The organism is Vibrio sp. EJY3 (assembly GCF_000241385.1).
Classification (GTDB): Bacteria; Pseudomonadota; Gammaproteobacteria; order Enterobacterales; family Vibrionaceae; genus Vibrio; species Vibrio natriegens.
Map to the genome: position 1 here is coordinate 171,150 of NC_016614.1, position 57,389 is coordinate 228,538.

Sequence of the window (57,389 nt, forward strand, 5' to 3'; positions counted from 1 at the left end):
GCTCTGAAAACCTCACCAATGAAAACCTTTTTTATGGTGACGCTACCTGCGGCGAAATACGGTTTGATCAGTACCCTGATTGTTGTATTTACTTTAGTTATTACCGATTTTGGTGTGCCGAAAGTGATAGGGGGAAGTTACAACGTTCTGGCGACGGATATCTTCAAACAAGTGGTGGGCCAGCAGAATTTCGCCATGGGGGCAGTAACCAGCATTATGCTGTTGTTCCCTGCGGTATTGGCATTTGGCGCGGATCGCTGGGTGCAGAAAAAGCAAAAAAGCTTGTTTGATACGCGTTCTGTGCCCTATCAACCGGAGCCAAACAAAACGCGCGATGGTCTGTGTTTTTTATATTGCTCTCTGATTTCTGTTGCTGTACTCGCCGTGCTTGGTATGGCGGTTTACGGTTCCTTAGTAACGTTTTGGCCGTGGAACAAAGCGCTAACGCTGAATAACTACAACTTTGCCGAGATGAGCACTTATGGCTGGAGCCCGTTCTTTAACTCTCTCACTTTGGCGGGTTGGACAGCGGTGATTGGTACAGCAGTCATTTTTGTCGGTGCTTACAGCATTGAGAAAGGACGTGCTTTTGGTACCGTCCGTCAGGCGATGCAGATGCTGAGCGTCGTGCCGATGGCGGTGCCGGGAATGGTTCTGGGTTTGGGTTACATCTTTTACTTTAACGATGTGAACAACCCGTTGAATGTGCTTTATGGCACGATGGCATTCCTGGTTATTAATACCGTGGTGCATTATTACACGGTCGGCCACATGACAGCCTTAACCGCTCTCAAGCAACTGCCTTCAGAAATAGAAGCGACGGCTGCATCGGTAAAACTGCCTCAGTACAAGTTGTTTTTCAAAGTGACGTTGCCGGTTTGTATGCCTGCCGTGCTGGACATTGCTACGTACTTGTTTGTTAATGCATTGACCACCACTTCTGCGGTAGTATTCCTATACTCAACGGATACGATCCCTGCTTCGGTATCGATTCTGAATATGGATGACGCGGGCCAAACAGGCGCCGCCGCCGCGATGGCGGTGATGATCATGATGTCAGCCGCAATCGCGAAGATCGTGCAGATGACGTTGGGTAAGTTGTTAGAAAATCGCACACAGGCTTGGCGTAAAAGATAAGGACACCTCGTGCAGTACGTAAAAATTAAAGATTCGATTGTTGAACAGATTGAAGCGGGCATGCTTTCGCCACGTCAAAAACTGCCTGCGGAACGCAAGCTGGCGGAGTCGTTCGACACAACACGAGTTACGTTACGAGAAGCGTTGTCGTTATTGGAAGCCGAAGGGCGAATTTATCGTGAAGATCGCAGAGGCTGGTTTATTTCACCTGAGCCACTACGCTACGATCCAACCCAAACACTTAATTTCCCAAACATGGCGAAAGCGCAGAATCGCGTCCCAAAAACCGAGCTGATTGCGGCAAAAGGTACTCTGGCCAATAAGCAATCTGCACGTTTGTTACAGTTGCAGCCGTTTTCTGATGTCTATCGAGTCGACCGCGTTCGATATTTGGAAGACAGGCCAGTGGTGTATGTGACTAACTATATTCGCCCAGAGATCTTTCCCAATTTATTGAGTTTCGACCTTACCAACTCGCTGACTGACATTTATCGTGAGCACTTTGGTGTGGTGTATCAAAAAACGCGTTATCGAATTTCTACCAGCACACTTCTTGGTGAAGTCGCGCAAGCGTTAAGAGCGACATCAGGCACTCCAGCTATGGTTGTTGAGCGTACTAACTATAACCAGCATGGCGAGTTGATCGACTGCGATATTGAGTATTGGCGCCATGACGCCATCAGTATTGAGTCTATTGCAGAGCTCAATCACTAACGTCCGCTTATATCATTTTCAAAGGCTCTATCTCGGAGCCTTTGTTTTATCTCAACAGGAAACTTAAATGGATTTCTTGGCAATCGTGCTCGTTGTGTTTTCAGCAGTTTTGCATGCGGGCTGGAATATTCTGGGCAAAAGTAGTTCTGGGTCAGGCTTGGCATTTACGTTGGCCGCAAGCCTGTCTGCGTGTGGCGTTCTTACTCCTTATTTGATTTGGTATTTGACGACGATCGGTTGGACTTCTCTGCCTGCAGAATTCTGGGGAATGTTGACCTTTAGCGGGCTGGCGCAAATTGTTTACTTGGTCGGTTTGATCATTGCTTACAAACATGCCGATGTTGGTGTGATTTATCCGATTGCCCGCGCTTTGCCAGTCATGATGGTTGGTGCATTCAGTGTTGCACTCGGCCATGCGCTTTCGTCTCAACAATGGCTTGGGTTTGTGTTGATCACCTGTGGCTGCATCTTGGTACCGTTGACGCATATTCGCCAGGTCACTTTGGCTTCCTATCTTAATGTTGGTGTGTTCTGGGCGCTGATCGCTGCAATTGGCACGACGGGTTACTCTTTGATGGATAAGGAAGCTTTGAACCTACTCACTCAGCAAGTTTCGGCTGTTATTCATGATCAATATAGTGCGATTTTCTATCTTGGCGCGCAGTTCTGGGCTATGGGCTTACCTGTTGTGCTTTGGTGTCTGATCACTGGCAATCTGTCAGAGTTACACAAGGCCTGGCAAATTCGAAAAAGTGCGAGCATGGCTGGCATTATGATGGCATCGACTTACGGACTAGTGCTGTTTGCGATGACGATGACTGACAACGTGAGCTTAGTTGTGGCTCTGCGCCAGATCAGTATCGTCTTTGGTTTGCTGATGGGCGTTTGGCTGCTTGCTGAGCGGTGGTATCTCTCCCGAGGGGTTGGTGTGGTACTGATACTTTGTGGTCTGGTTTTGACGTTCTATTGAGATGATGGCTTATATGCCTTGGTCTTAAATGACGCGTTCACTATTTTTACTTGCCACACAGCACAACTTTTTCTATCGCTGAGCGATAGATTTTCTAGCTCGTTGAAAATACGCATCGTTTGTAAAGTGAAGTCATCTCTAAACATGACTGATGACTTTCACTTATCAACTTTGAATTTTAAATGAGGATACGTATGACTCACCCTTCTTACTGGTTTAAGCAAGCGCTCGAAATCGAAAACCCTCAACCTGCTGTTGCACTAGCTGACGATCTTGAAACTGATGTACTCATCGTTGGTGGAGGCTTCACTGGGATGTGGACAGCGATAATGCTTAAGGAGCAAGCTCCGGAAAAACGCATTACTATTATCGATAAAGGTCTCTGCGGGAGTGGGGCTTCTGGAGCGAATGGCGGTTGCATGCTGACCTGGTCAACCAAATACCCAACCCTAAAGCGTCTTTTTGGTGAACAACACGCCACCTGGTTGGTACAAGAGTCAGAACGGGTCGTGCTTGAAATTGACGAGTTTTGCCGACGTTATGCGATTGATGCTCAGTTGTCGTTAAAAGGCGTGTATTACACCGCGACTAACTCAGCACAAGCTGGTGGAATGAAGCCAGTAGTGGATGAATTAACGCGTCTTGGAGTAAATAGCTGGCGAAAATGCAATGAGGATGAACTGCAAGCGAACACTGGCTCCTCGGCTCATCTCGAAGGGTATCACTCACCGATTGCTGCGAGCGTACAGCCTGCATTGCTTGCCAGAGGGCTGCGTCGGGTGGCGATAGACATGGGGATAGAAATTTACGAAAACACACCGATGGTTCAACTGGAATATGGTCAGCCAGCGACCATTCGCACGCCACAAGCAACCATCAAAGCTAAGCGGGTAGTGTTAGCGCTTAATGCTTGGATGGTTGAACAGTTTAAACAGTTCAGGAACAGCATCGTTGTGGTCTCCTCTGATATGGTCATCACGAAACCGTTGGGTGATGATCTATCTAAGAGCGGATGGAGAGCTGGTTCCAGCGTTTTGGATTCTCGTATTTTTGTTCATTATTATCGAGATACACCGGATGGCCGTCTGATGCTTGGAAAAGGGGGCAACCAGTTCTCCTTTAACAACCGAGTCGACACCATGTTTGGTAAGCCAACTCAGTATCAAAACCTGCTTAGAAAGTCGTTTGATAAGCTCTTTCCTGATTTGAAAGCGAGCGATTTTGACTATTCCTGGACGGGAGGCTCAGACCGTTCCACAACGGGTTTTCCATTTTTTGGCCAACTGGATAACCAGACTAATATTTTTTATGGGTTTGGTTACTCTGGCAATGGTGTGGCGCAAACCCGGATGGGAGGCAAAATTCTCTCGTCTTTGGTGCTTGGGTTAGATGACGACTGGGCTCGCAGTGGTTTGGCTAAAGGTCCGTTGGGCCACTTCCCTCCAGAGCCACTTCGCTGGATTGGAGCCATGACTGTTCGAAATGCCGTTCGCCGAAAAGAAGCAGCAGAAGATAACGAAGCGAAAGTTAGAGTATGGGATAAATGGCTGGCAAAACTCGCAGGACCAGCAGGCAAAGCCGATAAGCTCAACTAAACTGATGACTTCAGCCACAAACAATAAACTTTAAAGTGAAAATAATAGGGGACACTTTAGCCCTGTGTTAGCCTCTGTCTTTCAAGCTCAGATTCAAAAGGTGAGTAATAGAATGAAAATATTCAGCAACTTCGATAGCGGTAGCATTCACGTAGTGAAAGCGGATGATAAAAACGACATCCAACTTAAAATCCCCAACGATAACATGTCGGAATTCTACCAATGGTTCCACTTCCGTTTAGAGACTGAAGCTGAACAGTCACATACCATTAAGTTGTTAGACTTGGCGAAATCTGCTTACCCAGAAGGATGGCAAGGCTACGATGTCGTGGCATCTTATGATCGTGAAGAGTGGTTCCGTGTACCTGCGGACTTTGATGGCGACACGCTAACATTTACGGTTATTCCAGAACGTGGCTCAATCTACTTTGCTTATTTCGCGCCTTACACTTACGACCGTCATCTTGATTTATTACACATGGCACAAAGCGCACATCATTGTCAGCTGGAGACTCTAGGTCACACGGTGGATGGCAATGACATGAGCCTGCTGACTTTTGGCGAGCCAGACGAGAGCAAAAAGAAAATTTGGATGATCGCACGTCAGCATCCAGGCGAAACGATGGCAGAGTGGTTCATGGAAGGCATGATTCAGCGTTTGCTGGATGACAACGATACAGTCGCGCGAGCTCTTCTTGAGAAAGCGGTACTTTACGTTGTACCAAACATGAACCCTGATGGCGGTATTCGTGGCCATCTGCGTACGAATGCGGTCGGTGTAAACCTAAACCGTGAGTGGCAAACTCCTTCAATGGAAAAGAGCCCAGAAGTCTTTTTAGTCCGCCAGCGAATGCTGGAAACTGGTGTCGATATGTTCCTGGATATTCATGGAGACGAAGCACTGCCATACAACTTTGTCGCGGGTTCTGAAGGCATTCCATCTTATGATGAAAGTTTGGCGGCTCTGGAGCATTCGTTTAAGCAAGCGCTGCTCACCATTACGCCAGAGTTTCAAGATGAAGTGGGTTACGATAAAGACGAACCTGGTAAAGCAAACTTAACTGTTGGATCAAATTGGGTTGCAGAGCAATTTAAATGTTTGTCTTACACCATAGAGATGCCATTTAAAGACAACAATAACCACCCTGATCCGCTGTATGGTTGGTCACCTGAACGTAGTGTGCTATTTGGCCAAGATGTGTTGGCAGCAACGTTAGCGGTTGTTGACAATATTTAATTGGTTTAGTTCCCTAAAATCAATCGAACACATAAGCAGTTCATCCTAGATGAGCTGCTTTTTTGTTTGAATCTACTTGTCAATTGGTAAATATTTCCATTTGATCAATGCCTTATAAATAGAATCTTAATAATAAGAAATTTACAAATTAATGTGAATTTTGTCACACATTTAAGGAAAAGATATGATATTCTGCGCACTGAGTTGATTATGGCTATATCAATGCAGATGCATTATTTTTTCTCATGCAAGTGGTTAGAACACATGCGTGAATATGAATGATGACATGTTTTTTGGCATTGGTGATGAACACCACATTTACTTTATTCCGGTGTTATTTAGCTAGGTTGTCTCAAATAATAAAGAGAAAGTTGCTGCCTCATATTGATAACGCACTCCTTCGCGTTTGATGTGTGGCTCGGTATACAACAAATAGGAAAAAAGAATGAAAAAAATTGCTTTTGCAGTGGCTACTGTACTTGCTGGTGGTGTTATCTCTAACGTTGCGCTTGCAGACACTTACATCGGCGGTAAGCTAGGTTACAACGCTCTTAACGACGCGTGTTACCTGGATACCTCATGTGATGATGATAGCTTTGCAGCGTCAATGCATCTTGGCTACAGCTTCAATGACTACATTGATGCAGAGTATGGTGTTGATTACTTAGGTGATTTCAAAGCAAACTTCAACAAAGCAGGCAAAAACACCGTTGATGGCGAGCTTTGGGCATTGACTCTAGCGCCTAAATTCAACCTTCCGCTGACGGATTCTTGGAACCTGTTTGCGAAAGTAGGTGCTGCATACATGATGGCTGGTGACGAAAAAGACTTCGTTCCTACAGGCTCTCTAGGTGCTGAATACCAAATCAACTACAACTGGAGCCTACGTGCTGAATACCAACGTTACCAAGATATGTCTGACGACATCATTGATGACATGGATGCAGACTACTACGGTATTGGTTTTAACTACAAATTCGGTTCTGAGCCAGTGGTTCAGGAAGAAGTGGTAGAAACTCGTCCGGCAACAAACATTGTTGAGCATGTATACCCAGCACAAACTACAACAGTACAATTTGGTCTTGAAAGTGCAGAAGTGAAAGATACTTCAGCATTATCTGAGACAATTAATGTAATGAACACTTACCCACAAGCTCAAGTAGAGATTACGGGTTACAGTGATACAACAGGTACTGCTGAGTACAACCAACAGCTTACAGAAAAACGTGCTCAAGCGGTTGCTAACGAGTTCCAAGCTCAGGGCATTACTGCAGAACGCATGACTGTGAAAGGCATGGGTGAAGCAAACCCAGTTGCTAGCAACGATACACGTCCTGGTCGTGAAATGAACCGTCGTGTAGAAGTCGTTGTACCAGAATTCAAATACGAAACGACTGAACAAGCAGAATAATTTGCTGTTTTAGTCAACGTATCTTCAAAGCCAGCGCATTTCGCTGGCTTTTTTGATTCTGGAAGTAGCAACTGGATAAAATAGCAACCCTTTCATCAAATTGTCATCGTTGTTTCATAGCATCTTTCACTCAGCGTAATTGGAGAATGCTATGCAAAACCTGCCGCCGCTCAATTCCCTTAAAGCATTCGAAGCAACGGCGAGGCAACTGAGTTTTACTAAAGCTGCACAAGAGCTGAGCGTTACCCGAGCCGCGGTCAGCCAACAGGTAAAATCTCTGGAGCTTCTACTTAATGCGACGTTATTCGAGCGCAAAGGCTCTCAATTGGTACTTACACAAGCCGCAAAAGAGTATCTCCCTGTGGTAAGTCATGTTTTTCAAACGCTTTCTGTGACGACTCAGCATTTGTTTTCTCGTCAGAACACCGCACAGCTTAACTTACATGTCGCTCATAGCTTTTGTTCACAATGGTTAATTCCAAGGTTGGCTGACTTTCATCGTCAGCACCCCGAAGTGTCTCTAAAAATATCGACAACAGCTAATATTGTGCCTAACGCCAGTGCTGTTTCTGATGTTGAGATCATTAATGGTTATGGGGATTGGTTGTCACAGGACTCGATTCAACTGACAGAAGAACATTGGATTGTTGTTGCGAGCCCGGGTTTCTTGCACCTGAACCCAATTGTCGAGTTAGCTGATCTTGCGAAGGCACCTAAAATTTCCACCAGTGGTTATCACGAGTCGTGGCAAGTTTGGATGAAATATCAAGGTCACCAAGCAAAGTTCACTAAGCCCGTTGCAGAGTTTGAGCACTCACTGCTTGCGATTCAGGCGGCGATTAATCACTTCGGTGTGCTTTTGGTCAGAGACTTTCTGGTCGAGGATGAACTTGCTCAAGGCACATTAATACAGATAGGCTCCTGGAGCATGCCTAGCCAAGGTGCTCATCGGATGATTGTCAGAGGGGCAGACAAACCACATGTACAAGCCTTTACCCAGTGGTTACGTCAGAGTATCTAACCAGTATTCGGGAAACGGTAACGAATTAATTGTCCTATCCCAGGTTTTTACTAGACATCTAAATAGGAAAATACCGCGATTAACGCGGTATTTTTTGTTTCTGTTTAAGCTGCGACGCTGCGCTTATTCACATGGTGGTGCCATATGGATTACCGCTAAACCACCCAAAGAAGTCTCGCGATATTTTTTGTTCATGTCCTTGCCCGTTTGGTACATGGTTTCGATAACTTTATCCAGAGAAATTAGGCACTTGCTTGTTCTCTTTAATGCCATTCGGGATGCGTTAATCGCTTTCATTGCACCCATTGCATTTCGTTCAATACAAGGTACCTGAACCAGCCCACCAATAGGGTCGCAAGTCATGCCGAGAGAGTGTTCCATTGCAATCTCTGCAGCAATACAAATTTGTTCGTTGCTACCGCCTCGCAGAGCCGTTAAGCCTGCAGCTGCCATAGACGAAGAGACACCTACTTCCCCCTGACAACCTACTTCGGCACCGGAAATAGAAGCATTGGTTTTGTACAAAATGCCAATTGCACCTGCGACGGCGAGGAAGTCCTTGAGCTGTTTGATGTCTAGCTCTTTGATAAAGCGGTGGTAATACATTAACACGGCAGGAATAACGCCCGCTGCGCCGTTGGTAGGAGAAGTGACGACTTGTCCACCTGCGGCATTTTCTTCACTCACAGCGAAAGCAAACAAGTTAATCCAGTCCATGATCTCCATTGGATCATTTTCAACCGCTGCGTTTGCTTCCAGTTTCTTCAGTAGGTTCGGAGCTCGACGTGTGACATTGAGTCCGCCTTCCAGAATACCTTCAGTATCAAAACCACGCTGCATACACAGAGACATCACTTTCCAGATCTGTTCCGCTCTCTGGTTGACCTCTTCTTCGTCACGAAACGCCAATTCATTCTGAAGAATCATTCCACCTAAACTAAAGCCGTTTGCTTCCGCTTTCTCGAGCATCTCATCGGCTGATTTAAATGGGAATGGGACTTCAACCTCAGCTTGCTGCGCACCATTTTCCAGCTCGTCTGCGGTTGCAATAAATCCACCACCAATGGAGTAATAAATCTCGAACGCAAGTTGTTCGCCAGATTCATCTAATGCAGTGATTGTCATGCCGTTTTCATGCAAAGGGAGGTTTTCGCTATGAAATACGATGTCATGATCGTAGCTAAAGGTAATTTCGCGAGTTCCGGCTAGTAATAAAGTATTGGTTTCGATGGTATGTTGAAGTGCGCTTTTCGCACTGGTCATCTTGATGTTATCGGGTTTATTACCCATTAAGCCCAGTACAGTGGCTCTGTCAGTATGGTGACCTCTGCCGGTTAGTGATAACGAACCATACAAGTCTACTTGAACCCTATGCACTTTCGCCATAGAGTCTTGAAGTAACTGAGTAAAGTTGAACCCGGCGAGCATTGGACCGTTAGTGTGGGAACTTGAAGGTCCGACACCAACTTTAAAAATATCGAAAATCGACAGCATTATTGACTTCCTTTAGCAGTGGACCTTTCATAGGTCTCTAGAGTATGACTGTTAATCGGATGTTAATCCCTAGGAGGCAGTTGGCAAAGAAGATTTTTATATTATTGCCAACTCAGGCGCTAAGCAGCCGAGAAATTAATAGAGATCGTAGTATGAAATTAGACAATGTGGTTATTGTTCTCGGTAAGCGTCTCGTCAAGAACAAACTAAGCCCGGAAGGGATTTCAAGAGTGCAAGCGCTCGTCAGTTCCCTTGGCTCATTGTCTGTAGAAAATACGGCAATCTTATTTTGTGGCGGCAAAACTCAAGGGCAAGATATCGCAGAGGCGGATGCGATGTTCAGCTATTTCCAGACACTCAATCATTCACTCTCACAGCCATTCCCGAAAAGTCAGATTCTAATTGAAAATCGTTCTTTAAATACCTTTCAGAACATGAGGTATGCGGCGGAAGAGTTGTGTCATAGCGGCTTATTTCAGGCTGCTGAGTATCATCAATTCCCGATTAAAGTGACTCTTGTTTCTAACGACTATCATCTGGAACGAATTATAGAAATTCAAACCTTAATGGATGAACAGGGGCTATTGAGGGTGCTTAAAACACAGAGTGCTTCAATGGGGATGGAGCTTAGTATTGCTTTAGATATTGATCAGCACATTAGCGTGCCATACCCGCATCATGGAGCATCAGCTCAAGCGTTTTTACTGCTTGATGAGCTGACAACCTACCGAGTTTATTTAGAAGGCGCGATTCGCGGAGTGTTTAGCCGAGGCTTAGCTGCTGTAAGAGCGAAGCCGTTGCATATTGCTCAAACCGCGATAGAAAAACTAGAGATGCTCCCTCTAGACCATGAATCCTTGCAGAATATTCAGGAAATAAAAAAGGCCGTCGCAATGACAGCCTTTGATGATAATTTAAACGTGGTTCAGCAAGCTTTAGATATCATACACCCGCTCTTAACCGCAATGAACCGAACTATCGATCCTGAGTCTGCGCTTTAATTTCACCACGGGTGCGGAATGCGCTCAGGGCAATCAAGCTGTAGCACAGTAGCTCAATCCCTTCTTCAGAGATATTTTTCACGTCGCGGACGTAGCTTTCATCCATCACATGGCGCCAAAAGCTGCCCATTCCGTAAAGACGTGAAAAAACAAGCAATAGCACAACTGAGCCGATTAATAGCTTCATGTGTGGGTTTTTTAGGATTCTCGCCATCTCATTCACGCTGCCTTTGCCGCCTTGATAGGCTTTCGCACAGGCTAAAGCAGTAACAGTTAGCGCAGGAAATACCCAAGAACCGTGATGAATCATATCCATCCAGTAATCCATTTCACGAATCATGAGTACAGCAAAAAAGCCAGAAATCAGGATTGCAGCGTGTTTCAACTCAGGAGTATGTTTCGATAAGCTGAAAAATGACCATGATGCAATTGCCAGCATGACTAACTGAAGTGATTCCGTAATCGATAATTCACCCAGACTTGAATCTAATACAACGTAATCGAGGCGAATACTTAGATTAACAACAATGCTGATTGCAACAATCATCAATGCACTCAAGCATGCGCGATAAATGGTGCGCTTTGATTCATCAGTGATGACGTTGGTTTGTGCTGCTTCGGTCTCTTTAACTATTTGTGCTTTCATTTTGACCACCCACTCCAGAAATGTGGAAAAACCGTGAATTTATGTGATATTTGTCTCGAATTTTATTGTCCGGTTGGAAAGTTATGTCATGAGATTGTCAGGAATGTCAGAGGGTCCGTACAAAATGGACAAACTAGTTTCAGTAGCACAAATAAAAAGGAGCCATGTGGCTCCTTATTACTGAATTTCGTTTACGATAAACTCGTTGAAGGTTAGTAGTCCTCACCCTCCTGATGGTTTTCCCGATAATATTCCCATTGTTCAGCGCGTTCATCATCTGAAAAGACACAATAGGTTACACGTTCACCGTTCTCTGTAACGGTGTCCAGTTCTCCTCCTTGTTGAACACAATATACAGATGCCGGATTTGCTACGGATGTGTATTCAGTCGAGCGTGTTGCGTTATCGTAAGTGGAACAACCAGCGAGCCCAGCAGCTACTGCCATAGTTATTAGTAAACTTGTCTTATTCATTATTGATCTCCGCATGGGATGGACGAGTATTGTATTGATTATAGGCAACTTTCGTCGGTTCATGTCCTAACGATGATAAAAGTATGAAGGCGAGGCAGGTTGAGAGATTCAAATAAGATCTCGATCTACTTCCCCAGGTTATGATGAACTTTAAATTAGAGTCAGATAGACGCTCGGAATTGTAACTTGGGAAAGTAAGACAATTTAGGTAGTATGCGCGCAAAAGCATTCACTACGGAATCCTCAATGAGACACTTAAAATCAACGGTTCATCCAGATATTGATCATCTCGACGATAAAATCATTTTTAAGCGTAATGCTGCACGGGCCATCGTGCTTGATGGTGAGAATGTATTACTGCTCTACACGGAGCGCTACCATGATTACACGTTACCTGGTGGTGGAATTGATGATGGTGAAGATATCATTGCCGGATTGGTTCGAGAGTTAGAGGAAGAAACTGGGGCAAATAACATACACAGCATTAAGCCATTTGGTCTTTTTGAAGAGTTTCGACCTTGGTACAAAGATGACGCCGATGTGATGCATATGATCTCTTACTGCTATACCTGCAAAATTGATCGTGAGTTAGGCGAGACGGCTTATGAGGATTACGAGGTTAAGAACGGTATGCGTCCTGTGTGGATGAACATCCATGAGGCGATTGCACATAATGAGCAAACAATGGCTGAGAGCCCGAAAAAGGGCATGAGTATTGAGAGGGAAACCTTTTTACTGCAACTGATCGCCAAAGAGCTGCTTTAACTATCCATAAGCTTGCGCAGCGCAATGTCGGTGCGACTTTATAACGTTAGCCCAATAAAAAAGTCCGAGCTCCCCCCCGGAACTCGGACCTATTCCAGACGCGCAAGCGAAGCGTCATCTCGATGTTCGAATCTGTTATCGCGTTAGAACTTGTTACCGCGGTAATAGAACAATAGCCGTTTTATATTTGATGTGTAAATGGTTATTTAGTCTAACGGCTTTTTTTAATCACTGATGAGAAGTATATCCATCCAATTACAGTTGTAATTTGGGTAACTATCAGTAAACCACTGCTCTTTCTTATCTTTGAGATACAATACCTTAACTTTGGTAAACACGCTTGCATCAAGATCACGAGTTATTAATTTAGACTGTCTAGGTTTTATAATTTTAACTTTTACCTGACATTTCTCAGGGCGTAATTTTTAGTTCCGGTTAGTCCATGAAGCAAGTCGGCTTAAGTCGTTTAATCGCTGAGAACGTTGATATGTCTCTTGGAAAAATACAAAAAGAGATTCCGGACGGCTTGTTTTTAGCACGTCGGGAATCTCGGATTTGAATCAAGTTTTGGAAGGTTCCGAGACGGAACGGTGAAATTTCTGGAACAACCACCCAAGCGCAATTAAAGATGCGCCCAAGCCCAGGAAGCTAATAGCACGCCAGAAGCCATCCAGAGAACGTACATCCCACAGGAACACTTTTAACGCCACGCACGCCAGGATGATGAGACCAATACGTTGCATATTCATTGATTTTCGAATCACACCAGCCCATGTTAGTAATCCTCCAACAAGCAACCCTGCGACCGAATAACTGAATAGCTCGGCCATGCTGGTCGATTGATATAAAGTCATAGAATTTGTTTGCCAGAACTGTCGGATAGACATACCCAACCAGATAGCTGCAAGTGTAAACCCGATTCCTGAGATAACATGACGGTGAATTCGTAATGTGTTCCACTTCCTAAATACCGCAGCAGTTAGAATACATGCCGGTAGCAGCCAGCCTAAACTCAACATATTGAAAAGAGGGATGGCTTGAGCGGATACGTTATCAACGTTTAATGGCGATTCAATCGTATTGAGTAACAAAGTCATTAAAGCAAATATGCTCCAAAGCAAGTAACTGTATGCTTGGTAGACGTAAGTGAGTTGCTGTGCGAACTGGCTGCGGTAACTGTATACGAAGCCCATGACTAAAGCCTGGTTCGCGAAGACAATGGCACTGGTAAAGTCGATGTGTCCAAGGTAGCCATATTGTCCCGTTAACCAGTAGTTTGTTTGTGTGAACAATGCGATTAAAAAGACGTGCAGAAATGCACCTTCAAACCAATTGGCGAGATCAACGTCTGCTCTGGTTAGCACGGATCGAGCATACGCAAGAATAACGAGTGCAGGTAGATAACTGAGTAGTACCCACGCCCAGTGCCCTGTTTCAACTGGCTGCCACTGAGGAATAAATGGCAGAAGCGTCAGGCGAACAACCAAAGCACCCATCATTATTTTGACTGCCCAACTGGCAGGGCGAAAATAACCTGCCTGTATTTGTAATGCCATCACAGCCACTTGTGCCGAAATCGCAGTAGTTAGCCACGTATCGCTAAGCCAAACAAAGGAACAGCCTGCAACGATAGCATGAACGACTGCGGAACATTCGTAGGCGAGTCGCGTTAAACGCATGCCCAAATAAACGTAGCAGACTGCAACTAAAGCCGTAAAGAACGTCCAATACCAGGCATAGCTGTACATAAACTCGTGTGCGTAAAACAGAACGATTAGCGTCATTGAAGGTGCAAGGGCGAGCAACAAGACACTGGTTATGGAAGAGCGATCATTGAGCCCTTGTATATAGTTCCTTAGCGCAATAAACATGATACTCAATGCTAATGCGAGCAGAATACTGCTCTCACTCTGTGACATGTAGAGCGTGTCAAATGCGACCGAAACAACCAATATAGCGGTTGCTGATACCAGAACCGAAGGCAGGAAAACTCGCGTTGACCAACCCTTACGTAATGCGGGTAGCCAGATAGCTGCAACAAGTAAAATATAGCAATACGCCATTTGAAAAACGTTAAGTTCGGGCATTCTTGTTATTGCAGAAAAGGTCAGCAATACGATAGCAAGAGACGTGATGACTGGAGGGTTTGTCCATTTATTCTGGCAATGGCGATAACGAGGGTTGAGTGTCCACCCTAATCTTGGCAAGGCATAAACCAGATACAACGTGAGCGACAAGTAAATATAAGACCAGGAGAATAAACTCTCTGTCGGAATACTTTCTATCAGAATGAGCATCCAAAGCGCATGCGGTATGGTACTACTCGGTGAGATCCAAGCCCTGCGTACCTTCTGCATAAGCAAAGTGGCCGCAATGGAAATGGCGCTGATGTAACCCGCCAACAGGAAATAATCAGGTTCAGCGCCGCTTATCCATAAGGGCGCAGTGTAGCCGCCGATTAATCCCAACACGGCCATTAATGGCCCCTGCCTTAATGACAAAGCAAGGCTGGAAAATGCGGCGACAGCTAAGATCAGCAATGAGATGCTTGGTGTCAGCATCTGGTAGACAACAAACGCAAAAATAACCGTACAGTAAACGCCGGTCAGGCCAGTTCCAGTAATGGCGGCTGGCACATAAGTGAACCCTTGGGCTCGTTGTGCTCGTTCTGGATCGCGCTGTTCTTTTCGGTGAAACCACTCGCCTGCCGCGATCATGGCAAAAGATAAGGTGAATGCAAAAGCGATACGTACGAAGGGTGAAAACTCAATATGGCTGCCAATCACTTGCACCAAGTAGCCGCCACCAATAAGCATCGCCAACGCTCCCACCCAGACGAGCCAGTTTTCTTGGAGGCTGGAGAGTAACTTTTCGGTTTTGTTTTCCCAATGACTGTTGTCGTTCTCGGCGAAGCTCGCAATCTGAATATCTTCCTGAGCAGTCTGCTGCGCGAAGAGCGGCACGGTTGGTGACTCTAGAGCATCATCAGGCTCTGCTTTAGGTTGCGAAGGTACTGCGTCGTGAACATTCGTTTGGCTTGAAGTCGCAGTAGTGGGTTCAGAAGCAGGAGCGGAAGACGATTCACTTGTTTCTGGTTGGCTTTGTTGATCTAACCATCGTGAGCGGAAATCCGACAGCTCTTTGCGGAGCTGCGTTATCTCGTCTTCCAGATTTGAAATTCGTTTTACTGCTTTCAATGTAATTAGCAAGGCGAAAAACGCCATAATCACCGCGAATAAAGTCAACAAGTGCTTTTCTCCCTATCCTGGTCTTTTCAACGGCCTCATGAGGATTCTTAACTTTGAGCACCCAAGTTAAAGCTTAGTTCACGGTCTATACCTGTGAGCGTTGGGATGCTAGGTTCCGCCTAAAATTTTTAGAAACGCTGAAAGAACATTCTACATGTCGAATGTGAGTAGGTAAGTCTCCTTAACGGGAAATGCAGTAAATTCTTAGACTTGCGCGATGATTTGGGGCTTATGTTTCTCTTTTTGGTAATTTTTCGTGCGTTGAACGGTGGAGTAAACGTGAACTCAACTATATTAGTAATTTCAAGCAATAAGATTGTCTCTTGCGTGTTTACGCTAAAACAACGATAAGAATAGGTGACATAGATGCAAGTTGGTAATGAAGCGCTGGTGCTATCAGCGGTTGGGGTGATTGGTTTAGGGTGTCAGTGGTTAGCTTGGCGACTTCGTTTACCAGCGATACTGTTTTTGCTGTTGGCTGGCCTTGTTGTCGGGCCATTAATGCAGTGGCTGAAACCGGATGAAATATTAGGAAACTTACTCTTTCCGTTGGTCTCGCTGGCAGTGGCCGTTATTCTGTTTGAAGGAAGCCTAACGCTAAATTTTAAAGAGATTCGCGGAGTGAGTGGCTCAGTGTGGAGTATCGTCTCTTTTGGCGCGATTATCTCTTGGGCCGTGACGAGTGTGGCGACACATTATTTCTTGGGTTTTTCATGGGAGCTGGCAATGTTGTTTGGCAGCTTGACCGTCGTAACGGGGCCTACCGTGATTGTCCCACTGCTAAGAACTGTGAGACCAAACAGCACTCTGGCTAATATTCTGCGTTGGGAAGGGATTCTGATTGATCCGCTTGGTGCGCTATTTGTGGTCATGGTTTACGAGTTTATCGTGTCACACAGCGCGGTCAATAGCGTCGAAGTCTTTGCCAAGATCATCGCCGTTGGTGTCATTCTTGGCGTTGCATCTGGCGCGGCGGTGTCCGCAGCGTTGCGTCGGGCATGGTTACCAGAATATTTACAGCCGTTTGCCGTGTTGATGGTGGTACTTGGCGTCTTCTCGGTTTCCAATCATTTAGAATCTGAAGCAGGGCTGCTTACTGTCACCGTTATGGGGATGTGGCTCGCCAATGCAAAAGAGATCAACATTCAGCAGATATTGCACTTCAAAGAGCACTTGACCATTTTGCTTATTACCGGCTTATTTATCTTTTTAGCCGCTCGCATAAGCTTGGATGACTTTACTGCTCTGGGATCTGGCGCCTTGATGCTATTTGTCTTCATGCAGTTGGTCTCGCGTCCGTTATCAATATTTCTCGCTACGATACGCAGTAATTTAGGTCTCAAGGAAAAACTGTTTCTATCATGGGTTGCACCGCGCGGTATTGTTGCGGCCTCTATTTCGTCTCTTTTTGCTATTAAGCTAATCGAATACGGCGTCAGTGGTGCTAGCTTGCTTGTACCAATGACCTTCATGGTAATTATTGGAACCGTTGTGCTACAAAGTGCGACGGCTCGCCCTGTTGCGGTTGCCTTAGGGGTCGCAGAGCCTGCGCCGAGAGGTTTCTTATTGATTGGTGCGAACCGAGTTGCCAGAGAAATAGGTCAGGCATTAGCGCGTTATGACAGGCGTGTTCTCATGACGGACTCAAACTGGGAATACATCAGTCAAGTTCGCATGCTCGGTTTGGATTATTACTATGGGAACCCGATATCCAGCCACGCAGACGATAACCTCAACTTAATTGGTATTGGCCAGGTTGTCGCCCTGACGCCGGATCAACATTTCAACATTATGGCTTGCATGCAGTTTGTCGATGAGTTCGGCGAAGATAAAGTGCATTGTCTGCAAAAAACCAAAACAAACGGTAATGGTAGTGAAAAGCACACCGTCGCACAGGAATATCATGGCAGGCTGCTGATGGGCGGGAATGTCAGTTACAGCCAACTGGCGAGTTTATTGAGCCGTGGAGCGGAAATAAAACATACTAAGCTCAGTGACAGTTTCACCTATCAGGATTATTTGGCGCATCACAATAGCAATTTGCTCATTCCACTGTTTCATGTGGAAGAAAAGGGCAGAATTCACTTCTGTGATGATCCCGAACAGTTTGCTCCAAATACGACCAGTACGGTGGTGTCTTTGATTATGCCTGAAAGTAATCAACAGCCGTTATAGAATCTATTGAGTTGGCATCTTGCCGGTTTTTTATCCAAGCTTATAAAAGCTGCTGGCCTCACATGCGTTAAACTTGTGAGGTAAAAAGCAAAGTAAATCAATGACCTTGTTAGGTTTAAAGGAAGTGCGGCGGATATTTCAGAAATTTCGCATTGACGTTACTGATAAGGATCGCAATACTGCGCGACTGTTTTACTTTAGGGTGACATTATGGCTCCGCAAACTAATCGAAAAGATTTACACCTAGACGCTGTTTTACATCATGACATGAGCATGAAGCATAAAACGGCGGGCTTCGAGTCTGTCGAATTTGAGCACTGTGCGCTGCCAGAATGTGACTTTAACGCCATCGACTTGTCTACCGAGTTCTTAGGTCGAAGGCTGGCTCTGCCATTTTTAATCAGTTCGATGACAGGTGGAGCCAAAGACGCGGAAGCAATCAATTGCCGTTTGGCTGAAGCGGCAAGTGAATTAGGCATTGCGATGGGGGTAGGCTCTCAACGCGTTAGTCTGGAACAGAGTCTGAACTCAGGTTTAGGCCGAACGATTCGGGACCTGGCTAAAGGTGTGCCGTTGTATTCCAACTTAGGTGCGGCTCAACTGCGTGATAAAGAAAATTTGGACAATGCTCAACGAGCCGTAGACGCTATTCAAGCCGATGCTCTCATCGTACATGTGAACCCGATGCAAGAAGCTTTTCAGGCAAATGGCGACCACAACTGGATTGGTGTGATTCATGCGATTGAAAAACTGGAATCACGAGTGGACGTTCCGATCATCGTCAAGGAAGTCGGGTTTGGTATTAGCGGCTCTATAGCTGAAAAACTGGTCGACGCAGGTGTTAAAGCCATTGACGTGGCGGGAGCTGGCGGCACTAGCTGGAGTGCGGTCGAAGGCTTTTGCCAGGAGAATGCCCGTATGAAGCGTGCAGCGGAGCTGTTTCGTGACTGGGGAATACCAACGGCTACCTGTCTTGAACAAATTCGCGCTCAGTACCCTGCGTTACCTTTAATCGCATCTGGCGGTGTTCACAACGGGTTAGAAGCTGCCAAAGCGATCCACTTGGGCGCTAATTTGGTTGGCCAGGCGGGTGCTGTACTGAAAGCCGCGACAATAAGTACTCAAAACGTAGTCGAACATTTCGAACAAATGGCACTGGAATTACGTTTGGCGTGTTTCGGTACTGGATCGGCGAATCTATTTTCTTTGCCTACAGCGAAGCGTTTATAGTCGCAGGACGATGTGTGCGCTAGTCCAATGATTTTAGATAAATTGTCGATGTCTTAACACGTAGACTGATAATTTAGTTATAGTTTATACAAAAGTCGCTTCAAGATGTTGTGTTCGACAGTCATGTTTGATTGCCTCATCTGGGCGTTACTTGTCTAGAACATTCTTTGACACTGGAACCTAAATCTTATGAAAAAATTGGTAATGTTACTGTTGGCGTCTGCGGCTTTAACTGCTTGTAGCGACGAAGTTGGCACCGAGAGTTGGTGTAACGACATGCGAGACAAACCAAAAACTGAGTGGACAACAGAAAGTGCCATGGATTTTGCTAAGCATTGCGTCCTTCAAGATGGCGTGGGCAGTGAACAGTGGTGTAAGGACCTGAAAGAGAAGCCAAAAGGCGACTGGACTGCGAATGAAGCGTCTAGCTACACTAAACACTGTATTTTCTAATTGAGCTGAAACGCTCAATGTTTATCTCCCAAAGCCAAGCTCACTGCTTGGCTTTCTTATATCAGCAAGCTTTTATTACCTTTTCATTTCATTTTTGAAAACCTGCATTTCCCTTCTTTTATTTGTCTTATACCAATGGCATGTTTATCTCTAAATCAAGCTTATGTACTCACGACTAAGAAAGGGACGTTCATGAAACTACTTAAAGGCTCATGCTTGTGTGGCAAAGTAAAATTAGAAGTGGCGGATGAATTCAAATACATGGGAAATTGCCATTGCTCTGAATGCCGTAAGTTTACGGGCTCTGACTATTCTTCGGCTGGTGGCGTTGCGCTGGATAAGCTGCTGATAACGGAAGGTCAAGACTACATTCAAGCCTATAAAAAGAGTCAAAATACCGAGCTGTGCTTTTGCCGTCATTGCGGTTCGAGTTTGTATTCGAAAAAGAATAACGGGATCGTAAACATTCGTCTGGGCGTTTTGGATGATGCGCCTTCACACAAGCCAAGCTTTCACATTTTTGTTGGCTCAAAAGCGCCGTGGTTAGAGATAACCGACAATCTGACTCAGTTTGAGGCGGGACCAAAGTTTTAGGTCAAATCCTTCACTATCGTGAGGCGAATACCAACGCCTCGCGCATTAAACCTAAGTGTGCACGAGCACGCTTTCTACGCTCCCAAGGCTTCTATTTCGCTTGTCATGTTCATTCTCAAAATGAGAAAAATAGAATTATCAACATAACCAGTTGTTAAGTAGTTGATTTTATTTAGGCACCATAATTGCTCTTTCTTGCATATGACCAACGTCCGGTTTAAGAAGGGGAACATTATGAGAACAGGGAAACTACTTGCGCTTTCTGGCTGCTGCTTATCACTTTCAGCGAATGCGCTCACGACCAGTGATTTTACTTTTGAATCTGGTAGTGACAGTTCAAATTATTCAGCAAAAGGTAAACCCGTTAATACCTATTCGGTTGCAGAATCTTTACCACAAGATGTGCTTAGCAACGTTTACTCTATGCTGCCAGAAGGCACGCTCGTCAACAGTGCCTTTATTGCGCCAGAACGTTATTCCAGCATTGATATTGATGACGAACTGAATGGTGCGGAGTTCGCAACAGCAAAAGTCACCTTTTTGAATGAGGGAGCAGGGTATCGAAATACGCTCGGTTATTTCGTTTTTGATACGAACAATCCACCCGTCAATAAAGATGAAATCGAAGCGCACGTGATCATTTTTCCTAACACATCTAAAGCACCAGATGGGGAGATGCAAGAAGGCGACACGATCGACTTAAATGTGCAGCTCACCGCAGGTCAAACTCTCGCATTCTTTATTATTCCGAATGGCTGGGGGTGGTCTGGTTTGTATAACAACATCGCCAGCCTTGGCAGTTGGGGCACGCCGTTTTATAGCTTCTCGAGTCTGAACCCAGAGTCGACTTCAGAAAATCGTCGTCACAATGTGGCATTTATCGACACGCAAAATGAGTTTCTCGTGCTGGGTTTTGAAGATATTTTTCGTCCAGATGGCGACAACGACTTCAACGATTTGCTGTTTACTGTCGAAGTCAGCCCATTCACTGCCATTGATGGCGTCAACACCGATGGCTCCACAGATTCGAAGTACGAGCCACTAGTGCAGGAAAACAACCCAGAAGTCACGGTGACCTCGGTGTATCCAAGCTCAGACACGTACGCGACGATGGCGTTTGAAGATCGCTGGCCACTGATGGGCGATTACGACTTCAACGATGTGGTGTGGCGTTATCGTGTCACCGAGTTACTAAATGGTCAGCGTGAAATCAAAAACATCACTTTTGATTTCACGCTGCAGGCGATGGGGGCTGGGTTCTCTAACGGTTTTGCTATTCATCTGCCAAATGTAGACTCAACCAATCTTGCGTCGACAGAACTGACACGAAATGGCGAACTCGTTAATCATCAAGTGGTGCAATCCGGTGGTGAGGCGGTGCTTGTGGTCTCGGAAAACTTGCGGAAAGACTTAGAACTATTGGGTGAGTTAGACAGCAGCTGCACTTTCTATCGCACTCAAAACGCGTGTATTGACCAACAAACATCTGATGTTCTTAATTATCAACTCACGGTTGAGCTATCGAACCCCGTGTCACGTGAGCAGGTAGGGTATCCGCCGTATGATTCTTTCATCTTTGCTTCTAAAGATTTGTACCATGGCGATTTTACTGCAACCCCTCCAGGTATGAGTTGGCAAACACACTTCAAATCCTTCGCGGGAACGAGTGAGATGAATAATACCTTCTTCAATCAGCACGACGATAATTCCGGTGGCTCTGAATCATTTTTGACGGACAACAACATGCCATGGGCAATCAACATTCGTGATGAGTGGGATCATCCGGTCGAAAACGTCGACATCAGTAAAGCGTATAAAGCTTTTCCAACTTGGGTAACCAGCAGTGGCGAATCAGACACTAAGTGGTATCAAGCCTCAACTGCTAACAAAGTAATTCCTGCGACTCAGCAGTAAGGAGCCTGACATGAAACATTCAACAAAATTACTTATCACTTCATTGATTTCGGCACTAACCGTGGCTTGTGGAGGCGGCGGTGGAGGTGGTGGTTCAAGCACTCCTCCTACGCCAGCTGTAGCAGAGATTAGCGACAACACGGCGGATATCGTGGCGGAACGCGATTTCTCATTTGATATCGGTGAAAAAATTACTCTCTCTGTTAACTATACTGGCTCGACTGAGGGAGCTTTGCACTTGTACTCAAAAGCGGCGTATACCACAGAGAATGGCACAGTGATTGCCGACCCAACATCTCGTGTGACGACTGTTTATCCAACGGTGACGGAAGACGTAGAGCTAGAAGTGAACGGAAACTGGACGCACCTTTACGCTCAATGGGTACCGATGAGTGCCAAGGAGTCTGAGCAAAATTGGTCTATTGCGCTAAACAACACCAATAACAACTATCACCTTGATTTTTAGTGTGTGATTTTACGAAGAGTAGGGGGCGCTCGCTTAAAAGGACTTAAGCGTTTTTTATCAAACTAGGGGAACCAACAGAGCGCGTTGTGATAAATCGGCAACGCGCTCTGCTTTTTTATCGACAAGAGCAAATCAAGGCGCTATTTAGCGCTTTGTAACTCTTCAAACCCACCTGCGTTATGCAGATTCGTGAAACCTTGGGATTGGAGATACTGATAGGCTTGCGCTGAACGGTTGCCGCTGCGGCAGTACAGAACGATCAATTGATCTTTATTGACGTCTTTAAAATGCTTATCCAGTTCAGACAAAGGGAAGTTCACCGCATTGTCTAAATGCCCTTGAGAGAATTCTTGCGGAGTACGCACATCGACGATCATTGCGCCTTGCTCTATCAGCTGCCAACCTTGCTCTGCGCGCTCAGAAGCCGCGACGTTCGGAGCAAGCAAACCTAAGCTCAGCGTTGCAAGAACCAGAGAAACTACCTTTTTCATACTTTCGTTATCCTTATCAAACTAAGTGTGCCACTGCGTACTATGCCCACCATCATAGATCCAATAAGAGTGATGGTGAATGAGAATTTCCAATAAAGGGCGTTGTTCAAACCAATAAAAAATTTTTATGAATTTGCCCCTTGAACTGCAATTTTTCGACCTTATTATTTTCAGCGTAAGCGAGCATACGACTCGCAACTTCATCTTTATGTTCAATTTTTGTCTTTTATTTTTTGTATTGAGTAGGAGGCACTCCAAATGAAAATTCGTCCTTTAAATGACAAGCTGCTTGTTGAAAGACAAGAAGTGGAAAATACATCAGAAGGGGGAATCGTTCTAACTTCTCAATCGGTTAAAAAGTCCAACCGAGGTAAGGTCATTGCTGTTGGTTTAGGTAAGCGTCTGGAAAATGGCGATCGCGCAGCGATGGAAGTCAAAGTGGGCGACCAGATCATTTTCAATGACGGTTACGGTGTGAAAACCGAAAAAATTGACGGCGCAGAATATTTGATTCTGTCCGAGTCTGATGTGTTAGCAATCGTTGAGTAATTGTTTTTGTAGTAGTTTTTAAGGAGATAACCATGGCTGCAAAAGATGTGTTATTTGCTAATGACGCGCGTCAAAAAATGCTGAAAGGTGTGAACTTACTTGCCGATGCAGTAAAAGTGACACTCGGTCCAAAAGGTCGCAATGTTGTTTTAGATAAATCTTACGGTGCGCCAACCATCACGAAAGATGGGGTGTCTGTTGCGAAAGAAATCGAGCTGAAAGACAAATTCGAAAATATGGGCGCACAAATGGTGAAGCAAGTTGCGTCCAAAGCGAACGATGAAGCGGGTGATGGTACAACAACCGCAACGGTGTTGGCACAATCTTTCATCAACGAAGGTCTTAAAGCGGTGGCTTCGGGCATGAACCCAATGGACCTAAAACGCGGTATCGACAAAGCCACCGAAGCGGCAGTTGAGAAACTACGTGAAATGTCCAAACCATGCAGTGACAAAGAATCCATTACTCAAGTTGGTAGCATTTCTGCAAACAGCGATCGTGCGATCGGTGAAATCATTGCAGAAGCGATGGAAAAAGTAGGTCGCAATGGTGTGATTACCGTTGAAGAAGGTCAAGGCCTGGACAACGAATTGTCTGTGGTTGAAGGTATGCAATTCGACCGCGGTTACTTGTCGCCATACTTCATTACTAACCAAGAAAATGGCAGCGTAGAGCTAGAGAATCCATACATTCTTTTGGTGGACAAAAAAGTCAGCAGTATCCGTGAGCTATTGCCAGTGCTGGAAGCGGTGGCAAAATCTTCTCGATCACTATTGATCATTGCTGAAGACATCGAAGGCGAAGCGCTGGCGACACTGGTCGTGAACAACATGCGTGGTATCGTACGCGCAGCGGCGGTAAAAGCACCTGGGTTTGGTGACAACCGCAAAGCGATGATGGAAGACATTGCGGTACTAACCGCGGGTACCGTTATTTCTGAAGAAATCGGTCTAGAGCTAGAAAAAGCAACGATAGAGCAACTGGGTAGTGCGAAGAAAGTTACTATCAACAAAGATACAACCACGATCGTAGGTGGTATTGCCAAAGCCGAAGCGATTGCTGATCGCGTGGCGTCGATTGAAAAACAAATGGAAACCACGACATCTCAATATGACAAAGACAAGCTACAGCAACGTATTGCGAAGCTTTCTGGTGGCGTAGCCGTGATCAAGATCGGTGCGGCAACCGAAGTTGAGATGAAAGAGAAGAAAGATCGCGTGGACGATGCGCTACATGCAACTCGTGCCGCGGTTGAAGAAGGTATTGTCGCTGGTGGTGGTGTGGCCCTAACTAAGATCGCGAAAGAATTGGCGGATCTAAAAGGTGAAAACGATGATCAAAACGTTGGTATCCGTGTTGCACTCCGTGCAATGGAAGAACCTCTTCGCCAAATCGCAGCCAACGCAGGTGATGAAGCATCCGTAGTTGCGAACGCCGTAAAAGCGGGTGATGCAGATTACGGTTACAACGCAGCTACGGGTGAATACGGCAACATGATCGAAATGGGCATCCTTGACCCAGCGAAAGTAACACGTTCTGCGCTTCAATTCGCGGCGTCTGTTGCTGGTTTGATGATCACCACAGAAGCGATGATCACTAACCACGTAGATGACAAAGAGCTTGATATCTAACGAAGTGAATCGTTAGTAATTAAGTCATTGTTATACAGCCATAACATTGCAAAGTTAAAGCGGGCTCAAATGAGTCCGCTTTTTTCTAATTATTTCAATCCAAGCATAGCGCCGAACAGGATCAAGCCCGCTCCACATGCTTGATTGAGTCGATGCTTCACCTTGAGCAGTAGCGTTTGTAGATATGGCGAGGTAAACAGTACCGCTACCATCGAGAACCAAATACCGTGCAACGCAATCATATACGCCCCATAGATCAGAGCGCTGTTTTGGTTGTCCGCTTCAGGGTTGATTACTTGACTAAAGATACTTAAGAAAAACAACATCGTTTTTGGGTTGAGGACATTACACAGAAAGCCCTGAAAAAAAAACTGCCAATCAGGTGCACACGCGTGTGCGGCTTGCCCTTCGGCTTGCAGCGATGGTGAAGCAAAAAGGCCTTTTAATCCGAGGTACACCAAATAGGCCGCACCTAAGTAACGAATCATACTAAACAGCCATTCATTTTGTGAAATTAAGTAACTGATCCCGAATAAAGAGTAGGAGATATGTATTGAGATAGCGAGGCTAATTCCGACTGCGCTCCAAATGCCCGCGCGTCTGCCTTGGTTAATGCTATTTTTTAATACCAACACAAAATCGGCTCCAGGGCTAATAACGATAAGTATGCCTAGTAACGCAAGGCTGAACAACTCCATGATGACTCCTGCTTATTTGTTGTTATGGACACTCGAATTGTAGGCTGACAACTCGAAGACTATAATCGAAACAAATTCCAAAACCTGTGAGAATAATTCACACATGAGGCACCTAAAATCCTTTCAAGTTTTTCACGTTGCGGCGTCTTCATCCAGTTTTACAGAAGCGGCAGATAAGCTGAGCATTACTCATGGTGCAGTGAGTAAGCAGATAAAAGTGCTAGAGAGCTATCTCGAACAGCCTCTGTTTTACAAGCAAGGTCGAAATGTCTTTCTCACGAAAGAAGGGGAAATATTGAAAGGTTATACGCAGCAAGCTTTTCAGGCTTTGGAAAACGGCGTGAGCAAATTACAGCAACAAAAGCATCAATGCTTAGAGGTGTCGTGTGAACCAACCTTGACCATGCGCTGGTTGATGCCGCGGCTGTCTGATTTTAATGAGGGATGCGGAGCTGACGTTCGTTTGTCCACGGCTGGGGGGCCAGTAGCACTAGGTTCAACTGGGCTCTCTATGGCGATTCGTCGAGACGATTTTGAGCCACTGCACGAATACCCAAAAACGCTATTAGTTGAAGAGTGGGTGGGTCCTGTTTTCTCTCCAAATTATTGGCAGCAAGTTAAACAAGACGTGTGCAAAGTTAAGTTATTACACAGCAAAACCAGACCGGACGCTTGGAGAGAATGGATGGCAAGCGCTGAGCATCCAGAAATGCGTGAGAATGCGCAGCAGACTTTTAACCATTTCTACTTTTGTATTCAAGCCGCGATAGATGGTTTAGGCGCTGCGTTAGGATCTTACCCTTTGGTGATGGATGATCTTGAGCGTGGTAATCTCATTGCACCTTTTGGCTTCACGTTATCAGGCTATGATTATGTTTTACTTCATCAAGATAAGGCTCTAACTCAATTAGAACGGAAGTTTGTGGATTGGTTGCAGGAACAAATAGCAGAATGCGTACCATCGTAATAAGAAATTAAGGAGCTAGCTGGTGAGATGCTCTCGCGTTGCTTAAAGTTGATTGATAAGTCAGTGTTACTGAATTTGGATCTAGGAAATGGAAAACCTGAATATTGTAGAAATAAAGTCGTTTGTACCAGCCAAGGATTATGAGCTTTCAAAGCAGTTTTATCAGGAAGCTGGTTTTGAGATGGCGTCCGATTTTGGTGACGTGGCGTACTTCTTCCGAGGGAAGCATGTTTTCCTTTTACAAAACTTTTATGAGCCGGAACATTGCCATAATTTCATGATGCATTTGCTGGTGGAGGACGTCCAAAGCTGGCACCAGCATCTGTCACAATTGAATCATGATAAGTTTGGTTCCCGTCTTACTGATTTGGTCGATCAGCCCTGGGGGATGCGTGAATGCTGTCTGTTTGACCCAAGTGGCGCGTTGTGGCGTATTGCTCAGAATATCTAAGCCTTACAAGCGTGTATAGTTCGAAAGCACTTGAGAGGAAGTGATTACTTACTTCTGAAAAATCTCATTTCATCAGAGGCATTGCCTTGTTTCCGAGGGCATTTCACCAAACAGTTGTTTGTAACTTTGGCCGAACTGTCCGAGATGGAAAAAGCCAAAGTCAAAGGCTATCTCTGCGATGTTACGAGTTTCTTGAGGATTTTGCAGTATACGGCGTATCTGATTCAGTCGCATTCGATGAATAAATTGTTTCGGAGAAGTATCGCAGCACGCTTCAAATGTATATTGCAACGTTCGACGGCTCACATGTACAGCCTCACACAGTTCACTTACGGTAATTGGGGTTCTGTAATCCTGATTTTCCAAATATTGTCGAATGCGGTTCATCACAACTTGTCGCTGAGAGGATGCTTTTGGCGAGGCTTCTTGCTGCGAACTTAACGAAAATAGTTCCATCAGGACATCTTTAACGACCGTTTGATGCGTTTCGCACGACCATCTAGCCTGGTTGGGATCAAGTAATATGCCCAAGTAATATTTGAGTTGTTGAATGTGACGCTCGCTTAGGCCAGACAAGTAGAGCTCTTGCCCTTTCACATCGTCAAGCTCGAGTTGCTCTTTAAGCTGCTGAACAAAACCTTGCTTTAGCACCATGCCATAAATTGAAAAGGCTTCTGGCGTAATTAACTCAAAGTCTACTCCCCCTTGGCGAAGTAAAAGCTTGTCAGCATCAAGTTGTGAATGATTGATATGCAACGCTTTATCTTCAACGCTTATCCCCAGCCAAACCCCACCTTCCTCTACACGGCATTGCTGTCTGAGTGCACGGTTACTGTCTTCACGAAATACGTGCACACTGTTGAATCGTCGCTCTCTGATTTGCCCTAGGAAGCGGCCATTACTGATTTGGTCATATTCCTGTTGCCAATTGACAAGGCTTGCTGCTTGTTGGTTTGCATCTTTTGTGGGATTTGTGCACAAAGTTGGTGCGGCAGAGATCTGTTCATCATTCATCATATTTACTTCCGATGCCTGTGTAGTGAATCAAAGTAGGGCAAAACATAGTTAACGTACTGTTTAAAAACCCTTTTTTAACATTGCCGATTTTTGATAATCATCGGGAATGCATTTCGCTTTAATCCCTATAGAAACTTATAGAACTATCAGCAGAAAAATTGCAAAAACTGAACCATGTAGTTGAAGGGGAAGAATCATGACCGCAACTTATCGTCGGCAACAAGGAAGTAAGGTGTATACCTTTGAGTCATTGGCAGACTTGATGGCAAAAGCTACCCCGGAGCGATCTGGCGATGCGCTGGCCGGAGTATGTGCCGAGTCAGCCGCAGAGCGCGTCGTGGCGCAAATGACGTTATCCGAGCTGCCTCTAAAAACCTTCCTAAACGAAGTCGTGATCCCGTATGAAAGCGATGAAATCACGCGCTTAATTATTGATACTCATGACCGTGAAGCCTTTCAACCGATCGAACACCTGACGGTAGGTGACTTTCGCAACTGGTTGTTGAGCGAACAAGCGGACAGTGTCACGTTAGCCAAAATTCGTCCCGGTCTAACGCCTGAAATGGTGGCGGCGGTCAGCAAGATCATGCGCAATCAAGACCTGATTCTGGTCGCGAAAAAGTGCCAGGTAGTGACGGCTTTCCGTAATACGATTGGTTTACCAAGCCGCTTATCTACCCGTTTGCAGCCTAATCATCCGACCGACTCTCTTAACGGCATAGCCGCGACGATCTTTGATGGCCTGATGTACGGCAACGGTGATGCGGTAATTGGCATCAACCCGGCAACTGACAACGTACCTCAGGCAGTGAAATTGATGAAGTTGATGGACGAAGTTATTCAGCACTATCAAATTCCTACCCAATCTTGTGTTCTGACCCATGTGACCAACACCATCGAGGCTATCGAGATGGGTGCACCTGTCGATCTGGTTTTCCAGTCAATCGGTGGCACACAAGGCACCAACGACACGTTTGGCATCAACCTAGCTGTATTAAAAGAAGCGCACGAAGCAGCGCTTTCACTTAACCGAGGAACGGTTGGTAACAACGTGATGTATTTCGAGACCGGACAGGGCACGGCTTTGTCTGCAAATGCTTTTCACGGTGTCGATCAGCAAACCTGTGAAACTCGTGCGTATGCCGTAGCAAGGCAGTTTGATCCTTTGTTGGTAAACACTGTGGTTGGTTTTATCGGGCCTGAATACTTGTTTGACGGCAAACAGATCATTCGTGCCGGTCTGGAAGATCACTTCTGTGGCAAGCTTCTTGGGCTGCCGATGGGCTGCGATATCTGCTACACCAATCATGCTTATGCTGATCAGAATGACATGGACAACCTTCTTACGCTGTTGGGCGTAGCCGAATGTTCTTTCATCATGGGTATTCCGGGTTCTGATGACATCATGCTCAACTATCAAACTACCTCATTCCACGACGCGTTATACGCGAGAAAAGTGCTTGGATTAAAGCCTGCGCCTGAGTTCGAACAGTGGCTTACCGACATGCAAATTTTCGAAGACGTACACGAGGTTCGTTTAAACGACCGCATTTCTAATTCGTTTGCCGGCGCAATTTCACAGCTGAATAAGGGGCGTGCTCATGGGTAAAGTGGTTTCAATCTCAGACGGCGCAACAGCAAAAGTCGTGACACGTAATCCTTGGGATAAATTACGTGAGTTTACTTCTGCGCGTATCGCTCTGGGTCGCAGTGGAAATAGTGTTCCGACGGATGAATTGCTCTCTTTTCAGCTCGATCACGCCCAGGCGATGGACGCAGTGCATTGTACTCTGAATGTAGATTCTCTGGTCGCCCAGCTGTCCGACTCGTACTCGATTCTCAAACAAACACTTGAGCCGCCTGTCGTGGTGACAAGCAAAGTCACCGATCGATTCATGTATTTGCAGCGACCAGATCTAGGCCGCCAGCTTGATGAAGCGTCCTGGAACACGCTTGAAGCCATTGGCAAGGAACACAATACCGAGCTCGATTTAGCGATCGTTATCGCCGATGGCCTTTCTTCTGTCGCGATCCAGAACCATGCCTTATCTGTTATCAGTCGCTTAGTTTCACTAATGAGTGGTGATGAAGAACACCAATGGAATTTAGCGCCTATCGCTATTGTGAAGCAGGGGCGAGTCGCGGTCGGTGATGATGTAGGCGAGTGCTTTAATGCCAAAGCCGTGTTGGTTCTTATCGGCGAAAGACCGGGACTGACATCGCCAGACAGTATGGGTATGTACCTGACTTGGGGAGCGAAACGCGGCTCGAAGGATTCCGACCGAAACTGTATTTCTAACGTGCGACCGCAAGGACTCAATTATGACGATGCCTGTCAACGCGCATTCTATTTGCTTAAAGAGGCTCGAAGACTCCAACTCTCAGGCGTGAACTTAAAGGACCGTTCTGCCATTGACGAAGAGAGTGGTGGCGACCTCGAAGATAAGCACAACAACAATTTCTTAATTTCTAAAATGTAGAGGGATTTACTATGTCTAATCATCAGGAATATCTGGCTAAAAGACAGTTAAAAAGAGGGACCGCAGGCTGGATTCTGCTTGCGGGGCTGGGCGTATCGTATGTTATCTCCGGGGACTTTGCCGGATGGAACTTTGGTATCGCTCAGGCAGGCTGGGGTGGTTTCCTTATCGCAGCGATTGCGATGGCGGTGATGTACCTAACGTTGGTTTTATCATTGGCGGAAATGTCGGCGGCGATTCCGGCTGCTGGTGGCGGCTATAGCTTTGCGCGTCAGGCAATGGGACCGACGGGCGGCTTTTTTACCGGTTTATCTGTACTTATTGAATATGCGCTTGCACCTGCTGCGATTGTAATATTCATTGGCTCAGCGGTGAATGAATTGATTGGTATTGATGGCCCTGTTGTCTACGCACTTTTTTATGCCGTCTTTATCGGAATTCACATGGCTGGTGTGGGTGAAGCGCTAAAGGTTATGATGGTTATTAGTGGATTAGCGGTGTTGGCCATTTTGGCGACCGCCGGTGTGCTGATAGGTGACTTCGACATCAATAACCTGTTTGATATTGCTCCAGCAACTGCTCAGGCAACAGAAGCGTTACCATTTGGTTGGTATGGCGTATGGGCTGCACTACCGTTTGCGATGTGGTTATTCCTCGCGGTTGAAGGGGTTCCTTTAGCGGCAGAAGAAGCGAAAAATCCGGCGAAAGACGTGCCAAAAGGCATTATCGGTGCAATGTTGTTCCTACTACTAACAGCGACTCTTGTGGTTGTGCTTTTAGCTGGTGCAGTAGGTTCACAAGTTATTGGTGATAGTGCGGTACCATTGGTTGATGCACTGAAGCTGACAGGTAACCCGACTATTGCTACTGCCGTTAACGTACTTGGTCTGGCTGGTTTGATTGCGTCGTTCTTCTCAATCATTTACGGCTACAGCCGTTTGGTATTCGCGCTTTCTCGTGCTGGTTACCTGCCACAAAGCTTGTCACTAACAAGTGATAAGAAAGTGCCGACTCGTGCACTATTTGTTCCGGGTGTATTTGGCTTCTTAGTCTCGCTGACAGGTGAAGGTGATTTGATTCTGGCAATGGCTGTTGTTGGCGCAACCGTATCGTACGCTTTGATGTCACTAAGCCACATCTTGCTACGCATCAAGCAACCTGAGCTACATCGCCCATACAAAACACCAGGTGGTATTGTTACGTCAAGTATCTCGTTGGTGCTTTCTTTAATCGCGATGACTGGCGTTTATGCATTTGATCCTTCAGCGTTCTTTATGACCATGGGACTGTTCGTTATCGGTGGAGCGTATTACGGACTCTACAGCCGCAACAAACTGGTTGCGACTTCAGCAGAAGAAGAGTTTGCAATGTTGTCAGTGGCGGAACAGGAATTGGAAGCAGAAGGCGCTCGTTAAGTTCTTCTAGTAGATAAGATTGTAAATAACTAAAAGGGAGCCTTGTGCTCCCTTTGTTGTTTTTAAATCCGTCTGAAAAATATTCAGCGAATACTGGCTGTTAGCGGTTCTTATACTTGTGTAATAAGTCCAGAGGGATATGGCAGTAATCATCCGGGAAGCGAGTTAGCCTGTCTTGGTGTTCGTCATCACTTGGTACGTAGTTGGTTAACTCACGTACTTCGACCACGATCTTAGCGACATCTTCTCTATTTGCGATGTAGCTTCTTACTCTGTCGAGGTGTTGCGGGTTTTGGCTATACACACCCGTTCGGTATTTTTCACCGACGTCCTCACCTTGTTTATTGACGCTGTAAGGGTCGATGATTTCGAAGAAGTAACCCATCAAATCTTCGATAGATACTTGCGAAGGGTCGAATTGAGTGCGTACGCATTCCGCATAACCGTCGTAATCCGTGGCAGTGGAATTTGTCGTGCCGTTCGCACGACCCGCTTCGGTTGCAATCACGCCGGGAAGGTGGCGCATAAATTCCTGTACGCCCCACAGGCAGCCGCCCGCAAAGTAAATCTCTTGCATAAATCTGTTCACTTAAAAGTTTGGCGCATTATGTCGTGGCATCACAGTCAAGTGCAAGGCGCGACTTGCTAATCAGACCACAAGAGCATGTTTCTGGCGGTCGAATTAGTGACTTTCTGACCAAACCGCAAACTCATTGCCACTTGGTTCAGTAAAGTGGAATCGACAACCGCCGGGAAACTCAAAGATTGGGCGCAAAATATGCCCACCATGTTGTTCCACCTTGGACAAGGTCGCCTGAATGTCCGAACTATAAAAGACCAACAGTGCTGCGCCATTTGAGGTGTGACTGACAAGCTCAGACTTGAAGAATCCGCCGTCTAGTCCTTGTCCAGAAAATGCGCTGTAATCCGGACCGTAATCGACAAATGACCAGCCAAAAACTTGCTCAAAGAACTGCTTTGTCGCACTCAAATCTGTACTGCCAAATTCTACGTAGTTTAATTTTTCGTGTTGGTGCATGGTGATTTCCTTATCGTGATGATCTTATGCAAACTGCTCGACAATGATGTCATCAGCACAGTCAACAAATAACGCGCCGTTTTGTTTCATTTCAGCAATCACATCATCAAGGGTATCTGGCAATACTGCGCGTGTCGAAGCAAGATTCACAACGACTTTAAACCCGAGATCTAATGCCTGCATCACCGATTTTTTTACGCAGAAATCGAGCGCTAAGCCACCGACAACAAGCGTATCGATGTCGTTACATTTCAGGAACTCATTCGCACCAGTCGTTTTGGTATCAGCTACGTCATGAAAGAAAACGCCGTATGGATGTGCGTCTGGATCCATGCCTTTATTGACTTGGAAATCATACTCCAGAACAGGCGGCAATCCGTCTAACAGTTCAACACCGGTCGTGCCGAGTACGCAGTGACGATTCCATTTCACGTCGACGTTTGGCAAACCAACAGGCTCTAACATATTGGCTGGCGTTTCTGCGTCCCAAGCGGCTTTAGACGGGTGTAAGTCGCGACTCACCAGTTTTAAACGACCTTTTGCGTGGTTTTTAAGCAGTTCCGGTACTATTTCAAGGGCGCCTGCTACGGGTAGTTCGTCAGGGCAAAGCTCACTGAACCCTTTTTCAGGATCCACATCGAATACCGCAGTGGTTTGATAGTTTACTCGAACAGTCATAGCAGACTCCTTGTCTGTCTGGTTGCCTGCGCTTATCCACGCAAACAGTTTTGGAAAAAAGTGACTTCGTCGCTCGTGAGTGTGTACACCATGGCTGGTTTACCACCTTTACCTTTGTTGGTGGAAGCGACTTTGTTGGTTGGTTTCAGTACGCCTGAGTCGATCAAACGGCGTTTGATGGTCATGCGGCTGATGTCTATCCCAAACTCCTGATAAGCAGAAATGATGTCGGCAACCAAAAACTCTTTGTCTAACGCGAACAGAAGTACGGACGTGTATTCGATAGAAGCGCGCAACTTTTGCCAGGCTTTTTCGATGGTATTCTGATGGTCAAAAGCCAGAGTTTCCTCACCATCTAAGATGGCCTGCAGTGGGAACCACTTTAGGTGACATTCTGGAACGCCAGCGTTGTTTATTTGCTCAACATTATTTCGATCCACTAAGGCATAGTGGGTGATGTTTAAACTCCAGTCGTCTGGATCTCGCTTCGGATCACCATCAATAAACGCTTCACTGAAATGACGAGGGTAAGTATGGATTTTTTCTCGGCAAATACGGCGACGTGCCGCTTCGAAATTTTCATCCGCTGGGCGTCCGCCTTCATGGGTCAAATCTTTATCAAAGACAAATCCACCTGGCAATGCCCATACGCCATGGTATGGTCGGTTCGGATTTGAACGTTTAATCAGCAACACTTCCAATCCTTTATTGGCACAGCCAGAAAGTCTGAATGGAATGATGTCGACAGTTACGATCATGGTTGGGTCCTAATAATAAGTTGTAAGTAATCTAGCGCATAATAAGTGTTCATTCAATGGGTAAGTAACGATTTGTTCGTAACCATTTTTGCTTTGTTGAGGGCTCAGTTTGGGTATGAGATTAACGATATTTTTGAGTTATTCACAACTGGTATCCGCTTTTTAAAGATAAAAACCTTATTAAAAAGAGTGGTTAGTAACAAAAGTTGACAAACTAATGATGGGTGTTTATTGTTTACGCAAATTAGTTAGTAACAAAAAGTTATATACTCAGGGAAGGGTATGTGGAAGGGCACCGAATGACAACCAATCTATTTTCTTCTCGCATCATCCAAAGTGCTTTGGACTTTGATGTCTACAAAGTGAACATGATGAGCGCTGTTGCCGCTCTGTATCCTGATGCGATGGTGTCATACAAATTTATCGTTCGTAGTGAAGAAGATCTGTCTGATTTATTGCCTGAGGTAGAAGCAGAAATCCTTAAGCTTCAAGACCTTCGTTTTACAGACGATGAAATCAAGTACATGAAAAGTGTCGCTCCGTATCTCAAGCCCGAGTTTGTCGATGCATTACGCCACTTCCGCTTTAATCCACAAAATGATGTGTCGCTGCACAATAAAACGATGCCAGATGGCTCCAGCCAATTGCGCATCACGATCACTGGGTTGTGGAAAGAGACCATTTTGTACGAAACCATCATCATGAGTATCGTTTCTGAAGTTCGCAGTCGTTTGCGTTGGTCTGATATTCCGTTACAGCAGTTCCAGACGGTATTGCAAGATAAAGTTAGTTACCTTAAGTCGGAGATGAAGCGTCGTAATATCTCGAGTTTCAAATTTTCCGATATGTCGACTCGACGTCGTTTCTCCTTCCAGGCACAGCGAATCATGCTTGAGTATTTGTGCCAGGAGTTACCCGATTGTCTCACGGGGACCAGCAACTACCATTTAGCGCGTGAAATGGATCTCACCCCGATTGGCACTGTGGCTCATGAGTGGTTCATGGGGCATCAGGCGTTAGTGAATGTCCGTGACTCGCAGAAAATAGCGTTGCAACGTTGGCAGGAGATGTTTAACGGTGCGTTAGGCATTGCACTGACGGATACTATCGGTATTGATGCTTTCCTTAAAGACTTTGATGAAGAGCTCAGTAATGCCTACTTTGGTGTGCGTCATGACAGTGGTTGCCCATTCGCTTGGGGCGACAAAATGATTCAGCATTATGAATCGTTGAATATCGACCCGATGACCAAGACTCTGGTATTTACCGATGGTCTTAATTTTGAACAAGCGTTAGACATTTGTGAGCACTTTCAGGGTCGAGTTCAGGTTAGCTTCGGTATTGGTACTTTCCTGGCAAACGACATGGGCGAATATATTAATGATAAAGGCACGGCTTATAAGCCTTTATCCATGGTAATTAAAATGGTCTCCTGCAACGATTCGCCTGTCGCGAAAATTAGTGATGAACCAGAGAAAGCGATGTGTGAAGACATTTTCTTTTTGATGAATCTAAAGCGCCGCTTTGAACAGCCTTTAGATTTAGATGAGTGCCGTGATCTCATTGATCGCCTAGAGAATGAAGGGCAAAACTATTTGATTGATGCCTGATCGCCATTCTATATCTCCCTTGATAATCACCCTCTATCGTGTCGACAAAAATTAGTTAGGCTAACGTAGAGGGTGATTTCGTTATAGTATCTTTACCCAACGTTACCCACAGCGAGTTCGCTTAACTGTGTGTCTAACTGCTTCTTGATGACTTTGGGCTTCAACGTAATAGCTTGAATCAGGAGTAAAAAATGAATTTAGTTGTACATTTGCAGAAGAAAGCAATAAGAAAATACGGCTATGAAATGGCAACTCGTCAGGCTTGGAAATGTGGGATCAAAGCCAACTTGGTGAGACGGGTAATCGGCTTGTTCAAAGGGCAAATTGTGTGCGTAGTTGAAGGTTGCCGTGCAGAGCTGTCTTCGCCTATCAATAACCCGCTCCATGATGATGAAAAACAAGGCCGCTACATTTTTGTTGGTGGTTTGTGTTGGGAACCAAACAACATTATTGCCCCGGGATTTCCCGATTTTATGTTTATGCACGTGCGTAGCATGAGTCACCGACATAAATACTTATCAGACGATGAACTGTTCCTCAGTTTAGCCTGAACCTCAGTATCAATCAGTTTCGCTTAATGAGATTGCATCAGTGATAGGTGTCGTTGATGCAATGTCGGTTCAATTGACATGCCGTTAGTTATTTCTTTACGCCATTTTTAAAAAACGCTGTTTTTTAACGTTCTAATGACAGGGCGCTCATGTTCGCTTGATGTGTATTTGTGCTTCCGACTTACTATACCGGACATAGAATAAACTATGCTGGGATGTAAACCATGAATACTAAATCTATTGCAATTGCGGCCGTGGTTGTTGCTGTATTAGCAGGCTGTAAGGAGAAAACGCCGCCAGCTCCGACTCAAGCTAACATCACTTTGATTGAAGCAGTGACAGAAACAGTCAAGAACCCTCATCAAGTGTGTAAAGATGTGGTGGTAACACAGCAAGTTGCACCGACAGATGACAATAAAATTCTTGGTACTGTTGGTGGCGCTGCGGCTGGTGCTGCTCTTGGCAACCAGATTGGTGGTGGTTCTGGTAAGATCATTGCTACGGCAGCAGGGACAATTGCTGGTGCATTAACAGGTCGTAAGATCCAAGAAAATGTGCAAAAGGGCGATGTGGTAACGACGACGAAGCAGCAATGTCACACCGAATATACCACGTCAGAAAAAGTGGTTGGTTATGATGTCACCTATGAAGTCGCAGGTGCACCAACAACGGTTCGTCTAGCAAGTAAGCCAGCGACGAAAAGTTTCCCAATCCAAGACGGTAATGTCGTTCTGCCACAGTAATTGGGCGATAGGCTACACATAAATAAAAACCCCTTTGTCTTTTGGACAACGGGGTTTTTGTCTATCTGGTATCAGGTAACCTGCGCCTGTTGCTCCTGATTGACTTGAATTTGAGCTTGTTGTTTTCGAATACGCCGTTCGCGCTTCGACAGCCAAATCAACGGTACTATTATCATGACCGTGCCAATAGCCATGAATATGTCCGGCAATTCATCAAACCAAATAAAGCCAATAACGGCTGCGCCAATCAAGCCACTGTATTCCGCACTGGCAATCTTATTGCTTTCTACTGAACGGTACGCGAGTACACATGTCGCTGCGTATATCATGATAAATAAGCTGGAACCTGCGGCGACTGGGAAAGCACTCCAATCCCAAGGTTTCCCTTCAATAAAAACAAGCAACAGTGCAACAGGGATACCCGCTAAATTCGTCATAAGCAAAGTGTGCATCACGGACTGTTCTCTAGGTATTTTTCGAATCAATAAGTTATTGACCGCAATACTCATCGCTACAACAAATGCTGAAATCGCCGCCCAATCGATTTGATCCGGGCGAATGATGACTAACACGCCTAAAAAGCCCATGATGGCAGCAGCGACAGATTGTTTCGAAAGCTGCTCTTTGAAAAACAGTGCTGCAATAGGCAACATCATTAATGGAGCGGCATAGAAAATCGCGTTTGCAGTCGCCAGCGGCAAAGATGAAATTGCAAAGACCATGAATATCGCGCCCAGTAACCATACATGTGCACGAATAGCATGCCATTTAAACCCTTCCATAAAATGAGTTGGTCGACTCAGTAAACAAAAAGGAAGCAAAAACAGTACGGCGGAAACTTGTCGGAATAGCACAAACTGAAAAACGGGCACATCATTACCGACGCTTTTAATCAAAGCGTCTGAAATTACCGCAATAAGGTTTCCAACAATTAATAGCAGCATTGCTGCTCCGACAGATGTAACTTTCACTTTTTTATCTCCTCATTCTTTGCGCAAGAGTAGGTGATGTCATAGGATGAAGTGAAGTGATATTTATTAGTTTAAGTATGAGATTTTTAGATAATGAAATTACCCCCGCTTAGAGCGGTTCACTGCTTCGAATCTGTGGCGCGAAATTTAAGCTTTTCGCTTGCTGCTGAAGAGCTCAATGTGACGCAAAGTGCTGTGAGTCACCAGATCCGTTTACTTGAGGATTACCTCGGTGAGTCGTTGTTCATTCGCCAAGGCAGAAAGCTCTCTTTGTCTGATACTGGCACGCAATATCTGGAAGACATCAGCCCTGCAATTACTGCCATCGCAATGGCGAGCCAGAAGGTTCGTGAAGGTGAGAAGGGCAGCATTCGTTTGGCAATTTATAGCTCGCTAGCGGTAAAATGGCTGATTCCACGTTTGTCTGATTTTAAACGCTTACATCCCGAGATTGAACTTACGCTTAACATGATGGCGGGAGACCCGGAGCAAACCGAGAGTGTTGGAGATTGTTTCATCACGGTGCAAAAACCAAAGCGAAATTATGTCTCTGTTCACTTATATAAGGACATTTTATATCCGGTTTGTAGCCATAAATTATGGAAAGAGATGCAAGAAATGCCGATGCCGGAAGCGTTTTGGCAGTATCCACTTCTCTCCACCGACTCTGTCTATCGCGAGCGTGGAAAGGATTGGTCTGAGTGGTGTAAGGCGGGCGGATTTACTTTGCCAGATAATGTCGATATGCAGCATTTTAGCCATATGCTATTAGCGATAGAGGCTGCGCGTTACGACCAAGGTATCGCATTTGCAAACGACTTTATGCTTAACGAACGAGATATCGCACATGACTTGGTTTATATCCCATCTCATGGTTTAGATACTGGCGATAGCTTTTACTTTGTTCATAAGAAAAGCCGCGCTAAGCAAGCCGAGATCATAAAGTTAACCAACTGGTTGAAGCAGCAGTGCATGTAGATACAGAGAGGCCTTTAATTCCAACCCACGATTTAAGCGGATCGCGGGGCATTTTGCTTGATCTGACATGAAAAAACCGAGCAGGAGTCTGCTCGGTTTGAGTACTTTTTCACAACATAATAGCGCTTATTGCTGTTTGATTAGGTTGTAATTATTAGCAAGTTCGCCTGTTACTTTTTCACCGTTCATGTCTAGCTTCATTAATACGTTCTCGCCGACAAAGTACTGGTTCGGTGCGTCTTCGTTGGTTAACGTTACCGTGCTGCCACTTTCATCCCAGCTGAATTGACCTTCTGACTTGAATTGGCCATCTTCTTTGCCTTGGTAGCTTTGCTCAAGCAGGTAAGTACCGTCTTGATTTAGAGTGATAGTGATATCAATACCAGAGCAGTCTGCACATGGAAGTGTACCTTGGTAAGTGCCATTCCAATCAAGAGCGTTGCTTGCATTGTGTTGAGTGTCGACAAAAGTTTCTGCTGAAATGCCTTGTTCTTCTACTGCTTGCTCTTCTGGCGCTGGCATTGCGTCAGTTGCTTCAGCGACTTGCACTTCTTCTACTTGAGGCGTTTCTACCGCAGTCATTTCTGCTGGTTTTTCGTCTTGACAGCCCGCAAGAATAATAACCGCACTCGTTACTGCCAACATTGTCTTTTTCATTTTATCCCTCTTTCAATAAAGATTATGTATGCCGTTAATGTTAGCCCCACTTATGAAATTTACGTCATAACAAAGCAAGGGAATGATATCGTTGTGTCAATAAGAATCAGTTACTGGCATGAAAATGTCAGAACAATCAGAGCAGTGTAAAGCTATTGCGTCTTACGGGTTTATTGCGTATTTATTTTGCACAAGTATCAAAAGTGTCACTAATTTAGACTGTTTCTCCTTATAAGACGCTTCCTGTTTTTTCTTTAACTACGATTTTTGCAAACTTAGCTTTATGGCATATGCCAATAATATTGTTGGCGTATGCCATAAACGGGCGTAACGTGTATGCCAATAACCTGTTTCTTGGAGTTATTGGGTTTGTTGATAATTAAGAGGAATGGCGATGGCTAGGCCAAAAATAGAACGGAAAATATGCGGGCGAGCTGCCCATCACTGTTTCAAGCCAAATGGTGTGCCGTTTCAGCAATTAGAACAAGTCAACATACTGCCCGAAGAACTCGAAGCACTGCGTCTCGCTGATTTAGAAGGATTAAGTCAACAGCAAGCTGCCGATCAAATGGGTATTTCGAGACAAACTTTTGGCAACACGGTAAAAAGAGCACGATTTAAAGTCGCAAAAAGTTTAGTTGAAGGTCATGCACTGGTTTTTCCCAATGAGGAGTCGAACTTATGATTTATGCTGTTCCTAATGATGGTGAGCGCGTAGCCAACCACTTTGTCAAAGCGCCCTATATCGCTATTTATTCCGATGAAGACGGAATGCTGCAAAATTTAGCTAATATTGCTGCGATGCCACAGTCTGGCTGTAAAGCAAAATCTCAGATGATCCAGTCATTGGATCAGTACAACGTCGATGCAGTGCTGGTTCGTAATATTGGTGAACGAGCACTGGAAAAATTACTGCGTAATGGAAAGCAGGTATTTCGGTTGTCTACTCGTAGCTCTATAGAAGACGTTTTGGGCGTTGCCAGAACACCGCTGACCGAAGCGTCTCAAGGTCGACCTTCGGCCAATCACAACAAAAAAGATGGTTGTGGATCATGTGGTTGTGGTGGTAAACAATCCAAACCGTCAATCTTGAGCCGCCCGAAACCGCCTCGCGAGTTGTTAGCACTGAAATCCAGCCCCGCTATACTTAGTTTAAAGGCTTCAGATAACAAGGTTGGTTAGTATGGTCTGGGTATTTACCTTTGTTGGTTTTCTCCTAATTATTTTATTGATGTCGCTTGGTGTGATTTTCCACAACAAGCGCATTCAAGGCAGCTGTGGTGGCCTGAATAATGTTGGTGTCGATAAAGTGTGTAACTGTGAAACCTCGTGTTCTGAATCTCAGCGTCGCTTGTATCAAATTTCAGAGCCACATTCGTCATCGGAGCATTACAACAAAAATCCAATCGGATAAAGCGAGTTTAAACTTGTCTGTTCCTCTTCTAATGCTGAGTTATATTTAGTGCATTTAATTGCATAAAAGTTGTCGTGGTTGTCTAAATTTTGCTCTAGGGTTTTGTTGGTCTGTGGATTTCGGTCTACGCTTAAAATTCGTGTTAATAAAGGAGAACCAATATGGCTGTAATGAAGCAGGATATTCCACATCGCGTGACGGTTTATCATGACAATCTTGATCAAGAAATAGAGCTGAAAAATGCGATGCTGCCAGAGAAACCACGTTACTTTAACGGTTCACCGACTTACAAAGCGGAAAGTGTCGAAGAGTTCGAAAGTAAAATCAGTCAAATTGGATTGTCGCTCGATAAATAGCTCCGAATACAAATAAAAAATGCGCCCTCGACATGAGGGCGCTTTTATTTACGGCTTTTTACTGAGCAATTAGTTCTGCTGGGTACTGCTTTGACAGACTTGTTTCTGCACCGCTGGTGGCGCGGGTTCGTAGTGACTCAACGTCATGCTGAAACTGCCTTCACCTCCGGTAATCGCACGTAATCTTCGGGCGTAGTCTTGCAGCTCATTCACTGGAGATTTCGCTCTGATCAGAGTGAAGTTATTATCCACAGGCTCAGTGCCTTCAATTAATCCTCGGTTACCAGACAAATCACCTGATACATCCCCAACGTTAATGGTTGGAATGTGTAATTCCATCTGAATGATTGGCTCAAGAACAATCGGGTCGGCATTATTAACCGCATCTAAAAACGCCTTTTTACCCGCAATAACAAAGGCTATCTCTTTAGAGTCAACAGAATGGTATTTGCCATCATAGACGGTCACTTCAAGATCTTTGATAGGGTTTCCGGAGATAGCACCTTCCTCGAGCGCTTGCAGTATTCCTTTTTCTACGGCAGGAATAAGGGCAGTAGGAATCGCGCCGCCAACCACTTTATTGATGAACTTGAACCCAGCTCCACGCTCCAGAGGACGAACTCTCAACTGCACTTCGCCAAACTGACCTGCGCCTCCACTTTGTTTCTTATGTCTATAGTGGCCTTCAGCTGGTTTGGTAATGGTCTCGAAGTACTCGACACTTGGTTGGCATGTTTCGACATCTAGCTTGTATACGTTAGCCATTTTCTCCAGCGCAACTTTGAGATGGAATTCGCCCTGTCCACTGATGATAGTCTCGTTGGTTCTTGCTCGATGTTCGATGCGTAACGAAGGGTCTTCACTTGCGATTTTGTTAAGTACGTCACCCAGTTTTTGTTCGTCTCCGCGTTTTAGTGGTTTTAAGCACAGAGAGTACATGGAGTCTGGAAAATTGAGTGTTTTTAGCTCAACGCCGTCTTCGTCATGGGAGTCATGAACGATAGAGTCAAATTCAAGATCATCGACTTTAGCTAATACACAGAAGTCACCCGCAATCGCACGTGGAATCTCTGTCCGCTCTTTACCTTGCAGTTGGTACAAGTGCCCAACCTTGAACGCTTTATTACTTTCACCGATGTAAAGCTGACTGCCAGCGTTAATTTCACCTTGGTAAACGCGAAGGTAAGCCAGTTTGCCCATATATGGGTCGACACTCACCTTATAAACATGCGCTACGGTATGTTCCAGAGACTCACAATTAACTTTGATTTTCTTGCCGTTTTTTTCAAGCAGTGGCGGATTACCTTCGTTTGGCATCGGCATAATTTCAGCCAGTGTGCGAAGTAGTAGCTCGACACCCGCTCCCGTCTGTGCAGAAACAAAGCAGATAGGGATCACGTGACCAGTTCTCAGCGCCTCTTCAAATGGGTCATGCAGTTGTTCTGCAGTGAGTTCTGAGCCTTGTTCCAAATAGAGTTCCATTAACTCTTCATCAACTTCGATAACCTGGTCAATTAAGGTTTCATGTGCTTCAGTCACTTTAGCCAACTGGGTTTCTCGCTCCAGTTCAGGCTCAAAGTAACAATCGATAACGGACTGGCCATCGGCAGAAGGCAGGTTTATCGGTAAACATTTATCGCCAAAATGCTCAACGATATTATCCATCAGTATCTGTAGTTGGTTACCTTGGTTGTCGAGCTTGTTAATGATGATCATCTGACACTTCTGTTGCTCTTGAGCAAAGGTAAATAAGCGATCAGAGGTTTGGTTGAGTAGTGTTTGTGGGTCGACAATAAGTGCAGAGGTTTCAACGGCCGGAAAAACACTGAGCGTTCTGCCGAGTAATTCACTCTGTCCCGGAGTGTCGATAATATTCAGGCGATGATCATTCCAGCGTAACGCGACAGGAGTTGCTTCGATACTATGTTGATATTGAATAGATTGGGGGTCGAAGTCGGTAACGGTATCGCCTTTTTCTACGCTTCCTAAGTGATGCGTCGCGTCACAGGTGAAGAGCAGCTTTTCGACGAGGGTCGTTTTGCCGGTTCCTGTCTGACCAACAAAAGCGATGTTGCGGATGTTATTGATAGGCATAAAGCCTCCTTGCTGACGTGCGGAAACCACAGTTTCCAGATAAACCTGTTATTAGGTCACGAACTGCATTGGAGTAGGGCGGGTTTACCGCCTATTCGTCTTCCATGTCATTTTCCGGATGACTTTATGCATACAACCGCCTTACTGAGGGAAGCAGATTAAGAGGTTATTACGATATTAGAAGTTGCTGACCATTTTTAAAGTATCTTGTTGGCAGAAGTCAGCCCATTCATACAAAAACAATTCACTTGGCTTTATATAGCATGACTCAAAAGCCTTGATTTTTATGTGACTTGTTTCATGCTGGTGCTGATTGTTTTCTAATCGAGATCATAAACTTGAAAGTTGTTGTAAAGAGGCTGGTTCGAACAGAACTGGACAGACATAGATAAACAGATCCTCGCAGTGGCCCAAATCTGTGATCAGTACCAAGTGCTTACTCAATAAATCGTGATGGCGTTAATATTTTTTATCAATTATCGGGATCGTTCCCGATTTGTTTTATATAGTGATTTACGAGTTATTTATGGCGTTGACTAATAATTAGGCTAACGGATAACAGGATATTAGTCTTTATTATTGGGTTTAATTCCACATTTAATCGATTTTGTCGGGAACGTTTGCCAAGTCTCGAAATAATCAATTTAATGTTGGAGAAATAAATAATGAAAGCGAATGTATTGGCACTAAGTATCGCAACCGCTCTGCTACCTACAACATTTGCCTATGCAAATGAAGATATGGATGCCTTAGAAGCTCGAATTAGCGAGTTGGAATCCAGATTAGAGCAAACTGAGCAAGTTGCGAACAAAGCCGACAACACAGCATCGCAATTCGAGTTCCATGGATATGCGCGTGCAGGTCTTTTGATCAATGATGATCTTAATGGTGCAACGGGAACAGGACCTTACATGACTGCGGCTGGTGCGATAGGTGCGCCGGTTGGTCGATTGGGCTTGGAGGATGATAACTACTTAGAAGCAAACTTGATCCACAACCGTTATATGGATGATGGTTCGAGCGCTCGATTCCATATCATGTTGGCGGACAGTGTTGAAAGCAGCAATGATTGGACGGCTGACGACAGTAAGTTGAATGTTCGTCAGGTGTATGCAGAGCTGAAAAACTTACCTTCTTTCAGCGGCGCATTTGATAATGCAACAGTTTGGGCTGGTAAGCGATTCGACCGTGATAACTTTGATATTCACTTTTTCGATTCAGATATCGTATTCCTAGCCGGTACTGGTGCAGGTGTTTACGATGTTCAGATCACGGATGAGTGGAAATCGAACTTCTCTATTTATGGTCGTGACTTCGGTGAAATCGACAGCTCAAGTACTGATATCGAGAACTACATTGCGACTACCAATAACCGCATTGGCAATATCCAGGTGATGTTGAGTGGTATGGTGTCGTCTGACAACGAAGATAGAACATCTAGCAACACGTCACCAACTAAGCGTGCAGAAAGTGGTGTTCATGCTCTGTTTGCTTACCATGCCGACAGTTTTTACGGTGTGAATGATGGCTTTTCTAAAACAGGCTTTTCGATTGGTCAGGGGTTAGGTGCCGAGCTAAAAGGTATTGGTTCAAATGGTGACTTGAATGACGATGCTCAGGCAGTTCGAGCGTTTTCATATGGCGTGACTCGCTTTGCTGATAACTGGAGAATTACGCCAGCGCTGATGGCGGAGTACAGCCAGGATCGTGTGAAAACCAATGATGAGTTTATGTGGGCTTCGTTGAACGTTCGTTTGGCTCAAGAGTTAACAGAAAACTTTGAAATGGTTTACGAGGGAACCTACCAGTACATGGACCTAGACAACAGTGTTGAACAAGCGAGTGGCGGATTCTACAAAGCGACAGTAGCACCAACGTTGAAGCTGGCAACAGCAGCCGGTTTCTTCGACCGTCCAGAGTTACGCTTTGCGGTGAGCTATGTTGACTGGAGTGATGATCTTAATAATTACTCTGTGAGCGTGGATGACAGTGCAAGCACTATGGGACGTGGTGGTGAAACCGTATTTGCTTTGCAGATGGAAACTTGGTTCTAAAGTTTTGCTAGTTTAAGCGTTAACAACAAAAAGGATGACAGTGTCGGCTGCCATCCTTTTTTATTTTCCAATTTTAGTGCGGATCATTTCATTACCGTTTGGAGGGCTAAATCGTTGTTGTCACCAATATTCTTTTGCAGTGCCCACATCGCTCCCACTGCCACCATCATTACTATAGCGGCGAAGATAAAGCCGTAGCGTGTCATGTCATAGTGACTCAGCATGGCAATGACGACATAGCTGAGTGATTGCACCGTAGTACTGAACATGCTGATTCCTCCATCCACTCGACCACGCTGATGAATGGATACCGTGTGATGCATCCAGTTAATTCTCGCAATTCGGTTTAATGCGTTAAATACACCAAATAGGGCTATCAGCATCAATATACCCATTGGATGTAATGAGAAACTCATGCCAATCAGGGTAAGAGAAAGAATCGTCATTGATGCGAAGATAATATGGGCGTGTGGAAGGCGGTTAAGTACCTTCGTAACAATCAACCCGGTAAACAGGGATCCCAAGCCAAAGCTGATGTTAAAGCCTGCAAACCAATCACCAGTAATGTCCTGCTCTGAGAACCAAATCGGGACTAATTTGCTTAAGTACGTCAACACCGGGTAAGAGAGGCAAGAAAGTAAAATGAACCCGAAAAAGTAAGGCTCACGGCTAAAGATGTGCTTACTCTCTTTTAGTTGGTTCATGAAAGAAACTGAGTGTGACTCACGTAATCGGCGAGTGTAAGGCGTTAGTATATAGAAAATGGCAGCCAACGATGACGCCGTTGCCGCAAACAGAGCGAACTCCATCATTCCCCACTTTTCTAATAACACCACGCCAAGTGCACCTGCGCCGAGAGTCGTGGATTGCATAACGATTTCCTGTTGACCAGAAATCTTGGCGTACTCATGTTGCTGGTAGTTTTCTTGAGTAAATGCGTTGTTGGTTGCCCAGGCAACATTACTGGAAACCCAGTACATCAACTGCGCAAAAGCTAATAGCCAGTGGGACTCTAGCTCAAGCCAGTACGCAACGAATACCACCAGAGCCATTCCCGCTTGTACCCATTGATTCACAATCAGCAATGTTTTACGTGAATGGCGGTCAGTCAAAGTGGAAAAGAACGGTGTGACCAAGAAAGAGACTGCGGTACAGGTAAGCGATACTAACGCGACAAATGTTCCCATTCCTGGCGAAGCCAGCATTACCCAGGGAAGTGCCATCATAAATAAGCCTGACGATATGCTGTCGAAGAACCTTCCGATTAAATAAGGCTGAGTTTTGTTTTTCATATTTGTGCCTCGATAATTGATTTGGTCTCACTCTAAAACCTCAAGTAAACTTGAGGTAAAGTGTTTTTTGCAAAATCATTGGAATGGGAGTCAGGGATGGAAATCAGCGTAGGTGAAGTAGCGAAACGTTCTGGAGTGAAAGTGTCGGCACTGCATTTTTATGAACAAAAAGGATTAATTTCGAGCTGGCGAAATCAGGGAAATCAACGTCGCTATCATCGAAGTGTGTTACGCCGTGTTGCCGTGATTAAGGCTGCGCAGCAGGTAGGCTTGTCTTTAGAAGAAATCAAACAAGCGCTGGATAACCTGCCAAAGCATCAAGCACCGAACAAAGCGCAATGGGAGAGAATGGCGAGCCAATGGCATGAGCAGTTAGAGCAAAAAATTCAGCAGTTGAAAGCACTACAGAATGATTTGGGTGGTTGTATTGGATGCGGTTGTCTATCGCTTGAAACGTGCGCCTTACGTAACCCAGAAGATGTGTTAGGAAAAGATCATTCAGGCTCTAACCTAACGTTGGATGAGTGAAGTTAGGCTTACTCTTTATCGAAGCTGTCGACGACAATCGCGCCCATAGATGCTGGCATCGTGATGACGATAATACGTTTTATCGCCACCAAAGGCTCCGTCAGGAGCGGAAGTTTATCGAGACAAAGTAATACCAGTGCAACCACAACTGCAGCAATGGTGTAAGCGATGATAACGCGGAAAATAAAGATGGATACGCGGTGGCGAATTCGGCTTTGGAATACACTCTGATAAGCGAAAAAACTCAGAAAAATAACTGAGAGGCTTAACAACATGAGCAGGTTTGCCATCGGCAAGCTTTCACCCAAGCGCCATGCTTCTTCGGAAAAAGAAATTGGTACTGCAAGAGCAAAAGCGCCAACCAATACCTGGCTGGCATCTTCTAGATTAAAGTGACGGCTCATGTCGTTTATTCCGTTACTCGTGATGGAGCTGCAACAGCTTCTCAAATCGTTCGTTGCCGTGTAGCAGTTCAAGATCGCGCTCTTCAGCTAACAGGTCACGAATCGAAGGGCTGTACTCAATGGCACGCTCTAAATCTTCAATCGCTTGTTCTTCAACACCTAATCGAGAATAGGCACAAGCGCGTTGATAAAGTGCCGGGCCATTCGTGTAGTCCACTTCTAAAACGCGATTACAAATGCTGAGCGCCCAATGGTATTCATTAATTTCCATTGCGGCGTCTGCTTTGTAAGTGAGTGCTTCCAAATCACCAGGGCGAATAACCAGAATTTCATCATAAATTTCAATTCGCTGCTCAGGTGTTTGGGAACTTTGCGCGCGCAGCCATAAGTTATGGATTTCGTTGATTTTCTCGATTTCTTTGTTGTTCTCACTGATGATGCGAGTCTTGCGTTTTAAGTCTCTTTCCAGTGCAACAAACTTTTTCTCATATTCACTTGCGATCTTATCCAATCGCTTATCGGCCATCTCTTTGGTGTTGTGTTTAAATTCACGCAGCGACTGCCAACCGACGAAAGCGATCAGCGATGCAACACCTGCGATGATGTAAAAGAAGTACGTCACGGTGACATTGGCGTAGTTTAACGATTTATCAGCGACGCTAAGTTCACGGTCGGTGATTTCAGTAATCGTGCGTTTTTCCAAGTTTTGGAAGTCCTGACGTAGCGATTTAAGCTCGTCTAAAATATAGCGCTCCATAAGCGGTCTATCTAACAAGTCAGATTCTGAATATTTTTCTTCAGATGCCAAGGTTGGCAGTGACAGAATCAGTGTGAAAAAAATACCGATGAATAAGCGCATAAAACGTCCTTTTGCTTTAGGGATACAGATAGACCATGCAACAATAGCAAATAGCACAAACGTTTAGCAAAATTCTCACAAAAGAAATATTTACCTTACTTTCCGTTGCCTTTGCAGTTCAACTGTACTCTTTGACAGCAGAGCACAGCTCATCTTTTAGATTCTAGAATATTGTTCTTTGCTCGATGAGCCATTAAGCTTCTTCCACCTCATTGATTGTTAGGGCATTTGTTATGGACGTCAAAGCTAAAAGTTACCTCGATCAGTACTTAGTATTACTTAATTCTCGGCAACGAGAAGCCATTCCGTCAATGAGTGCAGATTATTACTGTGCTGATGAATACAACGCGAACCTATGCGCGGAGCTGGTTCGAACAGGGCAAAAAACAGCGTCTTGCAGCATGGAAGTTTGGTATAGCGAACACGGAGAAGCCATGCCTCAAGTTGGGCACCTTCAGGTTGTGACGAATTGGGATGGTGAACCCGTTTGTGTGATTGAAATTACCGAAGTTTCTACCAGCCCATACAGCGAGGTAGGAGAGGACTTTGCGAGAGCTGAAGGTGAAGGGGATAGAACACTACAATGGTGGCGCGAGGCTCATGCCCGCTTCTTCCAAGCCGAATGTGATGAGTTAAGCATTGAATGGCATGAGCAACGGCTGTTGGTTTTAGAGCGGTTTAAAGTCGTCTATCCTTTGGATTAAATAATAAAACAGCGCCGACTAAGGGCGCTGTTTTAAGATCGAAGCAAATTAAAGTTGATCTTCGATAGGTAAAATACCTGAGAACCAAGAGCCCATTCTTCGCCACATACTTGCTTCAGGTTCTGAGTTATATTCCTGCCCTGTTTTATTGTCAGTCCAGACAATATCACCGTCGCGGAGCGTCACTCGGTAAGCGTTGTTATTGAGTATTTCAGGCAAGGTTGCCAGAAAGTCTTGAACATATTCTGGTTGTTTAATCACAGCGGCCATTTCGGTGTTGAGTTTTGCCGAGCGTGGATCCCAGTTCATTGAGCCGACAAAAAGCGTCTCTTTATCGATTAGCATCGCTTTGGCATGCAAACTCGCGCGGCTACTACCCGTTAAGCTCCATTTGCTCTTAAGTTTGGCACTGGATTTTACTTCCCAGAGTTTGATACCTGAAGCGAGCAGATCTTCTCGGTACTTTGAATACCAGCCATGCACTGCAAAGACATCGTTAGAAGCGAGGCTGTTGGTGACGATCGTAATATCCACCCCTCGTTTCGCGGCGTTGGTCAGCGCTTTTGTTCCTGCTTCGGTTGGCACAAAATATGGGGAGATAAGCACGAACGAGTGGTCCACACTTTTGAGTAGCTCGGATAAGTTACCAACCAGCTGGCTTTCATGCGTCGCCACTTTATCTGGTAAGTCAAACCAGATGTCTCCTTCACCCCAATAAAGCGTCAGTTGGCCTTTCTTCAGCTCTTGATACATGTCGAGCATATTGAAGTTATAACGACCTTTAGTAAATTTGTCAGTCAGTTGCAGCTTCTCGACTTGTGTTTGGATGGCAGCCTCGGTGATTTGTTCAGACCCAGGGAAAACCCACTCCATCGGCATGGAATAAACACTGTTCCAGTAGAGATCAAATTGGTCTGCCGTTTGTTGAACTGCTTCTCCGTAAAGCAGCAAGTCGAAATCACCGAATGAGACTTCAGATTCGAACGAGAAATATTCATTGCCGATATTTCGACCACCTACTACCGCCGCAACACTGTCAGCGACAAGCGATTTATTGTGCATTCGGCGGTTCAGACGATCGAAGTCTGTCGCAAACCCGAATAGCCTTGCCGAGCGATATTGGTGAGGATTAAACAATCGGATTTCGATGTTTGGATGGGCGTTCATTGCGGCCATCATTTTATCGTTCCGCTTTTGCATGTCATCAAGCAGCAAGCGAATTCGAACCCCTCGTTTTGCTGCTTCGTACAGTCGCCATGTAATGAAATTACTGGTCTCATCTCCTCGATAGATATAGTACTGAAGATCCAGGCTTTTCTGAGCAGATTCAATCAGCGAGATACGTGCAAGAAGCGCATCGTGACCTTGGTTAAGAGGATAAAAACCAGTCTCCGTTTTCGGATCCTTTTCGTAAGCCTCAAAGTAGTGCGCCAACGCTGAATCCGATTGGTAACCGTACTGAAACGTAGTGGACTTTTCACTAGGGTCTCTGTACTCAATTGCAGAACAGGCCGACAGAAAAGTAAACATGCAGGTGAAAATGAGCTTAGTAAACATATGAGACAATGAACATATCCTTGTAATACAAAACGTTACTTAAGCTGAGTATATACGCAAATGGTTTCAACGTGCAGGGCTGAATACACAATCACGCACATTAGACAGGAGAATTTTAGCTGCTGGCGCTAAATGTCTTGTTTAGGTTGTTACTTGAGTTGATTTTTCCTCTCAGAAGTTTGTGTTGGCTCGCTTTTTTAGACGCACAAAATCATTTATTTAATTAATGTTTTTACTCTAATTGGTTGGATTCACTAATATCTGGTATTTCTCACCTATACATGACTAGGGTAATTGCACGAATATGAATAACTCATTGATTTTTAATGGTTATATATCTGGCATGCAGCTTGCGTATGGGATGTGTGAGTAAGGGTATACAACTTGCGAAGTGAGTTAAAATTTTGTTAATTTTATGAGCTTTTAAAGGATAATTTGCCGTGGATTACGGTCTCAAGCCTTTGTGAGTGTTGTTCTCTTATGAAGTCCAGGTTTCGGTGGTTCTTCAGTGCTTACCTTTACTTGGAGATGAACAGAATAGTCTATTTCAGATGCAAAACTAATCTGAATAGCGAGATGATCAAATCGTTATTTAGATTGGTATAACTACCTCACCGTTTACTCATAGGAACTTGAGTTGGCTGGCAGTATGTGACACCTGTAGGTCGTATCAAGCACTAAACGGTGACAAAAACAATAAAAAAGGATTTTTTGGATGTTATCAAAACCCATGTTGCGTTGGCTTTTACCCTTCGTTGTTGCTGGTGGCTCGTACGCAGGTTATGCCGCAATAGCCGCAACGGCTCCCGAAAAAGAGTCGACGAAAGAAACCATTGCTGAGCCGACGGTTCAGGCATCTTCACTTTTTCCTACCGACCACAAAGTGGTGATTACCAGCCATGGCGAATTGGTGCCGTTTGAGAAAACTCACCTCTCTGCTCAAGTGAGCGGTGAAGTCATCAGTTGGCACCCTAACTTTGTCACTGGCGGTATCGTAAAGCGCGGTGAAATCTTGTTCACGATTGAAAGCGATAACTACGAGGCGGCAGTGCTTCAAGCTGAGGCAGCTTTGGCCAGTGCTCGTGCAACATTGATCGAGGAGAAGGCGAAAGCAGAAGTCGCCAAGCGTCAGGCTAAGCAACTGAGTGATAAACAAGTAACGGACTTATATTTACGTAAACCGCATGTACTAAGCGCAGAGGCGCAGGTGAAATCGGCACAAGCGTCTTTGAAACGTGCTAAGCGTGATCTGGAAAACTGCAAAGTCATTGCACCCTACGATGCGCTAGTGGTTGAGCGAGATATCGGCGTCGGCCAGTTCGTTACATCCGGCTCTCGTATTGCTACGCTCAACAATATAGAAGTAGCAGAAATACATGTGCCGATTGCTGGATTTGACAGTGCATTCTTACCAGAATCTATCAATGAACTTCGTGCCACTGTCACTCAGCAAGGTATTTTGTCGACGACGCGTGAAGGCAAAGTGGTTCGTGACCTAGGTATGATCGACAGCGCAACCAGAATGATCAATATGGTGATTCAGGTTGAGGACCCATATGGGATCGATAATAAGCAACCACCAATCAAATTTGGTTCTTATGTCGAAGTCAGCTTTACCGGTAAAGAGCTCAAACACATTTATCGCTTACCTCAAGAATTGGTTAAAAACCGCACCGTCTGGGTAGTCAATGATGACAGCCAACTCCAGCCTCGAACCGTGACAGTGCTGAGAGCGGAAGGCGAGTTTATGTTGGTCGGTGACGGCCTAGAACAGAGCGATAAGCTGGTGTTAACTTTGCCTGAGTACCCGCAAAAAGGCATGGCGGTGCAAATCGCAAAAAAGAATGACGACTCCGAAACCGTCGTACAATAAGTAGGAGTTTGTCATGGAAGAGACCAATCAAAAGGGCATAATTGCCTATTTTGCCAATAACCCTGTGGCCGCGAACCTGCTGATGGTGTTTATCATTGTCATGGGCATCGTGAGCTATCTATTTATTCAGAGACAGATGTTCCCGAACATCGAAGTTAACTACATTGATGTGCGCGCAACCTATCCTGGCGCCTCTCCTCAGGAAATAGAGGAGAGCATTCTAGTCAAAGTAGAAGAGTCGATAAAAGACGTTACGGGCATTAAGAAAGTCGTATCCCGAGCGAGTCGAGGCAGTGCTTATGTCTCTATTGAAGTGGATGTAAATGCTGACATCAAACGCGTGCTTGATGATGTGAATCAACGGATTGATACCTTGTCCAATTTACCTGCGGGTATGGAGCCAATTAATGTCTATCAAGTTGAGTGGCGTCAGGACGTGATTGAGATGGGGCTCGTTGGTGATAGGCCACTCGAAGAGTTAAAGCCCATCGCCAAGCAAATTGAAGATGAGCTTCTGCAACTGAAAAACGTCATGTTGGTGTATGTGAGTGCGCCTGAAGAAGAGATCGCGATTGAAGTCGATCCGCTTGTGCTGCGTAAGTACGACCTCACGTTGAGTGATGTGAGTGACGCGATTCGACGTTACTCTGCCAACTTTTCAGCGGGTGAAGTCAAAACCAACTCTGGGATGATCGCAGTACGTATTGAAAACCAGTATTACCACGGTGATGAATTCAGAAATATTCCGGTAAAGTTAGGCGCTAACGGGGCGAAAGTTCTGCTGCAGGATATTGCGACAATCAAAGATGGCTTTACTGAAGAAGAGCGTTACTTTGAATATTCGGGACAAAACGCGATTTACATGTCCGTAGAAGCGACGCGCGACCAGAATATTATTCCCGTCGCTGAGTCGGTTCATAAATACATCGAGGCGAAAAACAAAACACTGCCAAGTGACGTTCAGCTTAAGGTACTGGTCGACATGACTTATTACCTCAATGGGCGTCTCGACATGATGCTGAAAAACTTGCTGCAGGGTGCCGCTTTGGTCGCCATTATGCTGAGTATTTTCTTGCGCTTCCGCTTAGCTATGTGGGTGATGATCGGTTTACCAGTCTGTTTCCTGGGCGCGGTGATGTTAATGCCTGCCTTGGGTATTACAGTGAATATTGTCTCTCTGTTTGCCTTCATCATGGTGTTGGGGATCGTCGTCGATGATGCGATTGTGATGGGGGAAAGCGCCTACAGTGAAATTGAGGAAAAGGGCGGAGGTGTCGAAAACGTAGTCCGTGGTGTTAAACGCGTTGCGACGCCAGCGACATTTGGCGTTCTGACGACCATCGCTGTATTTGCTCCTTTCTTGCTTTCTAGCGGAATCGATAGTGCATTTTTCTACGGCATCGCGGGTGTGGTTATCTTATGTTTAGTCTTCAGTCTGATTGAATCCAAGTTGATCTTACCTGCCCACCTTGCACACACCAATTTCAAACCTATAAAGGTTGGCGGATGGCGAGATCGCTTTAATACGCGCTTCTTCGGTTTTGTTAATGGCACTTATCGCCGTTTTGTCACCCTTTGTACTCACTGGCGTTGGAGTGTTTTCGCCATATTTTGTGGCTTACTGGCAATCAGTGCAGCGCTAGTAAACTCAAATTACGTACGCGTCATTCCTAACCCTAAAGTACCGACCGACTATCCGGCGATCACGATTGAAATGAATGATACCGTATCAAGTGAGCAAACCATTGATGCACTTAAAACCATTGAGCGTGTTATGCAGGAGGTCGAAACTCAGACCATTGAAGAGCACGGTCAGGGAATGATTCGAGATGTACTTTCTTATAACAGAAGCCGTACCGAAGGCCGAGTTTTGGTTCCGCTTGTTGACGAAGATTTACGACCTTTCAATACGTTCGAACTGGCTCGTCGTTGGCGTGAAGCGATGCCAACCATTCCGGGAATGAAGAGTATCAAGATTCGTGAACAGAGCGCAGGTGGTGGTGATCGAGACGAATTCGGGTATCTGTTGTTTGGCTCGAATATCAATGAGCTAAATGAAGCGGGGCGTTACTTAATTGACCGCTTGCAACAGCAAGAAGGTCTGTACGATATTTCATCTTCGATTGATTCAGGCAGTAAAGAAGTGCTGCTTTCGCTAGCGCCTGTTGCTTACGATCTCGGTTTGGATCTCACCATGATTGCTCAGCAAGTGGGTGGCAGTTTCTATGGTGGTGAAGCACAGCGATTAATCCGTGACGGCGAAGAAATCAAAGTGATGGTTCGTTATCCGCAATTAACGCGTGAAGCTTTCTCATCGCTTCGCTATGCCGTGATAACAACGCCTGCAGGCAAAAAGGTCATGCTGGGTGATGTGGTGCAGATCAATGAGCAACCGGGCGTGAGTACTATTCGTCGTGAGGGTGGTTATCAGACGGTTTACGTCTATGGCTCTATTGATGAAGAGTTGATTGAGCCAGAAGAAGTGGTGAAAATCATCGATGAAAGCATCATGCCCGATATGAAAAACCAGTACCCAAGCGTTAAAACTGAGCTAGGTGGGGACATCGAGGAGCAAGCTGCACAGCGTAACGAGCAGATTCTCTTCTTTATTGCCGGGATGATCATCGTTTACATCCTACTTGCGGTGCCACTGAAGAGTTACACGCAGCCGCTGATTGTGATGTCGGTGATCCCTTTCAGTTTGACGGGCGCGATTTGGGGGCATTTCTGGCTCGGGTTAGACATCAGTATGATGTCCACCTTTGGTCTTATTGCCGCAGCAGGTGTGGTAATCAATGACTCTCTCGTCATGACGGACTACGTAAACCAGGTTCGAGAAAAAGGGATGAATATTAAACAAGCCGTTGTTGAGGCTGGGTGTGCACGTTTTCGCGCGATTACTCTAACTTCAATCACGACGTTTGCTGGTGTTCTGCCAATCATGTTCGAGACGAGTTTACAGGCGCGCTTCGTCATTCCTATGGCGGTCGCGTTAGGCTTCGCAGTCCTTTATGCGACGATATTGACGTTAGTATTGGTGCCTTGTTTGTATCTGATGCTTGAAGATATCAAGAATATATTCAGAGCGATCAAGCGTTTTTTCTCGCGTCTGTTCGCTCGTTTCAAAAAGCCGGATGACACGTCAGAAGCCCATGTTAAAGCTTCTAACTAAAGTACTTATCTCTTCGTAATTCAAGGGCAGCTTTCGGGCTGCTCTTTTTATTTGTCTCAAATGCAATCGTGATGAAAGTACGAGATAGCGCCATTTGTGCTATAGCTTTAATGAATAGAATAAAAAGAAAATATAGTCATGGTTAATTTGACACTCAGTGTGCGAAATTTACCATGAGGGTTTCGGTGATAAAACATGATTTATAGTAAGTCACTGAAATTTAAGGGTTAAAAAGTTGGCATCGTACGTGCAATGTATAGAGCGTACCTAAAATAAACTGCTAATCCTCAAGGAGCTCGCTATGAAAAGCGTATTTTTTTCTACTCTTGGTCTTATTGCTGTAATGTCATCACCAATCGCTGCTGCTAACACTTTAGACAAGGAGGAGTGGAGCTCTGATTTGCGTCAAGACTTCTCTGCAATGAAGCACGAAGCGATAGCAGAGGTTCAGCAAATGAATATGGACGATATTGATGCTCGAGATGCACGAATCGTTAAACGTATTAAAGAAGAGCAGGCACAATTGGTAAAGGTTGCGTGCCAAAAATCAGAAGCGAGTAAGTCATAGTTTCTGAATGGCCCTTGTCAAAATAAAGAATGACTCCTAATACACGTTCAGCGCTAGATAGCAGTAGGCGCTGATCTTGTTGCTCTCTTGCCAGCATATAAAAGCTGGCTTTTTTATGTCTATTGATAAATCGCAGACAGAAAAAAGCCCGCAAAGAACCGTCTTTGCGGGCGAAAAAGGGCACCAAATTCGGTGTCTATTCATTATGGAGATGGTCGAACATCCTTATCAAACTGACAATAGCTTGGTGAGAGGCTTACCACCAGTGCGACCAACTGCGCTAAAG

54 protein-coding genes (1 of these 54 only partly in view) are annotated in these 57,389 nt (G+C 45.2%); 36 read left to right on the forward strand and 18 right to left on the reverse strand.

Annotation, left to right across the window (positions count from 1 at the left end; genetic code table 11):
- The 7 genes from VEJY3_RS16715 to VEJY3_RS16745 all read left to right on the forward strand — a co-directional run.
- On the forward strand, positions 1 to 1,137 hold the 3' portion of the coding sequence (locus tag VEJY3_RS16715) for a putative 2-aminoethylphosphonate ABC transporter permease subunit (RefSeq protein ID WP_014233582.1). The gene continues 588 nt to the left of window position 1, outside the view; 1,137 of the gene's 1,725 nt are visible here — the last part of the coding sequence; the start codon falls outside the window, past its left edge; it ends in the stop codon at positions 1,135 to 1,137.
- A gap of 9 nt (positions 1,138 to 1,146) precedes the next feature.
- Entirely contained in the window at positions 1,147 to 1,851 is a 705-nt protein-coding gene (phnR, locus tag VEJY3_RS16720) for a phosphonate utilization transcriptional regulator PhnR (protein ID WP_014233583.1), read from the forward strand.
- Between the two features lie 67 nt (positions 1,852 to 1,918).
- Positions 1,919 to 2,821, forward strand: coding sequence for a multidrug transporter (locus tag VEJY3_RS16725; RefSeq protein WP_014233584.1), 903 nt, complete (start codon positions 1,919 to 1,921; stop codon positions 2,819 to 2,821).
- A 194-nt stretch (positions 2,822 to 3,015) separates the two neighbouring features.
- Positions 3,016 to 4,416, forward strand: coding sequence for an FAD-dependent oxidoreductase (locus VEJY3_RS16730; RefSeq protein WP_014233585.1), 1,401 nt, complete (start codon positions 3,016 to 3,018; stop codon positions 4,414 to 4,416).
- Between the two features lie 112 nt (positions 4,417 to 4,528).
- Positions 4,529 to 5,653: a M14-type cytosolic carboxypeptidase gene (locus VEJY3_RS16735; protein ID WP_014233586.1), complete on the forward strand. Its 1,125-nt coding sequence runs from the start codon at positions 4,529 to 4,531 to the stop codon at positions 5,651 to 5,653.
- A gap of 445 nt (positions 5,654 to 6,098) precedes the next feature.
- The gene (locus tag VEJY3_RS16740; protein ID WP_014233587.1) at positions 6,099 to 7,064 is read left to right on the forward strand and encodes an OmpA family protein; all 966 of its coding nucleotides are present in this window, start codon (positions 6,099 to 6,101) and stop codon (positions 7,062 to 7,064) included.
- Between the two features lie 151 nt (positions 7,065 to 7,215).
- Complete coding sequence (locus tag VEJY3_RS16745) at positions 7,216 to 8,085, forward strand: LysR substrate-binding domain-containing protein (protein ID WP_014233588.1); 870 nt, start codon at positions 7,216 to 7,218, stop codon at positions 8,083 to 8,085.
- Positions 8,086 to 8,208: 123 nt separating this feature from the next.
- Here the strand turns inward: VEJY3_RS16745 and VEJY3_RS16750 are convergent, their stop codons facing one another.
- Positions 8,209 to 9,579 carry an L-serine ammonia-lyase gene (locus VEJY3_RS16750; protein WP_014233589.1) on the reverse strand — a complete coding sequence of 457 codons (1,371 nt, stop codon included), beginning with the start codon at positions 9,577 to 9,579 and terminating at the stop codon, positions 8,209 to 8,211.
- Between the two features lie 152 nt (positions 9,580 to 9,731).
- Here VEJY3_RS16750 and VEJY3_RS16755 point away from each other — a divergent pair, with 152 nt between their 5' ends.
- On the forward strand, positions 9,732 to 10,580 hold the full coding sequence (locus VEJY3_RS16755; RefSeq protein ID WP_014233590.1) for a YdcF family protein: 849 nt from the start codon (positions 9,732 to 9,734) through the stop codon (positions 10,578 to 10,580).
- Here the strand turns inward: VEJY3_RS16755 and VEJY3_RS16760 are convergent.
- Positions 10,555 to 11,226 (reverse strand): hypothetical protein, encoded by a 672-nt coding sequence (locus VEJY3_RS16760; RefSeq protein ID WP_014233591.1) that lies wholly within the window; start codon positions 11,224 to 11,226, stop codon positions 10,555 to 10,557. The two genes, VEJY3_RS16755 and VEJY3_RS16760, sit on opposite strands and share 26 nt — an antisense overlap.
- Positions 11,227 to 11,438: 212 nt before the next feature.
- Positions 11,439 to 11,699, reverse strand: a complete 261-nt coding sequence (locus tag VEJY3_RS16765; RefSeq protein WP_014233592.1) for a DUF333 domain-containing protein — start codon at positions 11,697 to 11,699, stop codon at positions 11,439 to 11,441.
- 246 nt (positions 11,700 to 11,945) lie between these two features.
- Between VEJY3_RS16765 and VEJY3_RS16770 the strand changes: the two genes are divergently transcribed.
- Positions 11,946 to 12,464, forward strand: coding sequence for an NUDIX domain-containing protein (locus VEJY3_RS16770; protein WP_014233593.1), 519 nt, complete (start codon positions 11,946 to 11,948; stop codon positions 12,462 to 12,464).
- 560 nt (positions 12,465 to 13,024) lie between these two features.
- Here VEJY3_RS16770 and VEJY3_RS16775 read toward each other — a convergent pair.
- Positions 13,025 to 15,712, reverse strand: a complete 2,688-nt coding sequence (locus tag VEJY3_RS16775; RefSeq protein WP_014233594.1) for a DUF2339 domain-containing protein — start codon at positions 15,710 to 15,712, stop codon at positions 13,025 to 13,027.
- Between the two features lie 366 nt (positions 15,713 to 16,078).
- Between VEJY3_RS16775 and VEJY3_RS16780 the strand changes: the two genes are divergently transcribed.
- The 6 genes from VEJY3_RS16780 to VEJY3_RS16805 all read left to right on the forward strand — a co-directional run bounded on the left by VEJY3_RS16780 (position 16,079) and on the right by VEJY3_RS16805 (position 22,544).
- Positions 16,079 to 17,887 (forward strand): sodium:proton antiporter, encoded by a 1,809-nt coding sequence (locus VEJY3_RS16780; protein ID WP_014233595.1) that lies wholly within the window; start codon positions 16,079 to 16,081, stop codon positions 17,885 to 17,887.
- A 210-nt stretch (positions 17,888 to 18,097) separates the two neighbouring features.
- A complete protein-coding gene (gene fni / locus VEJY3_RS16785; protein WP_014233596.1) occupies positions 18,098 to 19,117 on the forward strand; it encodes a type 2 isopentenyl-diphosphate Delta-isomerase in 1,020 nt (339 codons plus the stop codon).
- 189 nt (positions 19,118 to 19,306) lie between these two features.
- Entirely contained in the window at positions 19,307 to 19,570 is a 264-nt protein-coding gene (locus tag VEJY3_RS16790) for a DUF3012 domain-containing protein (protein WP_014233597.1), read from the forward strand.
- Positions 19,571 to 19,762: 192 nt separating this feature from the next.
- Entirely contained in the window at positions 19,763 to 20,164 is a 402-nt protein-coding gene (locus tag VEJY3_RS16795) for a GFA family protein (RefSeq protein ID WP_014233598.1), read from the forward strand.
- A 234-nt stretch (positions 20,165 to 20,398) separates the two neighbouring features.
- Positions 20,399 to 22,078 (forward strand): LruC domain-containing protein, encoded by a 1,680-nt coding sequence (locus VEJY3_RS16800; protein ID WP_014233599.1) that lies wholly within the window; start codon positions 20,399 to 20,401, stop codon positions 22,076 to 22,078.
- Positions 22,079 to 22,088: 10 nt separating this feature from the next.
- A complete protein-coding gene (locus VEJY3_RS16805; protein ID WP_014233600.1) occupies positions 22,089 to 22,544 on the forward strand; it encodes a hypothetical protein in 456 nt (151 codons plus the stop codon).
- Positions 22,545 to 22,684: 140 nt separating this feature from the next.
- On the opposite strand, the gene VEJY3_RS16810 is transcribed toward VEJY3_RS16805, so the two are convergent.
- A complete protein-coding gene (locus VEJY3_RS16810) occupies positions 22,685 to 23,035 on the reverse strand; it encodes a rhodanese-like domain-containing protein (protein ID WP_014233601.1) in 351 nt (116 codons plus the stop codon).
- 258 nt (positions 23,036 to 23,293) lie between these two features.
- Here VEJY3_RS16810 and VEJY3_RS16815 point away from each other — a divergent pair, with 258 nt between their 5' ends.
- Complete coding sequence (locus tag VEJY3_RS16815; protein WP_014233602.1) at positions 23,294 to 23,584, forward strand: co-chaperone GroES; 291 nt, start codon at positions 23,294 to 23,296, stop codon at positions 23,582 to 23,584.
- Between the two features lie 32 nt (positions 23,585 to 23,616).
- A complete protein-coding gene (gene groL / locus VEJY3_RS16820) occupies positions 23,617 to 25,215 on the forward strand; it encodes a chaperonin GroEL (RefSeq protein WP_014233603.1) in 1,599 nt (532 codons plus the stop codon).
- An 89-nt stretch (positions 25,216 to 25,304) separates the two neighbouring features.
- Here the strand turns inward: groL and VEJY3_RS16825 are convergent, their stop codons facing one another.
- Positions 25,305 to 25,913 (reverse strand): LysE family translocator, encoded by a 609-nt coding sequence (locus VEJY3_RS16825; RefSeq protein WP_014233604.1) that lies wholly within the window; start codon positions 25,911 to 25,913, stop codon positions 25,305 to 25,307.
- 103 nt (positions 25,914 to 26,016) lie between these two features.
- On the opposite strand from VEJY3_RS16825, the gene VEJY3_RS16830 reads away from it, so the two are divergent.
- Positions 26,017 to 26,880: a LysR family transcriptional regulator gene (locus tag VEJY3_RS16830; RefSeq protein WP_014233605.1), complete on the forward strand. Its 864-nt coding sequence runs from the start codon at positions 26,017 to 26,019 to the stop codon at positions 26,878 to 26,880.
- Positions 26,881 to 26,968: 88 nt separating this feature from the next.
- Positions 26,969 to 27,331 carry a VOC family protein gene (locus tag VEJY3_RS16835; RefSeq protein WP_014233606.1) on the forward strand — a complete coding sequence of 121 codons (363 nt, stop codon included), beginning with the start codon at positions 26,969 to 26,971 and terminating at the stop codon, positions 27,329 to 27,331.
- 72 nt (positions 27,332 to 27,403) lie between these two features.
- On the opposite strand, the gene VEJY3_RS16840 is transcribed toward VEJY3_RS16835, so the two are convergent.
- Positions 27,404 to 28,348: a helix-turn-helix domain-containing protein gene (locus VEJY3_RS16840; protein ID WP_014233607.1), complete on the reverse strand. Its 945-nt coding sequence runs from the start codon at positions 28,346 to 28,348 to the stop codon at positions 27,404 to 27,406.
- A 196-nt stretch (positions 28,349 to 28,544) separates the two neighbouring features.
- On the opposite strand from VEJY3_RS16840, the gene VEJY3_RS16845 reads away from it, so the two are divergent.
- From VEJY3_RS16845 to eat, 3 genes are read left to right on the forward strand one after another with little or no spacing between them, the layout of a single operon-like run.
- Positions 28,545 to 29,957, forward strand: coding sequence for an ethanolamine ammonia-lyase subunit EutB (locus tag VEJY3_RS16845; protein WP_014233608.1), 1,413 nt, complete (start codon positions 28,545 to 28,547; stop codon positions 29,955 to 29,957).
- Positions 29,950 to 30,828, forward strand: a complete 879-nt coding sequence (eutC, locus tag VEJY3_RS16850; protein WP_014233609.1) for an ethanolamine ammonia-lyase subunit EutC — start codon at positions 29,950 to 29,952, stop codon at positions 30,826 to 30,828. Before VEJY3_RS16845 ends, eutC begins: the two co-directional genes overlap by 8 nt.
- Positions 30,829 to 30,839: 11 nt before the next feature.
- Positions 30,840 to 32,243, forward strand: a complete 1,404-nt coding sequence (eat, locus tag VEJY3_RS16855; RefSeq protein ID WP_014233610.1) for an ethanolamine permease — start codon at positions 30,840 to 30,842, stop codon at positions 32,241 to 32,243.
- A 100-nt stretch (positions 32,244 to 32,343) separates the two neighbouring features.
- On the opposite strand, the gene VEJY3_RS16860 is transcribed toward eat, so the two are convergent.
- From VEJY3_RS16860 to VEJY3_RS16875, 4 genes are all read right to left on the reverse strand, one after another.
- Positions 32,344 to 32,820: a peptide-methionine (S)-S-oxide reductase gene (locus tag VEJY3_RS16860; RefSeq protein ID WP_014233611.1), complete on the reverse strand. Its 477-nt coding sequence runs from the start codon at positions 32,818 to 32,820 to the stop codon at positions 32,344 to 32,346.
- Positions 32,821 to 32,925: 105 nt separating this feature from the next.
- A complete protein-coding gene (locus VEJY3_RS16865; protein WP_014233612.1) occupies positions 32,926 to 33,282 on the reverse strand; it encodes a VOC family protein in 357 nt (118 codons plus the stop codon).
- 24 nt (positions 33,283 to 33,306) lie between these two features.
- The gene (locus VEJY3_RS16870) at positions 33,307 to 33,960 is read right to left on the reverse strand and encodes a nicotinamidase (protein WP_014233613.1); all 654 of its coding nucleotides are present in this window, start codon (positions 33,958 to 33,960) and stop codon (positions 33,307 to 33,309) included.
- Positions 33,961 to 33,992: 32 nt separating this feature from the next.
- Positions 33,993 to 34,718 carry an NUDIX domain-containing protein gene (locus VEJY3_RS16875; RefSeq protein ID WP_014233614.1) on the reverse strand — a complete coding sequence of 242 codons (726 nt, stop codon included), beginning with the start codon at positions 34,716 to 34,718 and terminating at the stop codon, positions 33,993 to 33,995.
- A 299-nt stretch (positions 34,719 to 35,017) separates the two neighbouring features.
- Between VEJY3_RS16875 and pncB the strand changes: the two genes are divergently transcribed.
- From pncB to VEJY3_RS16890, 3 genes are all read left to right on the forward strand, one after another.
- A complete protein-coding gene (gene pncB / locus VEJY3_RS16880) occupies positions 35,018 to 36,328 on the forward strand; it encodes a nicotinate phosphoribosyltransferase (RefSeq protein WP_014233615.1) in 1,311 nt (436 codons plus the stop codon).
- Between the two features lie 191 nt (positions 36,329 to 36,519).
- The gene (locus tag VEJY3_RS16885; RefSeq protein WP_014233616.1) at positions 36,520 to 36,879 is read left to right on the forward strand and encodes a hypothetical protein; all 360 of its coding nucleotides are present in this window, start codon (positions 36,520 to 36,522) and stop codon (positions 36,877 to 36,879) included.
- A 224-nt stretch (positions 36,880 to 37,103) separates the two neighbouring features.
- A complete protein-coding gene (locus tag VEJY3_RS16890; protein ID WP_014233617.1) occupies positions 37,104 to 37,622 on the forward strand; it encodes a glycine zipper 2TM domain-containing protein in 519 nt (172 codons plus the stop codon).
- A 71-nt stretch (positions 37,623 to 37,693) separates the two neighbouring features.
- Here the strand turns inward: VEJY3_RS16890 and VEJY3_RS16895 are convergent, their stop codons facing one another.
- The gene (locus tag VEJY3_RS16895; protein ID WP_014233618.1) at positions 37,694 to 38,593 is read right to left on the reverse strand and encodes a DMT family transporter; all 900 of its coding nucleotides are present in this window, start codon (positions 38,591 to 38,593) and stop codon (positions 37,694 to 37,696) included.
- 93 nt (positions 38,594 to 38,686) lie between these two features.
- Between VEJY3_RS16895 and VEJY3_RS16900 the strand changes: the two genes are divergently transcribed.
- Entirely contained in the window at positions 38,687 to 39,571 is an 885-nt protein-coding gene (locus VEJY3_RS16900; RefSeq protein WP_014233619.1) for a LysR family transcriptional regulator, read from the forward strand.
- A gap of 126 nt (positions 39,572 to 39,697) precedes the next feature.
- Here the strand turns inward: VEJY3_RS16900 and VEJY3_RS16905 are convergent, their stop codons facing one another.
- On the reverse strand, positions 39,698 to 40,228 hold the full coding sequence (locus tag VEJY3_RS16905) for a copper resistance protein NlpE (RefSeq protein ID WP_014233620.1): 531 nt from the start codon (positions 40,226 to 40,228) through the stop codon (positions 39,698 to 39,700).
- A gap of 394 nt (positions 40,229 to 40,622) precedes the next feature.
- On the opposite strand from VEJY3_RS16905, the gene VEJY3_RS16910 reads away from it, so the two are divergent.
- The 4 genes from VEJY3_RS16910 to VEJY3_RS16925 all read left to right on the forward strand — a co-directional run bounded on the left by VEJY3_RS16910 (position 40,623) and on the right by VEJY3_RS16925 (position 41,998).
- Positions 40,623 to 40,913: a DUF134 domain-containing protein gene (locus VEJY3_RS16910; protein WP_014233621.1), complete on the forward strand. Its 291-nt coding sequence runs from the start codon at positions 40,623 to 40,625 to the stop codon at positions 40,911 to 40,913.
- Positions 40,910 to 41,410, forward strand: coding sequence for a NifB/NifX family molybdenum-iron cluster-binding protein (locus tag VEJY3_RS16915; protein WP_014233622.1), 501 nt, complete (start codon positions 40,910 to 40,912; stop codon positions 41,408 to 41,410). The genes VEJY3_RS16910 and VEJY3_RS16915 overlap by 4 nt, the downstream gene beginning before the upstream one ends.
- A 1-nt stretch (position 41,411) precedes the next feature.
- Positions 41,412 to 41,642 (forward strand): (Na+)-NQR maturation NqrM, encoded by a 231-nt coding sequence (gene nqrM / locus VEJY3_RS16920; RefSeq protein WP_014233623.1) that lies wholly within the window; start codon positions 41,412 to 41,414, stop codon positions 41,640 to 41,642.
- A gap of 161 nt (positions 41,643 to 41,803) precedes the next feature.
- Complete coding sequence (locus VEJY3_RS16925) at positions 41,804 to 41,998, forward strand: hypothetical protein (protein ID WP_014233624.1); 195 nt, start codon at positions 41,804 to 41,806, stop codon at positions 41,996 to 41,998.
- Positions 41,999 to 42,067: 69 nt separating this feature from the next.
- On the opposite strand, the gene fusA is transcribed toward VEJY3_RS16925, so the two are convergent.
- Complete coding sequence (gene fusA, locus VEJY3_RS16930; protein ID WP_014233625.1) at positions 42,068 to 44,092, reverse strand: elongation factor G; 2,025 nt, start codon at positions 44,090 to 44,092, stop codon at positions 42,068 to 42,070.
- 665 nt (positions 44,093 to 44,757) lie between these two features.
- On the opposite strand from fusA, the gene VEJY3_RS16935 reads away from it, so the two are divergent.
- A complete protein-coding gene (locus tag VEJY3_RS16935) occupies positions 44,758 to 46,146 on the forward strand; it encodes a carbohydrate porin (RefSeq protein ID WP_014233626.1) in 1,389 nt (462 codons plus the stop codon).
- A gap of 83 nt (positions 46,147 to 46,229) precedes the next feature.
- Here the strand turns inward: VEJY3_RS16935 and VEJY3_RS16940 are convergent, their stop codons facing one another.
- Positions 46,230 to 47,438 (reverse strand): MFS transporter, encoded by a 1,209-nt coding sequence (locus VEJY3_RS16940; RefSeq protein WP_041170386.1) that lies wholly within the window; start codon positions 47,436 to 47,438, stop codon positions 46,230 to 46,232.
- A 96-nt stretch (positions 47,439 to 47,534) separates the two neighbouring features.
- Between VEJY3_RS16940 and soxR the strand changes: the two genes are divergently transcribed.
- Entirely contained in the window at positions 47,535 to 47,966 is a 432-nt protein-coding gene (soxR, locus tag VEJY3_RS16945) for a redox-sensitive transcriptional activator SoxR (RefSeq protein ID WP_014233628.1), read from the forward strand.
- A gap of 8 nt (positions 47,967 to 47,974) precedes the next feature.
- On the opposite strand, the gene VEJY3_RS16950 is transcribed toward soxR, so the two are convergent.
- Entirely contained in the window at positions 47,975 to 48,370 is a 396-nt protein-coding gene (locus VEJY3_RS16950; protein ID WP_014233629.1) for a DUF2391 family protein, read from the reverse strand.
- A gap of 13 nt (positions 48,371 to 48,383) precedes the next feature.
- A complete protein-coding gene (locus tag VEJY3_RS16955; RefSeq protein ID WP_014233630.1) occupies positions 48,384 to 49,229 on the reverse strand; it encodes a tetratricopeptide repeat protein in 846 nt (281 codons plus the stop codon).
- 233 nt (positions 49,230 to 49,462) lie between these two features.
- On the opposite strand from VEJY3_RS16955, the gene VEJY3_RS16960 reads away from it, so the two are divergent.
- Positions 49,463 to 49,933: an ASCH domain-containing protein gene (locus VEJY3_RS16960; RefSeq protein WP_014233631.1), complete on the forward strand. Its 471-nt coding sequence runs from the start codon at positions 49,463 to 49,465 to the stop codon at positions 49,931 to 49,933.
- A 48-nt stretch (positions 49,934 to 49,981) separates the two neighbouring features.
- Here the strand turns inward: VEJY3_RS16960 and VEJY3_RS16965 are convergent, their stop codons facing one another.
- Positions 49,982 to 51,490 carry a phospholipase D family protein gene (locus tag VEJY3_RS16965; protein ID WP_014233632.1) on the reverse strand — a complete coding sequence of 503 codons (1,509 nt, stop codon included), beginning with the start codon at positions 51,488 to 51,490 and terminating at the stop codon, positions 49,982 to 49,984.
- A gap of 715 nt (positions 51,491 to 52,205) precedes the next feature.
- Between VEJY3_RS16965 and VEJY3_RS16970 the strand changes: the two genes are divergently transcribed.
- From VEJY3_RS16970 to VEJY3_RS16980, 3 genes are all read left to right on the forward strand, one after another.
- Positions 52,206 to 53,363, forward strand: coding sequence for an efflux RND transporter periplasmic adaptor subunit (locus VEJY3_RS16970; RefSeq protein ID WP_014233633.1), 1,158 nt, complete (start codon positions 52,206 to 52,208; stop codon positions 53,361 to 53,363).
- 13 nt (positions 53,364 to 53,376) lie between these two features.
- Positions 53,377 to 56,535, forward strand: a complete 3,159-nt coding sequence (locus VEJY3_RS16975) for an efflux RND transporter permease subunit (protein ID WP_014233634.1) — start codon at positions 53,377 to 53,379, stop codon at positions 56,533 to 56,535.
- 301 nt (positions 56,536 to 56,836) lie between these two features.
- The gene (locus VEJY3_RS16980; protein WP_014233635.1) at positions 56,837 to 57,103 is read left to right on the forward strand and encodes a hypothetical protein; all 267 of its coding nucleotides are present in this window, start codon (positions 56,837 to 56,839) and stop codon (positions 57,101 to 57,103) included.
- The last annotated feature ends 286 nt before the right edge of the window (positions 57,104 to 57,389 follow it).

What these genes read in the sequence shown, in the direction of transcription:
- VEJY3_RS16760 (WP_014233591.1), bottom strand. Translation starts at nt 11,226, where the DNA reads ATGAAAGCACAAATAGTTAAAGAGACCGAAGCAGCACAAACCAACGTC.
- VEJY3_RS16870 (WP_014233613.1), bottom strand. Translation starts at nt 33,960, where the DNA reads ATGACTGTTCGAGTAAACTATCAAACCACTGCGGTATTCGATGTGGAT.
- VEJY3_RS16980 (WP_014233635.1), top strand. Translation starts at nt 56,837, where the DNA reads ATGAAAAGCGTATTTTTTTCTACTCTTGGTCTTATTGCTGTAATGTCA.
- VEJY3_RS16815 (WP_014233602.1), top strand. Translation starts at nt 23,294, where the DNA reads ATGAAAATTCGTCCTTTAAATGACAAGCTGCTTGTTGAAAGACAAGAA.
- pncB (WP_014233615.1), top strand. Translation starts at nt 35,018, where the DNA reads ATGACAACCAATCTATTTTCTTCTCGCATCATCCAAAGTGCTTTGGAC.
- VEJY3_RS16915 (WP_014233622.1), top strand. Translation starts at nt 40,910, where the DNA reads ATGATTTATGCTGTTCCTAATGATGGTGAGCGCGTAGCCAACCACTTT.
- VEJY3_RS16900 (WP_014233619.1), top strand. Translation starts at nt 38,687, where the DNA reads ATGAAATTACCCCCGCTTAGAGCGGTTCACTGCTTCGAATCTGTGGCG.
- VEJY3_RS16765 (WP_014233592.1), bottom strand. Translation starts at nt 11,699, where the DNA reads ATGAATAAGACAAGTTTACTAATAACTATGGCAGTAGCTGCTGGGCTC.
- VEJY3_RS16755 (WP_014233590.1), top strand. Translation starts at nt 9,732, where the DNA reads ATGAAATTAGACAATGTGGTTATTGTTCTCGGTAAGCGTCTCGTCAAG.
- VEJY3_RS16955 (WP_014233630.1), bottom strand. Translation starts at nt 49,229, where the DNA reads ATGCGCTTATTCATCGGTATTTTTTTCACACTGATTCTGTCACTGCCA.
- VEJY3_RS16790 (WP_014233597.1), top strand. Translation starts at nt 19,307, where the DNA reads ATGAAAAAATTGGTAATGTTACTGTTGGCGTCTGCGGCTTTAACTGCT.
- VEJY3_RS16840 (WP_014233607.1), bottom strand. Translation starts at nt 28,348, where the DNA reads ATGATGAATGATGAACAGATCTCTGCCGCACCAACTTTGTGCACAAAT.
- VEJY3_RS16825 (WP_014233604.1), bottom strand. Translation starts at nt 25,913, where the DNA reads ATGGAGTTGTTCAGCCTTGCGTTACTAGGCATACTTATCGTTATTAGC.
- groL (WP_014233603.1), top strand. Translation starts at nt 23,617, where the DNA reads ATGGCTGCAAAAGATGTGTTATTTGCTAATGACGCGCGTCAAAAAATG.
- VEJY3_RS16935 (WP_014233626.1), top strand. Translation starts at nt 44,758, where the DNA reads ATGAAAGCGAATGTATTGGCACTAAGTATCGCAACCGCTCTGCTACCT.
- VEJY3_RS16890 (WP_014233617.1), top strand. Translation starts at nt 37,104, where the DNA reads ATGAATACTAAATCTATTGCAATTGCGGCCGTGGTTGTTGCTGTATTA.
- VEJY3_RS16745 (WP_014233588.1), top strand. Translation starts at nt 7,216, where the DNA reads ATGCAAAACCTGCCGCCGCTCAATTCCCTTAAAGCATTCGAAGCAACG.
- VEJY3_RS16865 (WP_014233612.1), bottom strand. Translation starts at nt 33,282, where the DNA reads ATGCACCAACACGAAAAATTAAACTACGTAGAATTTGGCAGTACAGAT.
- eat (WP_014233610.1), top strand. Translation starts at nt 30,840, where the DNA reads ATGTCTAATCATCAGGAATATCTGGCTAAAAGACAGTTAAAAAGAGGG.
- VEJY3_RS16780 (WP_014233595.1), top strand. Translation starts at nt 16,079, where the DNA reads ATGCAAGTTGGTAATGAAGCGCTGGTGCTATCAGCGGTTGGGGTGATT.
- eutC (WP_014233609.1), top strand. Translation starts at nt 29,950, where the DNA reads ATGGGTAAAGTGGTTTCAATCTCAGACGGCGCAACAGCAAAAGTCGTG.
- VEJY3_RS16770 (WP_014233593.1), top strand. Translation starts at nt 11,946, where the DNA reads ATGAGACACTTAAAATCAACGGTTCATCCAGATATTGATCATCTCGAC.
- soxR (WP_014233628.1), top strand. Translation starts at nt 47,535, where the DNA reads ATGGAAATCAGCGTAGGTGAAGTAGCGAAACGTTCTGGAGTGAAAGTG.
- nqrM (WP_014233623.1), top strand. Translation starts at nt 41,412, where the DNA reads ATGGTCTGGGTATTTACCTTTGTTGGTTTTCTCCTAATTATTTTATTG.
- VEJY3_RS16795 (WP_014233598.1), top strand. Translation starts at nt 19,763, where the DNA reads ATGAAACTACTTAAAGGCTCATGCTTGTGTGGCAAAGTAAAATTAGAA.
- VEJY3_RS16845 (WP_014233608.1), top strand. Translation starts at nt 28,545, where the DNA reads ATGACCGCAACTTATCGTCGGCAACAAGGAAGTAAGGTGTATACCTTT.
- VEJY3_RS16940 (WP_041170386.1), bottom strand. Translation starts at nt 47,438, where the DNA reads ATGAAAAACAAAACTCAGCCTTATTTAATCGGAAGGTTCTTCGACAGC.
- VEJY3_RS16965 (WP_014233632.1), bottom strand. Translation starts at nt 51,490, where the DNA reads ATGTTTACTAAGCTCATTTTCACCTGCATGTTTACTTTTCTGTCGGCC.
- VEJY3_RS16910 (WP_014233621.1), top strand. Translation starts at nt 40,623, where the DNA reads ATGGCTAGGCCAAAAATAGAACGGAAAATATGCGGGCGAGCTGCCCAT.
- VEJY3_RS16905 (WP_014233620.1), bottom strand. Translation starts at nt 40,228, where the DNA reads ATGAAAAAGACAATGTTGGCAGTAACGAGTGCGGTTATTATTCTTGCG.
- VEJY3_RS16925 (WP_014233624.1), top strand. Translation starts at nt 41,804, where the DNA reads ATGGCTGTAATGAAGCAGGATATTCCACATCGCGTGACGGTTTATCAT.
- VEJY3_RS16860 (WP_014233611.1), bottom strand. Translation starts at nt 32,820, where the DNA reads ATGCAAGAGATTTACTTTGCGGGCGGCTGCCTGTGGGGCGTACAGGAA.
- VEJY3_RS16810 (WP_014233601.1), bottom strand. Translation starts at nt 23,035, where the DNA reads ATGAAAAAGGTAGTTTCTCTGGTTCTTGCAACGCTGAGCTTAGGTTTG.
- VEJY3_RS16830 (WP_014233605.1), top strand. Translation starts at nt 26,017, where the DNA reads ATGAGGCACCTAAAATCCTTTCAAGTTTTTCACGTTGCGGCGTCTTCA.
- fusA (WP_014233625.1), bottom strand. Translation starts at nt 44,092, where the DNA reads ATGCCTATCAATAACATCCGCAACATCGCTTTTGTTGGTCAGACAGGA.
- VEJY3_RS16960 (WP_014233631.1), top strand. Translation starts at nt 49,463, where the DNA reads ATGGACGTCAAAGCTAAAAGTTACCTCGATCAGTACTTAGTATTACTT.
- VEJY3_RS16835 (WP_014233606.1), top strand. Translation starts at nt 26,969, where the DNA reads ATGGAAAACCTGAATATTGTAGAAATAAAGTCGTTTGTACCAGCCAAG.
- fni (WP_014233596.1), top strand. Translation starts at nt 18,098, where the DNA reads ATGGCTCCGCAAACTAATCGAAAAGATTTACACCTAGACGCTGTTTTA.
- VEJY3_RS16730 (WP_014233585.1), top strand. Translation starts at nt 3,016, where the DNA reads ATGACTCACCCTTCTTACTGGTTTAAGCAAGCGCTCGAAATCGAAAAC.
- VEJY3_RS16975 (WP_014233634.1), top strand. Translation starts at nt 53,377, where the DNA reads ATGGAAGAGACCAATCAAAAGGGCATAATTGCCTATTTTGCCAATAAC.
- VEJY3_RS16750 (WP_014233589.1), bottom strand. Translation starts at nt 9,579, where the DNA reads ATGCTGTCGATTTTCGATATTTTTAAAGTTGGTGTCGGACCTTCAAGT.
- VEJY3_RS16735 (WP_014233586.1), top strand. Translation starts at nt 4,529, where the DNA reads ATGAAAATATTCAGCAACTTCGATAGCGGTAGCATTCACGTAGTGAAA.
- VEJY3_RS16740 (WP_014233587.1), top strand. Translation starts at nt 6,099, where the DNA reads ATGAAAAAAATTGCTTTTGCAGTGGCTACTGTACTTGCTGGTGGTGTT.
- VEJY3_RS16970 (WP_014233633.1), top strand. Translation starts at nt 52,206, where the DNA reads ATGTTATCAAAACCCATGTTGCGTTGGCTTTTACCCTTCGTTGTTGCT.
- VEJY3_RS16725 (WP_014233584.1), top strand. Translation starts at nt 1,919, where the DNA reads ATGGATTTCTTGGCAATCGTGCTCGTTGTGTTTTCAGCAGTTTTGCAT.
- VEJY3_RS16800 (WP_014233599.1), top strand. Translation starts at nt 20,399, where the DNA reads ATGAGAACAGGGAAACTACTTGCGCTTTCTGGCTGCTGCTTATCACTT.
- VEJY3_RS16885 (WP_014233616.1), top strand. Translation starts at nt 36,520, where the DNA reads ATGAATTTAGTTGTACATTTGCAGAAGAAAGCAATAAGAAAATACGGC.
- VEJY3_RS16875 (WP_014233614.1), bottom strand. Translation starts at nt 34,718, where the DNA reads ATGATCGTAACTGTCGACATCATTCCATTCAGACTTTCTGGCTGTGCC.
- VEJY3_RS16805 (WP_014233600.1), top strand. Translation starts at nt 22,089, where the DNA reads ATGAAACATTCAACAAAATTACTTATCACTTCATTGATTTCGGCACTA.
- VEJY3_RS16950 (WP_014233629.1), bottom strand. Translation starts at nt 48,370, where the DNA reads ATGAGCCGTCACTTTAATCTAGAAGATGCCAGCCAGGTATTGGTTGGC.